General features: G+C 63.1%; 56 protein-coding genes (2 of these 56 running past the window's edge). 22 read left to right on the forward strand and 34 right to left on the reverse strand.

All coding sequences use genetic code 11. The annotated features are described in order from the left end of the window. From EN807_RS10745 to EN807_RS10760, 4 genes are all read right to left on the reverse strand, one after another. Positions 1-420, reverse strand: partial view of an anthranilate synthase gene (locus tag EN807_RS10745; protein WP_135934897.1) — the 5' portion only. Its footprint begins 1,770 nt before the window's first position; the window shows 420 of its 2,190 coding nt (coding positions 1-420); its start codon is at positions 418-420; its stop codon lies beyond the left edge, outside the window. Between the two features lie 260 nt (positions 421-680). Next, positions 681-1,769: a succinylglutamate desuccinylase/aspartoacylase family protein gene (locus tag EN807_RS10750; protein WP_135934898.1), complete on the reverse strand. Its 1,089-nt coding sequence runs from the start codon at positions 1,767-1,769 to the stop codon at positions 681-683. A 150-nt stretch (positions 1,770-1,919) separates the two neighbouring features. Then, complete coding sequence (locus EN807_RS10755; RefSeq protein ID WP_135934899.1) at positions 1,920-3,296, reverse strand: FAD-containing oxidoreductase; 1,377 nt, start codon at positions 3,294-3,296, stop codon at positions 1,920-1,922. Then, positions 3,293-3,754 carry a DUF4126 domain-containing protein gene (locus EN807_RS10760; protein WP_127316778.1) on the reverse strand — a complete coding sequence of 154 codons (462 nt, stop codon included), beginning with the start codon at positions 3,752-3,754 and terminating at the stop codon, positions 3,293-3,295. The genes EN807_RS10755 and EN807_RS10760 overlap by 4 nt, the downstream gene beginning before the upstream one ends. A 157-nt stretch (positions 3,755-3,911) precedes the next feature. Here EN807_RS10760 and EN807_RS10765 point away from each other — a divergent pair, with 157 nt between their 5' ends. Further along, positions 3,912-4,469: a sugar O-acetyltransferase gene (locus EN807_RS10765; RefSeq protein ID WP_135934900.1), complete on the forward strand. Its 558-nt coding sequence runs from the start codon at positions 3,912-3,914 to the stop codon at positions 4,467-4,469. Between the two features lie 47 nt (positions 4,470-4,516). Here EN807_RS10765 and EN807_RS10770 read toward each other — a convergent pair whose 3' ends face one another. The 3 genes from EN807_RS10770 to EN807_RS10780 form a co-directional block, all read right to left on the reverse strand. Next, positions 4,517-5,026 carry an RES domain-containing protein gene (locus tag EN807_RS10770; RefSeq protein WP_135934901.1) on the reverse strand — a complete coding sequence of 170 codons (510 nt, stop codon included), beginning with the start codon at positions 5,024-5,026 and terminating at the stop codon, positions 4,517-4,519. Continuing rightward, positions 5,023-5,508, reverse strand: a complete 486-nt coding sequence (locus EN807_RS10775) for an antitoxin Xre/MbcA/ParS toxin-binding domain-containing protein (RefSeq protein WP_135934902.1) — start codon at positions 5,506-5,508, stop codon at positions 5,023-5,025. The genes EN807_RS10770 and EN807_RS10775 overlap by 4 nt, the downstream gene beginning before the upstream one ends. Before the next feature lie 124 nt (positions 5,509-5,632). Further along, complete coding sequence (locus tag EN807_RS10780; protein ID WP_135934903.1) at positions 5,633-6,607, reverse strand: helix-turn-helix domain-containing protein; 975 nt, start codon at positions 6,605-6,607, stop codon at positions 5,633-5,635. Between the two features lie 130 nt (positions 6,608-6,737). Between EN807_RS10780 and EN807_RS10785 the strand changes: the two genes are divergently transcribed. After that, on the forward strand, positions 6,738-7,385 hold the full coding sequence (locus tag EN807_RS10785) for a cysteine hydrolase family protein (RefSeq protein WP_135934904.1): 648 nt from the start codon (positions 6,738-6,740) through the stop codon (positions 7,383-7,385). 70 nt (positions 7,386-7,455) lie between these two features. On the opposite strand, the gene EN807_RS10790 is transcribed toward EN807_RS10785, so the two are convergent. Then, positions 7,456-9,135 (reverse strand): formate--tetrahydrofolate ligase, encoded by a 1,680-nt coding sequence (locus tag EN807_RS10790; RefSeq protein ID WP_135934905.1) that lies wholly within the window; start codon positions 9,133-9,135, stop codon positions 7,456-7,458. Between the two features lie 370 nt (positions 9,136-9,505). Here EN807_RS10790 and EN807_RS36435 point away from each other — a divergent pair, with 370 nt between their 5' ends. After that, entirely contained in the window at positions 9,506-9,979 is a 474-nt protein-coding gene (locus EN807_RS36435) for a hypothetical protein (RefSeq protein WP_246684056.1), read from the forward strand. A 34-nt stretch (positions 9,980-10,013) separates the two neighbouring features. Here EN807_RS36435 and EN807_RS10800 read toward each other — a convergent pair whose 3' ends face one another. The 7 genes from EN807_RS10800 to EN807_RS10830 form a co-directional block, all read right to left on the reverse strand. Beyond that, positions 10,014-11,156, reverse strand: coding sequence for a DUF2333 family protein (locus EN807_RS10800; protein ID WP_135934906.1), 1,143 nt, complete (start codon positions 11,154-11,156; stop codon positions 10,014-10,016). A 34-nt stretch (positions 11,157-11,190) separates the two neighbouring features. After that, positions 11,191-12,495 (reverse strand): DUF6638 family protein, encoded by a 1,305-nt coding sequence (locus EN807_RS10805; RefSeq protein WP_135934907.1) that lies wholly within the window; start codon positions 12,493-12,495, stop codon positions 11,191-11,193. A gap of 67 nt (positions 12,496-12,562) precedes the next feature. Then, positions 12,563-12,973, reverse strand: coding sequence for a DUF559 domain-containing protein (locus EN807_RS10810; RefSeq protein WP_135934908.1), 411 nt, complete (start codon positions 12,971-12,973; stop codon positions 12,563-12,565). A gap of 69 nt (positions 12,974-13,042) precedes the next feature. Further along, complete coding sequence (locus EN807_RS10815) at positions 13,043-14,953, reverse strand: ATP-binding protein (protein ID WP_135934909.1); 1,911 nt, start codon at positions 14,951-14,953, stop codon at positions 13,043-13,045. Between the two features lie 24 nt (positions 14,954-14,977). Next, positions 14,978-16,123, reverse strand: coding sequence for a hypothetical protein (locus tag EN807_RS10820; protein ID WP_135934910.1), 1,146 nt, complete (start codon positions 16,121-16,123; stop codon positions 14,978-14,980). A gap of 35 nt (positions 16,124-16,158) precedes the next feature. Further along, a complete protein-coding gene (locus EN807_RS10825; RefSeq protein ID WP_135934911.1) occupies positions 16,159-17,247 on the reverse strand; it encodes a hypothetical protein in 1,089 nt (362 codons plus the stop codon). A gap of 296 nt (positions 17,248-17,543) precedes the next feature. Continuing rightward, positions 17,544-18,155, reverse strand: coding sequence for a thymidine kinase (locus EN807_RS10830; RefSeq protein WP_135934912.1), 612 nt, complete (start codon positions 18,153-18,155; stop codon positions 17,544-17,546). A gap of 218 nt (positions 18,156-18,373) precedes the next feature. Between EN807_RS10830 and EN807_RS10835 the strand changes: the two genes are divergently transcribed. The 4 genes from EN807_RS10835 (at position 18,374) to clpS (ending at position 21,975) form a co-directional block, all read left to right on the forward strand. Beyond that, positions 18,374-19,321: a choline ABC transporter substrate-binding protein gene (locus tag EN807_RS10835; RefSeq protein ID WP_135934913.1), complete on the forward strand. Its 948-nt coding sequence runs from the start codon at positions 18,374-18,376 to the stop codon at positions 19,319-19,321. A 151-nt stretch (positions 19,322-19,472) separates the two neighbouring features. After that, positions 19,473-20,327: a choline ABC transporter permease subunit gene (gene choW, locus EN807_RS10840; RefSeq protein WP_135934914.1), complete on the forward strand. Its 855-nt coding sequence runs from the start codon at positions 19,473-19,475 to the stop codon at positions 20,325-20,327. Further along, a complete protein-coding gene (gene choV, locus EN807_RS10845) occupies positions 20,324-21,505 on the forward strand; it encodes a choline ABC transporter ATP-binding protein (RefSeq protein ID WP_135934915.1) in 1,182 nt (393 codons plus the stop codon). Before choW ends, choV begins: the two co-directional genes overlap by 4 nt. A 164-nt stretch (positions 21,506-21,669) precedes the next feature. Then, entirely contained in the window at positions 21,670-21,975 is a 306-nt protein-coding gene (gene clpS / locus EN807_RS10850; protein WP_127317460.1) for an ATP-dependent Clp protease adapter ClpS, read from the forward strand. Positions 21,976-22,143: 168 nt separating this feature from the next. Here the strand turns inward: clpS and EN807_RS10855 are convergent, their stop codons facing one another. Genes EN807_RS10855 through EN807_RS10870 form a run of 4 tightly spaced genes read right to left on the reverse strand, consistent with a single transcriptional unit; the run spans position 22,144 to position 28,975 of the window. Next, positions 22,144-24,231: a hypothetical protein gene (locus EN807_RS10855; protein WP_135934916.1), complete on the reverse strand. Its 2,088-nt coding sequence runs from the start codon at positions 24,229-24,231 to the stop codon at positions 22,144-22,146. 3 nt (positions 24,232-24,234) lie between these two features. Further along, complete coding sequence (locus EN807_RS10860; protein ID WP_135934917.1) at positions 24,235-27,060, reverse strand: DUF4159 domain-containing protein; 2,826 nt, start codon at positions 27,058-27,060, stop codon at positions 24,235-24,237. Then, positions 27,057-27,971, reverse strand: coding sequence for a DUF58 domain-containing protein (locus tag EN807_RS10865; protein ID WP_029349889.1), 915 nt, complete (start codon positions 27,969-27,971; stop codon positions 27,057-27,059). The genes EN807_RS10860 and EN807_RS10865 overlap by 4 nt, the downstream gene beginning before the upstream one ends. Next, complete coding sequence (locus EN807_RS10870) at positions 27,971-28,975, reverse strand: MoxR family ATPase (protein ID WP_135934918.1); 1,005 nt, start codon at positions 28,973-28,975, stop codon at positions 27,971-27,973. Before EN807_RS10870 ends, EN807_RS10865 begins: the two co-directional genes overlap by 1 nt. Before the next feature lie 146 nt (positions 28,976-29,121). Here EN807_RS10870 and EN807_RS10875 point away from each other — a divergent pair, with 146 nt between their 5' ends. Genes EN807_RS10875 through EN807_RS10885 form a run of 3 tightly spaced genes read left to right on the forward strand, consistent with a single transcriptional unit; the run spans position 29,122 to position 31,679 of the window. Beyond that, the gene (locus EN807_RS10875) at positions 29,122-29,751 is read left to right on the forward strand and encodes a DUF1285 domain-containing protein (RefSeq protein ID WP_135935837.1); all 630 of its coding nucleotides are present in this window, start codon (positions 29,122-29,124) and stop codon (positions 29,749-29,751) included. A gap of 30 nt (positions 29,752-29,781) precedes the next feature. Next, positions 29,782-30,414, forward strand: coding sequence for a CoA pyrophosphatase (locus tag EN807_RS10880; protein ID WP_135934919.1), 633 nt, complete (start codon positions 29,782-29,784; stop codon positions 30,412-30,414). Then, positions 30,411-31,679, forward strand: a complete 1,269-nt coding sequence (locus EN807_RS10885; protein WP_135934920.1) for a CCA tRNA nucleotidyltransferase — start codon at positions 30,411-30,413, stop codon at positions 31,677-31,679. Before EN807_RS10880 ends, EN807_RS10885 begins: the two co-directional genes overlap by 4 nt. Before the next feature lie 151 nt (positions 31,680-31,830). On the opposite strand, the gene EN807_RS10895 is transcribed toward EN807_RS10885, so the two are convergent. The 3 genes from EN807_RS10895 to hemF all read right to left on the reverse strand — a co-directional run bounded on the left by EN807_RS10895 (position 31,831) and on the right by hemF (position 33,680). Further along, entirely contained in the window at positions 31,831-32,016 is a 186-nt protein-coding gene (locus EN807_RS10895; protein ID WP_029349897.1) for a DUF1059 domain-containing protein, read from the reverse strand. 241 nt (positions 32,017-32,257) lie between these two features. After that, a complete protein-coding gene (locus EN807_RS10900) occupies positions 32,258-32,518 on the reverse strand; it encodes a DUF1344 domain-containing protein (protein WP_135934922.1) in 261 nt (86 codons plus the stop codon). A 247-nt stretch (positions 32,519-32,765) separates the two neighbouring features. Next, positions 32,766-33,680, reverse strand: a complete 915-nt coding sequence (hemF, locus tag EN807_RS10905; RefSeq protein ID WP_135934923.1) for an oxygen-dependent coproporphyrinogen oxidase — start codon at positions 33,678-33,680, stop codon at positions 32,766-32,768. Positions 33,681-33,787: 107 nt separating this feature from the next. Here hemF and EN807_RS10910 point away from each other — a divergent pair, with 107 nt between their 5' ends. Further along, positions 33,788-34,045 (forward strand): hypothetical protein, encoded by a 258-nt coding sequence (locus EN807_RS10910; RefSeq protein WP_135934924.1) that lies wholly within the window; start codon positions 33,788-33,790, stop codon positions 34,043-34,045. Here the strand turns inward: EN807_RS10910 and soxR are convergent. Continuing rightward, positions 34,042-34,485: a redox-sensitive transcriptional activator SoxR gene (soxR, locus tag EN807_RS10915; protein ID WP_135934925.1), complete on the reverse strand. Its 444-nt coding sequence runs from the start codon at positions 34,483-34,485 to the stop codon at positions 34,042-34,044. The two genes, EN807_RS10910 and soxR, sit on opposite strands and share 4 nt — an antisense overlap. 166 nt (positions 34,486-34,651) lie before the next feature. After that, positions 34,652-35,110: a tRNA (cytidine(34)-2'-O)-methyltransferase gene (locus EN807_RS10920; protein WP_135934926.1), complete on the reverse strand. Its 459-nt coding sequence runs from the start codon at positions 35,108-35,110 to the stop codon at positions 34,652-34,654. 285 nt (positions 35,111-35,395) lie between these two features. On the opposite strand from EN807_RS10920, the gene EN807_RS10925 reads away from it, so the two are divergent. From EN807_RS10925 to EN807_RS10945, 5 genes are all read left to right on the forward strand, one after another. Beyond that, the gene (locus EN807_RS10925; RefSeq protein WP_189522385.1) at positions 35,396-35,998 is read left to right on the forward strand and encodes a hypothetical protein; all 603 of its coding nucleotides are present in this window, start codon (positions 35,396-35,398) and stop codon (positions 35,996-35,998) included. Beyond that, entirely contained in the window at positions 35,982-37,856 is a 1,875-nt protein-coding gene (locus tag EN807_RS10930) for an ABC transporter ATP-binding protein (protein WP_135935839.1), read from the forward strand. Before EN807_RS10925 ends, EN807_RS10930 begins: the two co-directional genes overlap by 17 nt. A gap of 38 nt (positions 37,857-37,894) precedes the next feature. Continuing rightward, the gene (locus EN807_RS10935) at positions 37,895-39,778 is read left to right on the forward strand and encodes an ABC transporter ATP-binding protein (RefSeq protein ID WP_135934927.1); all 1,884 of its coding nucleotides are present in this window, start codon (positions 37,895-37,897) and stop codon (positions 39,776-39,778) included. 32 nt (positions 39,779-39,810) lie between these two features. Next, positions 39,811-40,125 (forward strand): DUF6665 family protein, encoded by a 315-nt coding sequence (locus EN807_RS10940; protein WP_135934928.1) that lies wholly within the window; start codon positions 39,811-39,813, stop codon positions 40,123-40,125. Between the two features lie 392 nt (positions 40,126-40,517). Next, positions 40,518-41,135, forward strand: coding sequence for a cupin domain-containing protein (locus tag EN807_RS10945; RefSeq protein WP_135934929.1), 618 nt, complete (start codon positions 40,518-40,520; stop codon positions 41,133-41,135). A gap of 142 nt (positions 41,136-41,277) precedes the next feature. Here the strand turns inward: EN807_RS10945 and EN807_RS10950 are convergent, their stop codons facing one another. Beyond that, a complete protein-coding gene (locus EN807_RS10950) occupies positions 41,278-41,634 on the reverse strand; it encodes a cupin domain-containing protein (RefSeq protein WP_135935840.1) in 357 nt (118 codons plus the stop codon). A 301-nt stretch (positions 41,635-41,935) separates the two neighbouring features. On the opposite strand from EN807_RS10950, the gene petA reads away from it, so the two are divergent. The 4 genes from petA (at position 41,936) to EN807_RS10970 (ending at position 45,525) form a co-directional block, all read left to right on the forward strand. Next, the gene (gene petA / locus EN807_RS10955) at positions 41,936-42,496 is read left to right on the forward strand and encodes a ubiquinol-cytochrome c reductase iron-sulfur subunit (protein WP_135934930.1); all 561 of its coding nucleotides are present in this window, start codon (positions 41,936-41,938) and stop codon (positions 42,494-42,496) included. Positions 42,497-42,513: 17 nt separating this feature from the next. Then, positions 42,514-43,818 carry a cytochrome b N-terminal domain-containing protein gene (locus EN807_RS10960; RefSeq protein ID WP_127317475.1) on the forward strand — a complete coding sequence of 435 codons (1,305 nt, stop codon included), beginning with the start codon at positions 42,514-42,516 and terminating at the stop codon, positions 43,816-43,818. Positions 43,819-43,904: 86 nt separating this feature from the next. Further along, a complete protein-coding gene (locus tag EN807_RS10965) occupies positions 43,905-44,777 on the forward strand; it encodes a cytochrome c1 (protein WP_135934931.1) in 873 nt (290 codons plus the stop codon). Positions 44,778-44,979: 202 nt separating this feature from the next. After that, positions 44,980-45,525, forward strand: a complete 546-nt coding sequence (locus tag EN807_RS10970; protein ID WP_127317477.1) for an adenine phosphoribosyltransferase — start codon at positions 44,980-44,982, stop codon at positions 45,523-45,525. A 168-nt stretch (positions 45,526-45,693) separates the two neighbouring features. On the opposite strand, the gene EN807_RS10975 is transcribed toward EN807_RS10970, so the two are convergent. The 7 genes from EN807_RS10975 to EN807_RS11005 form a co-directional block, all read right to left on the reverse strand. Next, a complete protein-coding gene (locus tag EN807_RS10975; RefSeq protein ID WP_135934932.1) occupies positions 45,694-46,164 on the reverse strand; it encodes a MaoC family dehydratase in 471 nt (156 codons plus the stop codon). Continuing rightward, on the reverse strand, positions 46,161-46,622 hold the full coding sequence (locus EN807_RS10980) for a MaoC family dehydratase (RefSeq protein WP_135934933.1): 462 nt from the start codon (positions 46,620-46,622) through the stop codon (positions 46,161-46,163). The genes EN807_RS10975 and EN807_RS10980 overlap by 4 nt, the downstream gene beginning before the upstream one ends. A 122-nt stretch (positions 46,623-46,744) precedes the next feature. Beyond that, complete coding sequence (gene corA / locus EN807_RS10985; protein WP_127317480.1) at positions 46,745-47,719, reverse strand: magnesium/cobalt transporter CorA; 975 nt, start codon at positions 47,717-47,719, stop codon at positions 46,745-46,747. A gap of 217 nt (positions 47,720-47,936) precedes the next feature. Continuing rightward, entirely contained in the window at positions 47,937-49,040 is a 1,104-nt protein-coding gene (gene ychF, locus EN807_RS10990; protein ID WP_135934934.1) for a redox-regulated ATPase YchF, read from the reverse strand. Positions 49,041-49,134: 94 nt separating this feature from the next. Further along, the gene (pth, locus tag EN807_RS10995; RefSeq protein WP_135934935.1) at positions 49,135-49,866 is read right to left on the reverse strand and encodes an aminoacyl-tRNA hydrolase; all 732 of its coding nucleotides are present in this window, start codon (positions 49,864-49,866) and stop codon (positions 49,135-49,137) included. Positions 49,867-49,889: 23 nt separating this feature from the next. Next, entirely contained in the window at positions 49,890-50,528 is a 639-nt protein-coding gene (locus EN807_RS11000) for a 50S ribosomal protein L25/general stress protein Ctc (protein WP_135934936.1), read from the reverse strand. A 258-nt stretch (positions 50,529-50,786) separates the two neighbouring features. After that, positions 50,787-51,326 carry a DUF2938 family protein gene (locus tag EN807_RS11005; RefSeq protein ID WP_246684057.1) on the reverse strand — a complete coding sequence of 180 codons (540 nt, stop codon included), beginning with the start codon at positions 51,324-51,326 and terminating at the stop codon, positions 50,787-50,789. 95 nt (positions 51,327-51,421) lie between these two features. Here EN807_RS11005 and EN807_RS11010 point away from each other — a divergent pair, with 95 nt between their 5' ends. Then, entirely contained in the window at positions 51,422-52,099 is a 678-nt protein-coding gene (locus EN807_RS11010) for a metalloregulator ArsR/SmtB family transcription factor (protein WP_135934937.1), read from the forward strand. A gap of 60 nt (positions 52,100-52,159) precedes the next feature. Here the strand turns inward: EN807_RS11010 and EN807_RS11015 are convergent, their stop codons facing one another. Further along, a complete protein-coding gene (locus tag EN807_RS11015) occupies positions 52,160-53,410 on the reverse strand; it encodes an MFS transporter (RefSeq protein WP_189522386.1) in 1,251 nt (416 codons plus the stop codon). Between the two features lie 130 nt (positions 53,411-53,540). Between EN807_RS11015 and EN807_RS11020 the strand changes: the two genes are divergently transcribed. After that, complete coding sequence (locus EN807_RS11020) at positions 53,541-54,407, forward strand: helix-turn-helix transcriptional regulator (RefSeq protein WP_135934939.1); 867 nt, start codon at positions 53,541-53,543, stop codon at positions 54,405-54,407. Between the two features lie 133 nt (positions 54,408-54,540). Here the strand turns inward: EN807_RS11020 and EN807_RS11025 are convergent, their stop codons facing one another. Continuing rightward, positions 54,541-55,405, reverse strand: the 3' portion of a protein-coding gene (locus tag EN807_RS11025; RefSeq protein WP_128204445.1) for a ribose-phosphate pyrophosphokinase. It continues 71 nt past the right edge of the window; 865 of the gene's 936 nt are visible here — the last part of the coding sequence; its start codon lies beyond the right edge, outside the window; the stop codon is at positions 54,541-54,543.

Genomic DNA, 55,405 nt, shown 5'->3' on the forward strand with positions numbered 1-55,405 from the left:
GGTGAAGACGGAGGGAACGCGGCTGCGTTCTTCTTCAGTGAAGACACGGCCGGGCTTGGCTACTTCAAGGCGGATGAGTTTTTTCGAGGTCTCGGCGATCGTCACGTCGTCAAGGCCGCCGAGCGCCTTGCCGATCACCGGTAGAAGCACCTCGCCACGGCTGTTCAGCGCATCGATGCGCATGGCGCGGCCGCGCGCCGAGATCACCAGCGGCGGGTCGATGATGGCGGTGTCCCAGCGCGTATAGCGGCCGGGATATTCGTAATTCGAGGAAAACACGGCGCCGCGGCGCGCATTCAGCCCGTCGATATAGGCGTCGATCGCGCCTTCGTAAGGCCGGTCATGGCGCTCGCGGGTAATCGTCACGCCACCCGCCGTGACGAAGCGCTCCGCCCCGTTCTCCAGAATTTTCGTCGTCATTGCCGTCTCCATCAGCGTCTTGGCTATATCAGCGTCTTGGGGCAACGGACCCGGGCATGGCTTGAAAAAACAAATGGCCGCCCGGACATTCCGTTGCGGCCACCTTCTATTTTCACGCGCACGCGTTCGAACAGGCCGCTGTCAGCGAGCCCACCACCAAACGGTCTTGATCGAGCGCATGTTCATGGCGATTCCAATAGCGGCGATTGAACGGCCACGCAACTGGATTCAATGAAGCGCTTGGCGAAGGGCATAGGCCCTCAGTCCTCCAGCGTCCCCGACCTGGCATCGGCGCTCTTCCTGTCGCCGACCAGCTTCAGCAGATCTTCGCCGGCACGGATAATGCGGCGGGAGCGCCGTGTCAGGATGATGCCCGCCTGCGGCGCGAACACCTGCGTGCGGCCGCCAGGTTCACCCGGCGCATGGACGATGGTGGCGAGCAGTGCGCCTTTAGCCACACGGTCGCCGGGCTTCACCTCGTAAAGGACCGCGCCCGCTCGGGGCGCCGGCATCATGTCGATGTTTTCGAGCGGTGCGACAATGCCGGTGAAAGAATTAGGCCCGGCAAAGCTGCCGGACGTGGGCAGCGTCTGATCCAGGATCACGCCGCGCGCCACCAGCAGCCGATAGAGCCCATCGGCATCGGAGCCGGCCAGAGCGCCATCGACATCAAGTATGCCGCGATACTCGACCGTGGTGGCGACGCGGCGGTCTAACCGCGCCAGCTCTGCAGGGACGTTCAGATACGGTATGATCGAGGCGCCTTCGAAGGTGCCGTCGGTGTCCTCATTCCATAGGATCACCGCATCGACGCCCATGGTCACCGCACAATCCGCCATCGCCGGCCACAGGCTGGCGTTGACATAGAGGTAGGCGAGGCCCTCGTCGTCGCAGTGCAGATCGAGCACGATGTCGTGGCCGATCGACAGTTGCAGCAACCGGGCCTTAAGCCGCTGATCGGCCGTGCCAAGCGTGGTGTCCGGCAACAGCATCATGTCCGGCGCGGCCAGCAGCGGAAAGCCGCGGTTGAAGTTGGTGCGCGTGCCCAAGTGAAAACGGCCCTGGTGCTCGCCGAAATGATACTGGGCGCGGCCGATGGGATTGGCTTGGGGCACGACGGTGATATTGCCTTTGATGCGGCCTTCCGCTTCGGCTTTTCCGAGCATCGGCATCAGCGCGTCAATGGCGACGACACCCGGCAGTTCGCCGGCATGCAGAGCCGCCTGCAGATAGGCTGAGGGTGCTGACTTGTCACTGCCGTCAAAGCGGAACCCTTCGAAGCGGAACACTGGGAATTCGTAGGAAACGCCCTCGCTGTCGCCGGCGATGCGCTCGACCGATTTCTGCATGATATTCCTCCAGGAAAGAGGCCGAACACATGCCCTTTCGCCGATACGCTGTCGATTGATCCAGCTTTTCGCGCTATGGGCGCAAGACTCTACTCGGCCGGCTCCCGAAGGGGCGCGGTGGACACTACTGGTTCCAAACGCCTGCCCGGCCTATGCCAGCGGCTTCAATTCCTGGGCAATGGTGGGCAGAAGTTCCGAGACATTGGGGTGGATATGGGTTGCCCGCGCGAGCGTGCTGACCGGCGCCTTGGCGTACATCAGATCGAGCACGCAGTGTATCGCCTCGTCGCCACCGGGACCGAGCACCGAACAGCCGAGGATTTCCTTGGTGTCGGCGTCGACCAGGATCCTCATGAAACCTTGCGTCTCGCCTTTCTCGACGGCGCGGCCGACGCGGGTCATCGGCCGCTGGCCGACCAGCGCGCGACGCCCGGACTTTCTTACGGCTGTCTCCGTCATGCCGCAGCGGCCGAGCGGCGGATCGGTATAGAGTGCATAGGCCTCTATGCGGTCGCTCACCTTGCGCGGATCGTTGTCGAGCAGATTGGCGGCGACGATCTCGTAGTCATTGTAGGAGGTGTGGGTGAAGGCGCCCTTGCCGTTGCAGTCGCCCATCGCCCAGATGCCGGGCACGCTGGTACGCAGCTGATCGTCGACGACGATAAAGCCGCGGTTGTCGACCTCGACGCCGGCCTTGTCGAGTCCGAGATCGTCGGTGTTGGGCGTCCGGCCGACTGCCAGCAGCAGATGCGAGCCGATCGCCGGCGCCTTGCCAGCGGAGAAGGACACGGCAATGTCGCTGCCCTTTCTGGCGAAGCTGATGTCGTCGGCGCCGAGATGGACCGTGATGTCTTCGTTTTCGAAGATCGACAGGATGGCGGCCGAGACGTCCTCGTCCTCGCGGCCGATCAGCCGCGGGTTCTTTTCAACCACCGTGACCTCCGAACCGAAACGGCGGAACATCTGCGCGAACTCGAGCGAGACGTAGCTGCCGCCGACGACGACGAGATGGCGCGGCAGCACGTCGAGATTCATCATCGATGAATTGGTCAGGTACGAAATGTCGTCGACGCCTGGCAGGTCGGGCACCGAGGCCCGGCCGCCGGTGTTGAGGAATATTTTTTCGGCGGTCAGAAGATCATCGCCGACGCGCACGGTATTGGCGGATGCGAAGCGCGCATGGCCGCGATAAAGCATGCATTTGTCCATGCCGGCAATCCAGCTCTCGAGATTGTCGCGGGCGTCGTTAGACACCTTGTCCTTACGCGCCTTGATCACCTTGTAGTCGACGCCGACCGGACCGGAGAGTGTCACGCCGTAGTCGGCGGAGCGGCGGGCGAGATGCGCGGCATAGGCGCTGGCCACCATGGCCTTGGTCGGCATGCAGCCGGTGTTGACGCAGGTGCCGCCGACCAGCTTTCGCTCGATCAGCGCCACGCTCATGCCGGCCGCCGTCAGCCGGCCGGCGAGCGGCGGGCCGGCCTGCCCGGCGCCGATGATGATGGCGTCGAATGTCTTTGCCGTCATGCCACCGCCGCCACGATCAGCAGGCCACCGATGATCGCCACCGCGTCCTCGATAAGGGCGGCTGGCAGGTCCTTGCCGAAGGCGATCGCCAGGCGTTTGCGCAGCTCGGCGCCGCCCAGCGTGCCGATCACCGCGCCGATGGCGCCGGCGATCAGGCCGCCGATGGTGGCGCCGCCGGTCGCGCCGATCACTGCGCCGGTGAAGGCGCCCATGACGATGCGTGCGCCGAACTGCTGTGGGACCTTGCGGCTCGGCGTCGACGGCAACTGGTCGGTGACGAGCTCGACGACGGCCAGGATGGTGAAGATGCCGACGGTGATCCAATGGCCCATGAAACCAGCCCAGGTGCCGGCGACCGGCAGCCAGCCGAGGCAGGCGCCCCAGGCGACTGCGGCGGGCGCAGTCATTGCGCGAAGGCCGGCAACGACGCCGATCAGAAGTGCAAGGATGTACAGCATGATTGATCCCCCCTCGATCACACGGCCTGGGATGGCCCAGCCGGGGCAGGCTAGCATAGGATCGGCATTTGACCAGCGCGATCTCCGCGTTACCCGATTTATGGACTGTGCTTTGACACCACGTTGAAACAGCAGGGTAAGACAGGAGGGCATCGCCTTGAACGGAAGCGAGCGCATAAAAATGGCCGCGGGCGAGTGGTATACTTGCCTCGACTCAGAGCTGGAGGCGCTGCGCATCCTCGCTCGCGACGCGGTGTTCGAACACAACAGCTTGTCGCCCCGGCAACGTGGCGACGTCGGACCTGCCTTGAAGTCGCTGCTCGGCGCTGCGGGCGAGCGCGCCCGGATCGAAGCGCCGTTCCACTGCGCCTACGGCTTCAACATCTTTCTCGGCGACGGCGTCTTCCTCAATGCCGGCTGCATCATCCTCGATACGGCGCCAGTCCGCATCGGCAAGGGAACGCTACTCGGCCCCAACGTGCAGATCTACTGCGCCGAGCATCACAATGAGGCAGCGGGGCGACAGGCCGGGCTGGAGATCGCCAAGCCGGTCGAGATCGGCGACAATACCTGGATCGGCGGCAGTGCGGTCATCCTCGCTGGGATCGGCATCGGCGCCGGCGCTATTGTCGGAGCGGGTGCTGTGGTGACGCGCGATGTGCCGCCAAACACCACGGTTGTGGGCAACCCGGCGCGGCCGGTCAGGCGCGGCTGAGCATCCTTTGCTCCAGCTGGATCAGCGAAGCGGCGAGATAAGCACGGTCATTTGGCAGGAGGTGGATGCAATCGCGTATCGAGCGCAAAGGCCTCCTGGTTTTTCATTTCATAGGCGCCCTTCGCCACGCTCGCGTCGAAGATCAGATTCCAGCTATACTGGGACACCGCGCTCGGAATCACCACGAAGCGATGTCGTTTGAGAAGATCATCGCCGAAGGCCTGCTGCCCAGAGCTCGGGATGCCCGGACGCAGCCAGTTAGCGTTCGGAACGGCGGCGGGGTCGACGACATGCACATCCGTGACATCGCTGATTATCACGGCCGTCATCACATGCGCGATCGTGTCGAGCGCCCTGAAGCCCTTGTGGACTGCAACTTCGAGAATCGCAGTCGAAGGATCGATTGAGCAGTAGACTGCGCGCACGCCCCTGCTGTTCCATCGTCCGCCGACCCTGTATGCGCCCTCGCCACTGTCCCATGTAGGCGCGAACGCAGCCTGATCGAGACGCCAGCCAACGAGGTTGGAGCCGCCAAGTACGGCCGGCAGGGGCGTCATGCATAAACGCCATATTCAAGTCGCTCGAGATAGTCTTCCACAAGCTCGACACCAGCCGGGGTTGCCAGAAGATCGATTGGACGGCGCTGGTCGAGCCCGATCGCCGGGCGTTCCAGCCATTGCTCCGCTTCCGCCTGCGAACCGAACACATCGGTCGCTTTCGACAGGATCTCCGCGAATTTCCAGGTTCGTCCGCTCTGATCCTGGCTGAGAGGCTTGGAAGGGGCATCCTTCCGGCGCTGGTAGGTGCGCAAGCTCATGCCGACGGCCTTCTCGAGCGAATCAGTCTTCTGGATGAACATGAGCTGCCCAATGAGATGATCCAGCGCCGAACCTGGCAGGCCGTGCACAAGCAGCTCATGGGCGTCCAATGCGCTCCGGAGGTGCCGCGATAGGATGCGGGTGCCGCCGAGCAATCTGGCCACCTTCTGCAGTTCATTGTTTTTTGCTGCTGGGGCAGCCTTATCCAACGCCATCGCCATGGCTCGCCTCTCGCGTCATCTGTCGCTTTAATATATGACAGATGACGCTAAGCCTTTCAAGGACGGTAGGATCGAGCTCAGGGCAATGATGGCAGGGCCGACATCGACATGAGTTGGCGCTATTTTACCACGTGCCCCCCTGAGCGTTCTTCGAGAATTCGCGCCGGTACTGCACCGGTGACGTTCTGAGCCGCGCCGCGAAGTGCTGGCGCAGCGACGTGGCGCTACCGAACCCGGCCTCGAAGGCAACCGTGTCCATCGATTTTTCCGTTGCTTCCAGCAGCCGCTGCGCCAGCGCGACGCGCTGATCGATCAGCCAGTCGCCGAAACTGGTGCCGATCGTCTTCTGGAAGCGGCGCGTGAACGTCCGGCGGGTGAGACCGGCGGCGTCGGCGACGCTGTCCAGACTGTGCAGATCGCCCAGCGTTTTGCGCACCGTGTCGAGGGCCTGTGTGAAGCGATCCGCGTTGCCGGTCCTGGCGATGGGGCGTTCTATGAACTGCGCCTGCCCACCTTGCCGATGGGGAGAAAGCACGATCTGCCGGGCAAGTCGAAGAGCCGCCTCGGCGCCGTAGCGGGCTCGCACGATGTGGAGACAGCAGTCAAGCCCGGCGGCGACGCCGGCAGATGTCATGACATCGCCATTGTCGATGTAGAGCACGTCCGGATCGACGATCATGTCGGGATAACGCGCCTGCAGCTGCTCGGTATAGGCCCAGTGCGTCGCGGCTCGCCGCCCCGAAAGCAGTCCGGTCGCCGCAACAGCGAAGGTGCCGAGGCACAGTCCGACAATCAATGCGCCGTTGCGGTGCGCTCGCAGCAGCGCCTCTACCAGAAAGGCAGGTGGCGGATTTTCGAGATCTCGCCAGCTTGGGACGATGACGATGTCCGCGCCATCGAGGCTGCCAAGCCCTTGCGGCGCAGTCACGGTCAATCCTGCTTCGGTATGGATAGGCCCGCTTTCGATCGCACAGATGCGGAAGTCGAAGCGCGGCAGGCCGAGCGCGGCGCGGTCTTCGCCGAATACAAGGCACGGCACGGAAAGGTGGAACGGACTGATGCCATCGAAGGCGATGGCGGCAACGATCGGATCGGCCATGCTGAGCACCAATAAGGGTTGGATCCGATTTGTCCCAATTCTTTTGAATAATGTCAATTGGGACACTTTTTGCAATCCGGCAGCAGGCCTATCGTCGACCAATTAAAGCCAAACGGGAAAGGAAAACTCAGTGTCTGAACCAGTCAAAGGCAAGGCGCCACGCCGCGCCCTCATCGTCGTCGACATCCAGAACGACTATGATGGCGGCAACCTCGCCATCCAATATCCGCCGTTTCGCGACAGCGTCGTCAACGCAGCACGAGCGATGGACGCCGCCGCCGAGGCAGGCGTCAAGGTCGTGGTCATCAAGCAGCTGGCGCCTGAAACGTCGCCGATTTTCGCCAAAGGCAGCCACGGCGCCGAATTGCATCCTGAGATATCAAGGCGAAGCCGCGATCATTACGTCGAAAAGACCTTGCCGAGCGCTTTCACCGGTACGGACCTCGAGGACTGGTTGCGCGCCAACGCCATCGATACGATAACCGTCGTTGGCTACATGACGCATAATTGCGATCTCTCGACCGTTATCCACGCAGTCCATATGGGTTTTGCGGTGGAATTCCTGTCCGACGCCACCGGCTCGGTGCCCTATGCCAACAGCGCCGGCTATGCTTCGGCCGAGGACATCCACCGCGTGGTGACTATTATCCTGCAGTCGCGCTTCGCTGCCGTTCTCAGGACCGCCGAATGGATCGACTGTCTGAAGACCGGCACGCTGCCCGAACGCGACACGATCCACGCTTCCAACCAGCGCGCGCTGGCACGGAACGCCGCTTAAAAGTCGGTCGTCGGATAAGCAAAAGGCGCCGCAGCGATGCGGCGCCTTTATCATTCCGGCCTTCAAAATCTCAGAACAGACCTTCGATCTGGCCCATTTCGTTCAGGAAGATCTTCTCCGAGGACGGCGCCTTGGGCAAGCCGGGCATGGTCATGACCTCGCCGCAGATGACGACGATGAAGCCGGCGCCGGCAGACAGCCTGACCTCGCGCACCGGCACGGTGTGGCCGGTCGGCGCGCCGCGCAGGTTCGGGTCGGTCGAGAACGAGTACTGCGTCTTGGCCATGCAGACCGGCAGGTGTCCGTAGCCGGCGTGCTCCCAGGCGTGGAGCTGGTCGCGCACCGACTTGTCGGCGATCGCTTCGGAACCGCGATAGATGCGCTGTACGATGGTGTTGATCTTCTCGAACAGCGGCATCGCGTCGGGATAGAGCGGCGCAAACTGCGAGGAGCCGGATTCGGCCAGCGCCACCACCTTGTTGGCGAGTTCCTCGATGCCGGCCGAGCCGTGGGCCCAGTGCTTGCACAGGATCGCCTCTTCGCCCATCGAGGCGACGTAGTCCTTCATCGCCCTGATTTCAGCGTCGGTGTCGGAATAGAAATGGTTGATGGCGACCACGGCCGGCACGCCGAACTGCCTGATATTCTCGATGTGACGGCCGAGATTGGCGCAGCCCTTCTTGACCGCCTCGACGTTTTCCTTGCCGAGGTCTTCCTTCTTGACGCCGCCGTTCATCTTCATGGCGCGCACGGTGGCGACGATAACCGTGGCCGCCGGCTTCAGGCCGGCCTTGCGGCACTTGATGTCGAAGAACTTTTCCGCACCGAGATCGGCGCCAAAACCGGCTTCGGTGACGACATAATCGGCGAGCTTCAGCGCCGTCGTGGTGGCGACGACCGAGTTGCAGCCATGCGCGATGTTGGCGAAGGGGCCGCCATGGACGAAGGCCGGGTTGTTCTCCAGCGTCTGCACGAGGTTGGGCTGCATGGCGTCCTTGAGCAACACGGCCATGGCGCCGTCGGCCTTGAGGTCGCGGGCGTAGACGGCCGACTTGTCTCGGCGATAGGCGACGATGATGTCGCCGAGGCGCTTTTCCAGGTCCTTCAGGTCGGTGGCAAGGCACAGGATCGCCATGACTTCCGAGGCGACGGTGATGTCGAAGCCCCCCTCGCGCGGAAAGCCGTTGGCGACGCCGCCGAGCGAGCAGATGATCTCGCGCAGTGCGCGGTCGTTCATGTCCATGACGCGGCGCCAGACGACTCGGCGGGTGTCGATGCCGAGCTCGTTGCCCCAGTAGATATGGTTGTCGATCAGCGCCGAAAGCAGATTATGCGCCGTGGTGATGGCATGGAAATCGCCAGTGAAGTGGAGGTTCATATCCTCCATCGGCACGACCTGCGCATAGCCGCCGCCGGCAGCACCGCCCTTGACGCCGAAATTCGGCCCGAGCGAAGCCTCGCGGATACAGACGATGGCCTTCTTGCCAATGCGATTGAGACCGTCACCGAGGCCCACCGTCGTCGTCGTCTTGCCTTCGCCGGCCGGCGTTGGGTTGATGGCGGTAACGAGGATCAGCCTACCGTCCTTGTTTGTCTTCACCGACTTGATGAACTCGGCCGAGATCTTCGCCTTGTCGTGGCCGTAGGGCAAAAGGTGCTCGCTTGGAATGCCGATCTTCTGGCCGATGGCCTGGATCTGCTTCTTGTCGGCGGCGCGCGCGATCTCGATGTCGGACTTCACTTCGGCCATGGCGGCTTTCCTCTGGATTGGACGGTGGAGGGGACGGGTTTGATCAGCGTGGTCGCAAGCCTGTTCGAAACAGCCTGGCACTTCAGGCGAGGGCACGTTCTAACCCTGTCGCTGCCGTGGCGTCAACTTGCATGCAACTATGTTTCCTATGAAGAAAAGACAGCTCTCTGTTTCCCGGTCGACCTGTCCCGGATCTTCGCGCCCGGTTGTCGCGCCGTATAAAAGCCAGAGCACGCGCCGTCCTGCCGTCTCAAAACAGCCGCGGAATGCACGGAATGCGACAGGGTTCGAGCCCCGGTCGGCGCTTCGAACGGTCGCGTTAGAATGCGCCGATCTGGTGCATCAGCCCCAAGCCGTCTAGCTGGCCGAAATGTTCCACTACGATACCGTTCTCAACGCGATCGATGTGAATCACACCAACCGACACGCATTTTCCGCTCGGTTCGACACCATGGAAGACGCCGGTGTGCGTGCCCTGAAAGCGGCCGCGCGTGACCACCTTGTCGGCGTCGCTGACATAGTCGTCGACGACGTGATGTCCGTCCGGAAATCCAAAAAAGAACTCGGTCAGCGATTTGCGCCAGTCATCGAAGCCGATCGGGTTGGCGCTGCCGAGATGAACGGCCAGATCTGGAGAGGAGACCAGACTGGCCAGTTTGTCTCAGTCTTGCGTGTCGACCGTGGCGTAGAAATTTCGAGCAACTTCCCGGATATCCATCTCGTGTCCTCGCTAACCGCCGCCCAGCGGTTGAACGACGACGAGGCAGTCAGGTTCCGCTCTCCGCGACATGCGGCCGAGCTATTGCCTCGACAAGTTGCCGATTTCGACCAGGGACAGCGGTGATTTCAAGCCAGGACGTCTTTCACTATTCGGCCCTTCACCGATCCAGAACGGACCTGACCTCGACGAGGTTCGATCGCACCCTAAGCACATAGAAACCCATCGTGGTGAGGTGGGTGGGCATGATCCAGCCATCCTCGCGCCCGTTCGAGATTATCAAAGGCTGGATGGCGAGCGCCGCCCTGAGCTGGCCTTCCACGCTGTTCCAAAGTGGTGTGAGGCCGCGATTGTCGAGGATCTGCTGGAAGTCGTGATGCGCCGCCGTCAGGATGCCGTAATAGCCGTAGAGCTGGCCGTAGGCGAACCAGAAGCGGTCGTCAGCCCGCGTGTCGAACCAGCCGCTGTTGAAATTCTGCGAACGGTCGCGGATCAGGTCCGACGTCGAGCCTATGTCACTCGCGATCCGGTCGACGAACTGCAACAGATTGTCGGCGCGCGCGTTGAAGACAACCTCGCATTTCATGAGCCGGTCGTTGAAGGCGCGAAGGCTGCTCGCCGCCGTGCGATAGAAACTCGGCGTTGGGGTTTTCGGACCAAAGGGCCTGAGGCCGAAATACCAGGTTTCCTCGTCGAAGGTGATCGCGCCGCGCGCATCCTGCAGGTTCTGATCTATCTGGCTGGTGCCGCGGACGCGGCCCAGCGTGTCGACAAGCTCGACAGCGGTGCGCCGGATGGCCTGATTGACCCCGCGCTGGAAGGAGGCCTTGTTGTCGAGAAACGGCGTGCGGTCCCAGTCCATGCCGAAGAACCCGAGCTTGTAGAGTATCATCGACGAGATCCAGGCGTTCTCGTTGACGTTGAAATCGATGAGATCGGCCGCGACCTGGACAATGGCCGAGTTGGTGCAGGTCTTGACCTCTCCCTCGACACCGGCGGTTTCCCCGGTGGCAGAAGGAGCGGGCTGCGCCGGGGTGGTTCCGGCCGGCTGCGTGAATTTATATGCCTCCGCATACGCGGGATTGAAATTGCTCCAAACCTGCGTGTTCCAGATGAAGTAGCCATAGAGGCCGATCAGCATGAGCAGAGCGAGGCCGAGCACCGCCTTCAGGATCCAGCCGCGCTGCGTATACCAGTGCCCGGCCCACATGAACGGCCACAGGATCACGCCGACTGCGAAGCCGATGCCGCGGCCGATCCACTGGAAAATCCGTGTGAAGAAATTCACGATCGGATCAAGCATGGCGATGTCACCCCCTCGTCAGTCAGCCGGTCCTTCAATCGGTAAGGCCGTAGAGGCGTGTGCGAAACGCCACCTTGTCTTTCAGATATGTGGTTTTCAGAACGTCCACAACATGTGATCTCCAGGGGTCGCTGAAGCCGTCATAGTCCCTGTAGAATCCCGGTTTGTTGAAGACGTAGCGAGAGACGAAGTCCTGCGGCACGAAATCCGAGATCAGCTGGTTGGTCAGCCAGGCGTCGGGATGGCCGGGCTTGGCTCGGATCACCAGAAAACGCTGCTGCGGGAACACGTCTTCGATTTTTAGATAGCCAAGGTGAGCGATCTCGCGCTTGGCGGCGTTGAGAAAGGGAAAATTGCCGTCCCTGGTGATCAGGTTGGCATGGCCGTGGATCCAGGTCTGCAGCCAGACTTTGTCGACATCGGTCAGATTACGGTCGGGCTCGGCATCGCGGATCAGCGCGCGCACCACCATTTCGGCGCGATGTTCGAGATAGCCTGACGTTTCGATCCATGAGGCGCGCGGCAGTTCGATGCGGCCGGTTGCGGCGAGGAACTTGAACACCCGGTCAGCATCATTGATCGAGAGGTAGCTCACTTGCCACGGTCGCGAGCGACGGAAGCCTGGGGCTGCCGGGTCGCTGATCACCGTCGTCATGTCCGGGTCGATGAACACATAGAGCCCGCCGAAATGGCTGGTCCAATAGGCGCTGTGACGAAAGATCACCTGATCCGGCACCAGCGCGTTCTCGCGGATGTCGCCGCAGATCTTGGCCAGCTCCACCATGCGGGTGAGCATGGCGTTGTCGCGCCAGGCGTCCGGCTCCTGCTTCAGCTGGTCGACGAGCTTGCCGAGTTCGGCGGCCTTGCCGAGCACGTCTTCCGCCGACAGCACCTTGAACTCGACCTGGTTGATCGACAGCAGATCCTCGATGTCGTCGACCTTGGGGACCGAATCCTCGATCTCGCCGTAGATGACATCCTTGATGGTCAGCGCGTCGATGGCGCGCTGGTTCGTCGACATGAACTCGAACATCAGTTGCGAGGTGTTGGAAAAGGCTGTGTGGACCACCGGCAGGTCGATCTGCGACGGCGTCAGGATGATGAAACGGCGGTTGATCTCGTTGGGATCTAGGTAGTTGTAGTCGCCGCATTCCTCGGCCACCTGCGGCGAGAAGCCGGTGCGGTCGATCTCGAAACTCTGCAGCTTCGTCGGCTTCAGGCCGAAGGCGACCAAAGCCTTGTTGTAGCGCTGGATGAGATGCGGCTCGTCGATGGTCAGCAGCCGGCCATAGATCAGCTCGTTCTCGCGCAGCAGATCGGATTTCCTGGCGGGGCTCATGCTTCCTTCTCCCCGTTCACGGGGAGAAGGTGCCCGAAGGGCGGATGAGGGGCGGCGCAAGCGCTCATCATCTTTTCTCTACGATTGATGAAGGCAGAAATTTTGCGTCGATGGCAATCATTTTCCTATCCAGTCGACCGTCGAGGACCGCCACGATCGTATCAAGCACGCTCTTGCGGCTTGCCAGGACATCGGCGTGCCACACCCTTAATACCGACCAACCATTCCGATTCATCGTTTCGTCCCTGTACCGATCCTGCGATCGATTTACGTGCTGGCTTCCATCAACTTCCACGACAAGATTGGCTTCACGGCAGGCGAAGTCTGCGAAATATGGACCGACTGGCAGCTGACGAACAAATTTATGGCCATTCAATCGCCGACCACGCAGTTCGCTCCATAGCTTTTCCTCGGCATCGTTCTCAACCTTCCGAAGTTGCCGGGCCTTTGAGACTTTCATCTCATTTCTGCTTCGCATGGTGCTGCCCCTCATCCGCCCTTCGGGCACCTTCTCCCCGTAAACGGGGAGAAGGAAGGGACGCCGAGCTCAAGCATTCCACAGGCCCTTCTTCTTCAATTCCTCGATCTCGCGCACCGCGCGGTCGCGCAGGCGGGTGTCGCGGATCATCTTGGTCACCGCCGCGTCGTCGGACTTGTCGGAATAGCGGAACTCCGAGTCGGCGTAGCGGTTGACCTCCTGCATGACCATATCCATCGAGAACGGACCGCGCAGTTCCTCGATCATCGCCTTCTTGTCGTCGTAGCCCTTGTGCATGAAAACTTCCGGCTTCTCGAACCATTCGTCCGGCAGCTCGATGTCCATGGCGCGCATCTTGATCGCGTCGGTGACGTTCTTGATGGCGCGGCCGGTGAAGCGGGGCTCGGCCTCCTTGATCATGTGCAGATAGGTGCCGATGTCGGCCATCGATTTCGGTGCGCCGTTCTCCTTCATGTAGCGCTCATAGACCTTCATCAGCCCGTCTTCCCTGGGTTTTTCATGCTCTTCATAGGCTTCCATCACCGCGCGCTGGATTTCCTGGGCGGCGTAGAGCTTGTGGTCGCCGAGCGGGATCTTGTGGTTCTTGCCTGCGAGCAGCACGAAGATGTCGATGTAGTCGTCGCGCGTTTGTGGCCCGTCGACCAGCCAGCGGGCGCCGGCGCGCTGGCGCAGCGCGTCGTCGACGTTTTCGGGATAGTTGGAGAACATGCCGAAGGAGCAGTTGCCGCGCACCACGGTGCCGGCACCCGCAAACGCGTCCATCAGGACACCGGTGATTTCCTGCTGGCCTGCCGAGGCGCGATCGTCGGAGCGGCGTGCCGCCACCTGATCGATATCGTCGATGGTGCCGAAGCCGATGACGCGCGGGTTCAGCACATTGTTGATGAACTGGCGGCAGTTCTGGCCCGACTTGCCCTGGTAGGAGGAGATCTGGTCGACACCGAAATTCTCGTAGGCGAACGGATAGCCGGCGACCTGGCAGTAGCCGTTGACGAGACCGGCGATCATCTGGATCAGCGTCGTTTTGCCGGTGCCGGGCGCGCCGTCGCCTATGAAGGTGAACAGGAAGCCGCCGAGCTCGACGAACGGGTTCAACTCCCGCTCGAAATCATAGGCCATCAGCATCTTGGCGAGCTTGATCGACTGGTACTTGGCGATGTGGTTGCCGACGACCTCTTCGGGCTTCTTGAAGGTCATCACCAGCGGCTTAGACCGCTTGCCCGGTGCGACGTCGAAGCCGTCAAGGGTGAAGTCGTCGATGTCGATGCGGATATGCGCGTTCTCGAACGGGCCGATGCCGTCGAAGCGGCCCTTTCGCGCCAAAAGTCCATCGATGGCGACACGGGCGAAGGCGCGCGCCCGGGTCATCAGATCGGCGTCGTCCTTGGCGCCTGATATCGCCGTGTCGAGGCCGGCCACGATCGACTTCACCGCGTCCTGCGGGGTGTCGAACAAGAGATCCGGCTCGGGCGTGTCGTTCGGGGCCTCGCCGTCGCTGTCGATCAGCTGGAACAGATAGGAGGCGAGGCTGAAGGCCGAAATATAGGCCGAAGCCGACAGCAGCTTCTTGAAGGTGGCGGCCTCGTCGCCTTCGAGCGGCGCGCGGGCGTTTTTCGCCTGCAGGCTTTCGAGATCGGAGCCTTCGGCGAAGACATCAGCGATCGCCAACGCGATCGCCAGCCCGCGCCGGGTGCGAAAGAGCAGCATGTGCTGCGCAATGCTCAGCAGCTGGTCGCCGGGATGGACGGCGGCGACGGTCTTGGAAAGCTCGACCTCGCGCGTGCGGCGCACCGAGCCGACCGAGACGGTCGAGACGAAGCGGCGATTGGTGCCGGCCAGTGCGGTCCCGGATTCCCGCGACGGGTCCTCCAGCACGACGATGCGGGTGATGAAGCTCTGCGCCGTAGCGCGGTGCTTTTCGATTGCCGCTTCCGAAATGGTGGTCAGGCCGGTGTCCATGAAGGATGCTCCGCGGTTTGACGGTCAGACGTCACTGATGACCTGTCCTTTGGACAGGATGTGGACCTTGTAGCCTGAAAAGATCTTCTGCGCCTCGCCGGCGGCATAGAGCGCCTGATAGGCCTCATGCGGGATCAGCGCATGCTTCTCGTAGCTCGACACGCCCTGCCGCGCGGCCTCGAGATCGTCGGTGTCGATGAAGAATTCCTGCGTCGTCTTCTCGCTCGAAAACAACCCCTTGCGGCCCGGCTTCTCGGCCTTCGAATAGACCTCCTGGATGGTCCAGGTCAGCAGCCAGGCGTTTTCTGGCTTGCGCACCTTATCCAGCACGTCGCTCACCGTCGAATTGTTGTCGGTGATGCCGGCCGAATAAAAGGGCCCGAGCACGACGCGGCGCAGCTGCTTGGGGTGGAGCGGCTCGAAATCCTTGTCGAGGTTGACGGCGATCGTCGCCGGCGACAGCGTATAGGCGGAATTCTTCTCGGTGAAGTCGTCGAAGCGATGGGCAAGCTCGGGATTGAGCAGCCCTTCAACGGGAAGCGGAATGTCGACCTTGTCGTTGAGCTTGCCATTGCGGTCGATAAGCTGCCGGACCATCTCTTCGGAGGAATCCTCGACCGTCACCATGTAGACCAGCGGCAGGTTGGCGCTGCCGTCGAAGGCGGCCCAATGGACGAGATAGTAGGGCCGCCCGGTCTTCGGATTGACCGAGACTTTTGCCGTCTGCGCCAAGGTGAACGGCCCGAAGGTCGTCTCGCTCCTGACGCCCTCCAGATAGAGCCGCTCGGCCATCGACTTCTGCAGCGCCTCGGGGAATTCCTTGTGGCGCAGGATGAAGTCGGCCATTTCCTCGCGCAGCTCGCCGGCCAGCGGGATGTTGGCGAGCCGCGTATCGGCCTGGCGGCGGTCGTTCTCCAGCTCGAGCACGTTCTGGAAGACCGGAAAGCCGCTTTCGGCGCGCGAAATTCGGAACGTCTCCATGAAGCCCAGCCGGTTGCGCCAGCAGGAAAAGGAGTTGTCGAGCCGCGCAATATATTCGGCGACGATCTTGGCGACGATGCCGTGCCGGTAAAGCGGCGAGCGATCGTCGCGCATGAACACTTCAAGGCCGCTGAGTGCCGCCGTGATCGCCGAGAAATAACGCGTTGCCGCTTCGTTTTCGGGGGTCATGCAGCCAGCCCTTGGGAGGTATACGAGTGCAGCAATTACGACTGCACGTAGTTTGCCGCATTGTGCTTTTTCAGCACCTCGTCGAAGCGGCGGGCAAAGGCGTCGTCGGCCAGCTTCTTGCGGCGCTGAATGTCGGCGGTCGCCACCATGTTCTTCTCGTGCATTTCGAGGAGATCGCCGATGTGCTTCTGCGAGGCCGCGCCGATGCCGGCCATGGTCTCCTCGGCGGTGTTGTCGACCTGGCTGCCCAGGGTGTTGATCTTGTGGGCGACGTCCTGCTGGGCGGCGGTCTTCAGCGAATCTTCCAGCGCCTTGTACAGCACGATGCGCTGCTCGGTATCGATGGTCAGCTTGTTGATCAGCGTCGACTGCGCCGCGATCTGGTTGTTGAGCGAATCGACAAAAGTCTGGAACATCGAGGTGTAGCGTTCCAGCGTCTGGCTTTCGGCCAGCAGCTCCTGCTCCTTGGCCTGCTTCTCGTTGTATTCCGTAGCAAGTTTCGAACGCTCGCCCTCAAGCTGCGTGCGCTCCTTCTGGCTGGTCGAGGCGGCGATCCTGTTCTCGATGTCGAGCAGCATCGGATTGAGCTCCTCAATGCGCTTCTGCACGGTCTCCAGATTGGACATGGTCGCCTTGCGGCGCTCGATCACCTGCGACAGGCTGGCCTCGGAGGTCTTGTAACGCTGGTCGAGGATCTGCTTCTGCGCCTTGAGGATGCCGACAATGGTGTCGGATTTCGCCAGCAGCTCCTGCAGATTGCCGGCCAGCGACATGTTGCGGACGCGGTCGGTGCGCATGCGCTGCTTGCTCTGGTCGGAAAATATGCCGACGAAGCTTTCCCAGCCGGTGTAGTTCTTCATGCTCTCGAATTCGGCGCCGAAGACGTTGGTGGCGTCCTCCAGCCCGATGATCAGGTCGGCGATGTTGCCTTCCATCACCTTCTGCTGCTTCAGCACATCCTCGATGCGGGCGTTCTCGAGGTCGAAATTGGCGTCGCCGATCTTCTGGTCGGTCTTGGCGAGCGTGTCGAGCACCGTGCCGGACTGCTCGATTTTGGTGCGCATGTCCTGCACGACCTGCTTGGTCTTGGCAATTTCGGCATCGAAATTCTGCAATGTCGCCATAGGGGCCTCCCGCTTCGGCATTTGTTCGTGTCGCGAACCGCCGCGAATATATGTGCGGCATAGGGGGAAGGGAAGGCGGAAGATTAGGAGTTTGCGAAGGATAGCGCCGAAACCCGACACAAAAAACCCGCCTCGGCGGCGGGTCGTTGGCGCGATCAGCACCATACTCAAACCAATAGCATAACTGCCGTCACAAAGCAACGAAGCTCACCGATCGCAGTTCTTCTTGCCGCAGTTCTTCCCCCTCTGTCCTCGCACCGTTCGATCCATACGCACGCAACGCGGAATAGCGCTGGTCAGGCTTTGGTGAAGCCGATGAAATCGTCGGGCGCGGCGCGGCCCATTTCTTCTTCCCAATGGCGGCGGCAGAGCGAGACATAGACATCCTTGCCGATCGCCACCTGTTCGCCCTGTCTCGCCACCTTGCCGTCCGCGCCGAGGCGCACGACCATCGTCGCCTTGCGGCCGCAGCGGCAGATGGTGCGCACCTCGCGCAGCTCGTCGGATATCGCCAGAAGCGCGCGCGAGCCGGAAAACAGCTTGCCTTGGAAATCCGTGCGCAGGCCGTAGCACATGACCGGGATGTTCAGCCGGTCGGCGATGCGGGCAAGCTGCCACACCTGCTCCTCCTCGAGGAACTGCGCCTCGTCGACGAAGACGCAATGCACAGTCGTGTGGTCGTGATGCTCGGCGACCCGGGCGAACAGATCGTCGCCGTCGCGGAACATCTCGGCCTCCGTCTCCAGGCCGATGCGCGACGAGATCAGCCCGGTATCGCCCTTGCGGTAGTGACCGGCGACGAACAGCATCGTCGTCATGCCGCGCTCGCGGTAATTGTACGAGGCCTGCAGCAGCATCGTCGTTTTGCCGGCATTCATCGTCGCGTAGTGGAAGTACAGCTTGGCCATGCCGCCGTTTTAAGCCGAGTTGTCCCGGCGCGGGGAGGGGGCGTCCCTACATTCCACCGGAAAAGCGGCGAACGTGTCGCTGATCGGCCAGCCCGCGCCGTTGATCGCGATTGTCTTATCGCTTGAAACCGCACCAGAATGGTGTTTGGCTGACGAAACAAGGCGGAGACAAAACCGCAACTTCGCTTCGCCGATAGATCACAATGGGAGAATACATAATGTCGCGTATGAAACTATTCGCCGCCGGCTTCGGTCTGGCGGCATTTCTTTCCGCGGGCGGCGCACTCGCCGCCGAGCCGGAAAGCTGCAAGCCGGTGCGTTTTGCCGATGTCGGCTGGACCGACATTGCCGCCACCACCGCTACCGCCAGCGTCATCCTCGAAGCGCTCGGCTACGAGCCCGACGTGCAGGTGCTGTCGGTTCCGGTCACCTACACCTCGCTGAAGAACAAGGACGTCGACGTCTTTCTCGGCAATTGGATGCCGACCATGGAAGCCGACATAAAGCCCTATCTCGAAGACAAGTCGGTCGAGACGGTCGTGACCAACCTCGAAGGCGCAAAGTATACGCTTGCCGTGCCGCAGCACACCTATGACGCCGGTCTCAAGGATTTCGCTGATATCGCCAAGTTCAAGGACAAGCTCGACAACAAGATTTACGGCATCGAAGCCGGCAATGACGGCAACCGCCTGATCCTCGACATGATCGCCGCCGACAAGTTCGGCCTGAAGGATTTCGAGCTCGTCGAAAGCTCGGAAGCCGGCATGCTGTCGGCGGTGCAGAAGGCTGCCGCATCGGGCGAAGACGTGGTCTTCCTCGGCTGGGAGCCGCATCCGATGAACGCCAACATCAAGATGGCCTATCTGTCGGGTGGCGACGAGGTGTTCGGCCCGAATTTCGGCGGCGCGACCGTCGCCACCAATGTCCGGGCCGGCTACACCACCGAATGCCCGAACGTCGGCGCGCTGCTCAAGAACATGGTGTTCTCGCTCAAGATGGAAAACGAGATCATGGGTGCGATCCTCAATGATGGCGCCGACCCGAAGGCCGCGGCTACCGAATGGCTCAAGGCCAATCCGGACGCGATTACCCCATGGCTCGCCGGTGTGACGACCTTCGACGGCGGCGACGCCGCGGCCGCCGTGAAAACTGCGCTGGGTTCGTAGCAGATTTACACCCTCCCTTGCGGGAGGGTCGGCGCGGCACGCGCCGCGTTGGGGGTGGTGCAGAACGGAGCATAACCGTGACCACCCCACTCCGCTGCGCGGTTCGACCCACTCCGCCAGGGGGGCGAAGTAGAATGAGGGGACATTTGCCATGGATCCGGTTTCGCAACTGATTTCGAGCTTCAAGATCCCGATCGGGCGGTGGGGCAAGACCTTCTTCGACTTTCTGACCACCAATTTCGAATGGTTTTTCGACAGTATCGCCGACGGGCTCACCGTCGTTCTCGACGGGTTGGTCGATCTTTTGCTGCTCGTCCCGCCGGTTCTCCTGGTTGCCGCCATAGCCGGGCTTGCCTGGTACCTGCAGAAATCATGGAAGCTGGCGCTTGCCGTCGCGCTCGGCCTCCTCTTCATCGTCAACCAGGATCTCTGGCAAGAAACCGTCGAGACGCTGGTGTTGGTCGTGGGCGCCGCTGCGGCCTCCATGGCCATCGGCGTGCCGATCGGCATCTGGGCGGCGCATAACGAGCGTGGCTACCGCTATCTCCAGCCAATCCTCGACCTGATGCAGACGATGCCGACCTTCGTCTACCTCATCCCGGTGCTCATTCTCTTCGGCCTCGGCATCGCTCCCGGCCTCATCGTCACCGTCATCTTCGCCGCTCCCGCTCCGATCCGCCTGACCTATCTCGGCATCACCTCGGTGCCGAAACCGATGATCGAGGCCGGCGAGGCCTTCGGCGCGACAAAACGCCAGCTCCTGTGGAAAGTAGAGCTGCCGGCGGCGCTGCCGACCATCATGGCGGGGCTGACGCAGTGCATCATGCTCTGCCTCTCCATGGTCGTGATTGCTGCGCTTATTGGCGCCAACGGCCTTGGCAAGCCGGTGGTGCGCGCGCTGAACTCGGTCAACATCCCGCTCGGGCTCGAGGCCGGCCTCGCCATCGTCGTGCTCGCCATCATCCTCGACCGCATCAGCCGCATCGGCACAGGAGCCGCCAAATGAGCGCTGCGGTCGATTTTAAGAATGTCGACATCGTCTTCGGCGCGGCGCGCAAGGAAGCGCTGGCGCTCGTAGACAGCGGCGCGACGCGTCAGGAGATCCTGGAGAAGACCGGCGCCGTGCTCGGCTGCGCCGGCGCCAATTTGACCGTCAACGAGGGCGAGATTTCCGTCCTGATGGGCCTCTCCGGCTCCGGCAAATCGACGCTGCTCCGCGCCGTCAACTTGCTCAACGTGCCGGCGCGCGGCAATGTCATGGTCAAGGACCGCGACCGCATGGTCGATGTCGCGACCTGCGACGCCGCCACGCTGCGCCACATCCGACAGACGCGGGTCGCCATGGTGTTCCAGCAGTTCGGCCTTCTGCCCTGGCGCACCGTCGCGGAAAATGTCGGCTTCGGCCTCGAGCTTTCCGGCGTGCCCGACGCCGAGCGCAAGGCGCGCGTCGAGCGCCAGTTGAAGCTCGTCGGCCTCGACCAGTGGGCGTCGAAATACGCCCACGAACTTTCCGGCGGCATGCAGCAGCGCGTCGGGCTGGCGCGTGCGTTTGCCACCGAAGCGCCGATCCTGCTGATGGACGAGCCGTTCTCGGCGCTCGACCCGCTGATCCGGACCAAGCTGCAGGACGAGTTGCTGCAGCTTCAGGCAGAACTGAAAAAGACCATCATCTTCGTCAGCCACGACCTCGAGGAGGCGCTGAAGATCGGCAGCCACATCACCATCATGGAAGGCGGGCGCATCGTGCAGACCGGCGCGCCGGAAGACATCGTGCTGCGCCCCGCCAACGACTATGTCCGCGACTTCATCGCCAATGTGAATCCGCTCTCGGTGCTGACCGCCTGGAACGTGATGCGCGACCGCCGCGACCTCGAGCACGGCGAGGACGGCTGGGTGTGGCTCGACCGCCGCAAAACGACGCGTTTCAAGATCGACGAGCACGGGCTGGTGGCGGCTGCCGAGCGCGACGGCAAGCCGGCTTTCTGGGTGTCCTGCGCCGATGTCGAGGCGCAGCCGGAGGAGACGGCGCAGGTGTTCTGGGCCAATCCCGGCACCTCGCTGAAGACCGTGATGCTGGCCATGCACCGCTCGCAGACCGCACCCGTGGCGCTGTTCGACGACCAGTCGCGCTTCGTCGGCGCCATCGGCATCAGGGACGTGCTGTCGGCGGTGTTGAGAAGGTAGTTTTTCTCATCGGAGGAAGGTCGGCCCTAAGCCGCCAGCGGCAATCTCAGACTTGTGAACGGCGCGCCCGCCGGAAAGGCGGTTTGTGCGCGGCTCAAAATGGACGCCCGCTTTTGCCTATGCCAGAATAAACGCGAAATTCTTGCGCGCAGTTGCCGGTTCCGATGCCTGAGATCGTCGCCAAACCCCGCACCAAAACGAAGCCGCAAATCGAACGGCCGAAGCTCTACAAGGTCATCCTTCTCAATGACGATTTCACGCCGCGCGAGTTCGTGGTGACGGTGCTCAAGGGCGAATTCAAGCTGAGCGAAGACCAGGCGCGGCGGGTGATGATCACCGCGCACCAGCGCGGCGTCTGCGTCGTCGCCGTCTTCACCAGGGACGTCGCCGAGACCAAGGCGACGCGGGCGACCGATGCCGGCAAGGCCAAGGGCTACCCGCTGATGTTCACGACGGAACCGGAGGAGTAGTGCCGTTTTCCCCTTCTCCCCTGGGGAGCGGGTGGGCGAGCGCAGCTCCGTCGGATGAGGGGTGTTCCAGCTTGGCGTCGACGGCACTCCGTCCAGCACCCCTCAACCGTCTTGGCGCTGCGCGCCAATCCACCTTCTCCCACAAGGGGAGAAGGATAAACCGCTGCGCTACCGCCCCTCGCGGTACCACATCGAGCCCAATGCCAGAAGCAGCAGGCCGAGGCCGAGGAACCCGCCGAACAGCGGCACGCGCGAGACGGCCTTCAGCACGCTGTCGTCGGTAGTGCGCAGGCCGATCCAGTCGTTGCCGGCGGCCGCGCCCGTGGAGCGGACCGGGACGACCGACGGCAGCGTCACGCCGCCGGTGAGGTTGCCAAGGGCCGACGATTGCGCCAGCCGGCGCACGCTGCCGCCGGTGGCCTCGGCCGGCGCTTTCAGCCGGTTCTCGGTGGAGACGACGTCGGTAAATTCCGGCGCATTGACCGGGCCGACATGGGCAAGCGCCTTCAGGTCGCCATTTCCGACCTGGTAAAGGCCGATCTCGCTGGTTTCGATGCTGCCCAGGAAGACGCCGGGTTCGGCTCTCTCCAGCTTGACGGTCATGGCCTTGCCGGACGGGGTGATGATCTGCGCCGGGCCGGGATCGTCGCTCATCGTCTGGCGGCGGATTTCCAGCATCATGCCGCGGCCGTCGGCGGTCAGCCGCTCCTCCTCAAGTTCAGGTTCCTTCATCAGCCAGTGGGCGATGCGGCGATAGAGCTGGACATGCGGGCCGCCGCCCTCGAAGCCGCGCGCCCACAACCAGCCCTGGTCGGACAGAAACATGCCGACGCGGCCTTCGCCCTTGCGATCGAGCAGGAGCAGCGGACGGTCGTCTGCCCCCTTCATCACCGCCTCGCCCTCGGGGTTTTCGACGCCGATGGTGCGGAACCAGCGGCTCCAGTGCGGCGGCTCGGTGGCGGAGCCGTCGAGCCCGCGCGTCACCGGATGGCGCTGGCCGAGTTCGGTGAGGCGCGGGTAAAAGGCCTTGTCGACGACTTCGCCGGTCGGCATCGCCGGCAGCGCCGACATCAAAGGCGTGCGGGCGATGGAACTTTCGCCGGCATATTCGGGCCCTGCGGCGATCAGCAGTGCGCCACCCTTTTCGACAAATTCGGCGATGTAGTCGTAATAGAGGATCGGCAGCACGTCGCGGTGCTGATAGCGGTCGAAGATGATCAGGTCGAAATCCTTGATCTTCTCGACGAACAGCTCGCGCGTCGGGAAGGCGATCAGCGACAATTCGTTGATCGGCGTGCCGTCCTGCTTTTCCGGCGGCCGCAGAATGGTGAAGTGGACCAGATCGACCGAGGCGTCGGATTTCAGAAGGTTGCGCCAGGTGCGCTCGCCGGCATGCGGCTCGCCGGAGACCAGCAGCACGCGCAAATTCTCGCGGATGCCGTCGATCAGCGCGATGGCGCGGTTGTTGGTGTCGGTGAGTTCGTCGGGCTCGGGATCGATAGCGAGTTCGACGATGTTGCGGCCGGCGCCGGGAATGGTCACTTGCAGCGGCATGGCCTGGCCGATGGTGGCGCTCTCGACCGAAACCTGCTCGCCATTGACCGACACGCGCACGTCGACCGAGCCGGCCTCGTTGTTGGTGCCGAGGACGCGATAGGTCATTTCGAGCGGCTTGCCGACCAGACCGAAGCGCGGCGCATTCTCGAAGCGGATGCGGCGATCCTTTTCCTGGTCGTTGCCGGTGATCAGCGCGTGCAGCGGGGCGTTGAAGTCGGGTGTGCCGCCGGGGGCGTCGTGCACCTCGCCATCGGTGATCATGATGGCGCCGCCGATGCGCGAAGGCGGCACGTCGCGGAAAGCGCTTTCAAGCGCGCCGAAAAGCCGCGTTTCGGTGCGCTCCTCGGCGGCTTCCGACTTGCCGGCTTCGACAACGCGGACATCGAACTGCTTGAAGCGGCCAAGGCGCTGCTGAAGCCCGGCCAGCGCCTCGTCGGTCTGCTTGGTGCGCTCGCCAATGTCCTGACTCTGGCTGCGGTCGACGACGACGGCGACGACGCTTTTCAGCGCCTCGCGCTCTTCGTCGAGGAACACAGGGTTAAGCAGGGCCGCGCCCAGCGCGAGCAGGGCGGCAAAACGGAAGACCGCGCCGCGCTGGCGAAACCAAAGTCCGGCCAATGCCAGCAGCAACAGCGGTGCCAGCACCAAGCCAAGCAGTGGCAAGGAGATGAGCGGTTCGAAGGCGAGCGACCAGTTCATGGCTTACTGCCCCAGCCGTTCGAGCAGCACCGGCACGTGCACCTGATCGGATTTATAGTTACCGGTCAGCATGTACATCATAATGTTGACGCCGGCGCGCAGCGCATAAACGCGCTGCATCGGGTCCGACGGCACGGTCGGCAAAAGCGGATCGCCATTCTCGTCGACCGCCCAGGCGCCCGCGAAATCATTGGCGGTGATCATGATCGGCGAGACGCCGTCGCCGGTGCGCACCGGGCGGTTCTCGGTGTTGGTGGCTTCGAGCGACGCCGCGACCCAGAGCGGGCCGCCGGCGAAACGTCCGGGAAACTCAGGCAGGATGTAGAAGGATTTCGTCAGCACATGGTCCGACGGCACCGGTTCCAGCGGCGGCACGTTGAGATTGCCGAGGATGTCGCGCAGCCGCTCCGTCGCCGGGCTGGCCGAATCCGCGCCGATGCCGGTGGCGAACTGGTCGCGGGTGTCGAACAGCACCGTGCCGCCCTGCTGCATATAGGCGTCGACGCGGCCGATCGCGGCCTGGCTCGGCATCGGTGCGGCAGGGTCGATCGGCCAGTAAATCAGGGGATAGAAGGACAGCTGGTCCTTCGAGATATCGACGCTCGCCGGCGCCCCCGGCTCGAGCGCGGTCTTCTCGATCAGGAAGCGGGTCAGGCCCTCGAGCCCGGCTTGGCTGATCGAATCGACGCTCCGTTCGCCGGTCTGCACATAGGCGATCCGGGTCTTCGAAATGTCCTCGATCGCCCGCTCGTCGCCGGGTTTGGAATCGTCGGCGCGGGTGATGTCGGTGTGGCCGACCAGCGCGCCGAGCGCAATCAGCAGAGCGGCTGTGGTTGCAGCAACCGTGCCGGCGCGGCGCGGCCGGCGCGAGAACAGGCCGCCCATCCAGAACACGGCCAGCGTGTCGAGCACCATCAGCAAAAGGGCTGCCGCCACCAGCGGGCCCTTCAAATTGTGCGATTCGTCGAAGGCGTACTGGATGGTGGTGACCGGCACGGTGATCTGAGGACGGACCAGCGGTGCGAATCTGCTTTCAGCATTGAGCAGATTGTGGGCGAGGACGCCGGTTTCGGAGCCGTAGAGGCCAGGCGGGTTCTCGAACGTCACCGGCAGCGGGCCGGCGCCCGGCACCAGTGGCCGTGCATCCGGCGTCGGCGGCACCAGCGTGCCGTCGGCTGATATCATGCGGTAGGGCGCCAGCGAGGTGGCGGCGGCTTCGGCATTGGCGACCGCTGCACCCTGGTTCCGTGACAGTTGCACGATGCGGCGCAGCATCTCGACGAAGCTGCCGGATATCGGCAGGTTCGACCAGGTCGCCTCCGGCGTGACATGGAACAGGACGAGCGTGCCCTTGCCCTTCTTCATCCCGGTCACCAGCGGCGTGCCGTCGGCAAGCGTGGCCCAGGTGCGCTCGACGATGTCGGGCGTCGGCTCGGCCAGCACCTGCCTGGTGACGGTGACTTCGGCCGGCGGAGCGAGGTCGGAGAAGGGACCGGTCTTCGGGAAGTCGGTGACCGGTTGCGGCGTCGTCCATGACAGCGCGCCGCCGAGCGAACGCTCGCCGGTACGCAGCCTGACCGGCAGCAGGTCGTCATCATTGCCGGCGGCCACCAGCCGCGAGCCGGCGAACCGCACCAGCGTGCCGCCATTGTCGACCCAGTCGACCAGCCGCTGCCGCACCTGCTCCGGAATGGTGCCGACATCGGCCATGACAATCATCGCCGGCTTCTGGTCGAGGAGCTGCGGGATGGCGTCGGCAAGGTCGGCGCTCGACGCTTCGGCCAGATCGGCGAAGGGCTGCAGCGCGCGGCGGATGTAGTACAGCGGCGACAAAAGCGGCTGCGCCTGGTCGGCTTCGGCCTGCGACAGCAGTCCGACGCGACGGCGCTTGGAATTCTCATCGAGCACGCGGACGGCGCCGGCCTGCCGCTGGCCGTCGAGCGCGATCGAGGCGAAGTCGTTGCGCAGTTCGAACGGCACCGCCATCGTGCCGGTGGCGGTGGATTCGCCCGGCGAGAAGGTCAGCGTGGCGTCGGCGATGCGGCGGCCCTTGTCGTCGAAGGCGCCGGCGGTCACCTGAGCCGGGGTCGGATCGCCCGGCGCGCGGATGGCGGTCAGCTCGAAGCCGTCCACCTGGTTGTCGGCGCCGGTCAGGCCGGTCAAGCTAGGCCGGTCGGAGGCGGCCCAGACGACACGGGCGGCGTTCTTCGACAAAAGCGTGTTGAAGGCGGCCTCGTCGCCTTCCGCCGCCAGACCGTCGGCGAGCACGGCGACACTGGCGCCCGGCAAGGTCTCCAAGGTTGCCGCGACGCGCGCGTAGACGGCGGGGCGGTCGGTCGGGATCGGCCGCGGCTTTGCCGCGCGCAGCCGGTCGAGCGCAGTGGCGGCGTCGAACGGGCCGATCTCGGCGTTCGGCTTCTCGGCGGTGAAGGCGATGATGACAGGAACGTCGTTGGAGCCGGCATCGGTGATCAGCCGTTCGGCGGTGGCGACGCGCTGGCCCCAGTCGGCGGCAGTTGCCCAGTCATTGTCGATGACCAGCGCAAGAGCGGCGCCCTCGGCCGGCAGTCTTTCACGCGGGTTGAAGACGGGTTCGGCCAGCGCCGTAACGATAAGAGCCGCCATCAGCAGCCTGAGCAGCGTCAGCCACCACGGGCTCTGTTGCGGCGTCTCCTCGCGCTTCAGCACCCGGGCCAGGATCTTCAGCGGCGGGAAGACCTCGGTCTGCGGTTTGGGCGGGGTGAACCGCAAAAGCCACCAGATCACCGGCAGTGCCAGAAGGCCCCACAGCACCATCGGCGCCCCGAAGGAGAGCGGCAGCCAACTCATGCGCGGATCCTCCCGGCTGAGCTGCCATCGACGGTCATCGCCATGTGGACACGCACCAGCGCATCAGAGGCGAGACGGTCGGTGTGGTTGACGGTGAAGCTCCAGCCGAGCCGCTTGCACCAGTCGGTCAGTTCCTGGCGGCGGGCGATGTAAAGCAGCCGGTAATCATCGCCCAGCGTTTCGGCGCGGCCGGCGGTCAACTTGTCGCCGGTCTCGGGATCGGTGAACTCGGTGCGGCCGGCATAGGGGAATCGCTCCTCGGCGGGGTCGGCGACCTCGATCAGATGGGCACGCACGCCGTGGCGGGCGAGCACGTCGAGCCAGGCGATGGTGTCCTCGACCGGATCGAGGAAGTCGCTGACGATGACGATGTCGCAGAAGCGGCGGATGGCGGACAGGTCGGGCTTTGCCGGCAATTCGCCGGCATGGGTGAGTTGTGCTGCGATGCGCTCGGCGCCGTTGCGGGCGGTGAACGGATCGGTCAGTCCGGGCCAGGCGATGCGTTCGCCGCTGCGCGACAGAAGCTCTGCCATGGCCAGCGCCAGCACCAGCGCGCGGGATTCCTTCGAGACGGTGGCGCCGGTCGATTTGTAGAGCATGGAAGGCGAGGGGTCTGCCCACAGCCACACCGTATGGGCGGCCTCCCATTCGCGGTCGCGCACATAGATGTGGTCGTCGCGGGCCGAGCGGCGCCAGTCGACACGCGAGGAATCGCCTTCGACATAGGGCCGGAACTGCCAGAAATTCTCGCCGATGCCGCGCTTGCGGCGGCCGTGCCAGCCGGCGATCACCGTGTTGACGATGCGGCGTGCCTCGACCAGCAGGTCCGGCACCAGCGACGCCCGCAACCGGCCGCGGGCGAGCGCGTCACGCGTCGCTGCCGGTGCCTGGGCCTCGCCTATACGCGCCATCAGATGCCTTTTGCCAGTTTCGCCACCACGTCGCGCACGGTCGTGCCCTCGGCACGGGCGGCAAAGGTCAGCGCCATGCGGTGCTGCAGCACAGGCTCGGCCAGCGCTCTGATATCGTCGACCGACGGCGCCAGCCGTCCGTCATAGAGGGCGCGGGCGCGTGCGCACAGTGTCAACGCCTGACTGGCGCGCGGGCCTGGGCCCCAGGCGACGTGCTTGTCGGTCTCGGCATTGCCCTGGCCCGGGCGCGCCGAGCGCACCAGCTGGAGGATCGCCTCGACGACGCTTTCCGGCACCGGCATGCGGCGAATGAGGGTCTGGATCTCCTTCAGCCGCGCCGGCTGCAGCACGTTCTGCGCCCTGGCGTCCTCGATGCCGGTGGTTTCCAGAAGAATGCGGCGCTCCGCCTCGATTTCCGGATAGAGGATGTCGACCTGCATCAGGAAGCGGTCGAGCTGCGCCTCGGGCAGCGGATAGGTGCCTTCCTGCTCCAGCGGGTTCTGCGTCGCCAATACGTGGAAGGGCGCCGGCAGGTCGTGGCGGACACCCGCAATGGTGACGTGGTATTCCTGCATCGACTGCAGCAGCGCCGACTGAGTGCGCGGCGAGGCGCGGTTGATCTCATCCGCCATCAGCAGCTGCGCGAAGATCGGCCCGGAGATGAAACGGAAGGAACGCTTGCCGAATTCGTCCTGCTCCATCACCTCGGAGCCGAGAATGTCGGACGGCATCAGGTCAGGCGTGAACTGGATGCGGCGGGAATCGAGGCCGAGCACGATGCCCAGCGTCTCGACCAGCTTGGTCTTGGCGAGGCCGGGCACGCCGACGAGCAGCGCATGGCCGCCGGCAAGCAGCGCCACCAGCGTGCGTTCGACGACGCTTTCCTGGCCGAAGATGACGCGGCCGACGCCATCGCGAACCCTGGAAATGTCGGCCAGCGCCGTCTCGGCCTGGACGATCATGTCCTTTTCGCTGATCGGGCTTTCCTTGATCATCACGCTCATGCAGCATCGATCCTTCTCGTTGGAAATACCGGCTTGCACCTTCGACGCTGCAAAGTGCCGCGATTCGGCCTCGCATGGCGCCTGTCTTTGAACTTAAATCACTGGCTTAGGCTGACAAGCGGAACAACAGTGACTATTTCGTGACCATGACAGAACGCGCCGACGATCGTGAAGAGAGCCTGACGGCCGCCACCGAGGCGCGCGGACTGGAGGCACTGATCTCGCGTGCCGCCCGCGCGGGCAAGGGGACGGCGCCGGTGGAGCGCTGGAATCCGGCCTTTTGCGGCGATCTCGACATGGAGATCAGAGAGGACGGCACCTGGTTCTACCAGGGTACGCCGATCGGCCGCATGCCGCTGGTGCAGCTGTTTTCCTCCGTGCTGCGCAAGGACAAAGACGGCAAGACCTATCTTGTAACACCGGTGGAAAGGGTCGGCATCCGCGTCGTCGACGCGCCCTTCATCGCCGTCGAGATGGACGTTTCCGGCACCGGCGATGGCCAAGTCATCACTTTCCGCACCAATGTCGGCGACGTGGTCGAGGCCGGACCGGACCATCCGCTACGCTTCGTCGACGAAGACGCGACCGGTGGCCTGAAACCCTATGTGCTGGTGCGCGGGCGGCTGGAAGCGCTGGTGGCGCGGCCGGTCATGTACGAACTGGTCGAGCATGGCGAAGAGATCGATGTCGGCGGCAGAAGGATGTTTGCCGTCCGCTCGAAGGGCGCGGTCTATCCGATAATGCCGGCGGAAAAACTGCAGCGGCTGAGTGCATGATTGGCAGCGTATGGTGGACCAGGTGACGCGATGGACCAGGTGACGCGGGAGCCGTTTTCGGCCGAGGATTTTCGCGCCCGCGTCGCGGCGCAGCCGCTGGCGCATGCCGCCGACGATTATGGCGACCATCGCTTCAACCCCGGCCATCCGCGTTTGAAGCTCGCAAAGGCGCTGCGCGATGCCGCCGTGCTGATCCCGGTGGTCGATCACGGACGTGATGCCACGGTTCTGCTGACCAAGCGGGCGGAAAAGCTGCGCAACCATTCGGGGCAGGTGGCTTTTCCCGGCGGCACGATCGATCCAACCGATCCGAGCCCGGAGGCGGCGGCATTGCGCGAGACATTCGAGGAGATCGGGCTCGGCCAGGACCGGGTCGAGATCATCGGCCGCATGCCTGATTACGTCTCCGGCAGCGGCTACCGCATCGCCCCGGTGCTGGGAATAGTGCGGCCGGATTTTTCACTGGCGCTGAATTCCGAGGAGGTCGACGCCGCCTTCGAAGTGCCGCTGCGCTTCCTCATGGACCCGGCCAACCACGGCCGCGACAGCCGCATGTGGAACGACCTCGAATGGGTCTTTTACGAGATGCCCTATGACGGACAACGCATCTGGGGCGTCACCGCCGGCATCATCCGCACGCTCTATGAAAGGCTCTATACGTGAGCGGCCGGGCGTCGCTCGCGGGCAAAGCCGATTGGCTCGGCGAAAAGCACCTGCAGCGCCTGCTGGCGGCGCTGGCGGATGGCGGCGAGGAGGCGCGCGTCGCCGGCGGCGCGGTGCGCAATGCGCTCATCGGCCAACCGGTCGCCGACGTCGATATCGCCACCACGACCGTGCCTGATGAAACCATCCGCCGCGCCGAGGCGGCGGGCTTCAAGGCCGTGCCGACCGGCATCGAGCACGGCACCATCACGATTGTCGCCGGCGGGAAGCCGTTCGAGGTGACCACGCTGCGCGCCGACATCGAGACCGACGGACGGAGGGCCAAGGTGTCGTTCGGGCGCGACTGGAAGGCCGACGCGGAACGGCGCGATTTCACCATCAACGCGCTTTACGCCGAGGCCGACGGGACGATCGTCGACCTGGTCGGCGGCGTCGCCGACATCGAGGCGCGCCGGCTGCGTTTCATCGGCGATCCGGAGGCGCGCATCCGCGAGGATTATCTGCGCATCCTGCGCTTTTTCCGCTTCTTCGCCTGGTATGGCGACGGCCGGCCGGATGCCGAAGGGCTGAAGGCCTGCGCCCGGCTCAAGGAGGGGCTTGGCCAACTCTCGGTCGAGCGCGTCTGGTCCGAGCTGAAGAAGCTGCTGTCGGCCCCCGATCCATCGCGTGCCTTGCTGTGGATGCGCCAGGCCAGCGTGCTCACCAGCGTTCTGCCGGAGAGCGAGAAATGGGGCATCGATGCGATCAATGCGCTGACCAGGGCCGAGAAGGATCTAGGCTGGACGCCGGACCCGCTGCTCAGGCTGGAAGCGATCGTGCCGCCGGACGCCGCGCGGCTGAAGGCGCTGGCTGAGCGGCTGAGATTCTCCGTCAGCGATGCCGGCCGTCTCAGGCAGTGGGCGCTGACAGTGCCTGTCGAGCCGAAGACGACCGAAGCGGAACTCGCAAAGCGGCTCTATCGTGGCGATCATCAGGGCCTTGTCGATCGCTTGCGGCTGTCGCTCGCTTCCGCTCGAGGCCGCGCCGTCGAGGACAATGACGCGCTGCTCGAAGCCGGCGGCTTCTCGCGCCTGCTCGCCTTCGCCGGAAAGTGGAAAAAGCCCGATTTTCCGCTCAAGGGCGCCGATCTGACGACGCTTGGCGCGTCGCCCGGACCGAAACTCGGCGCAACCTTGAAAAACCTTGAAAACGAGTGGGTCGAGTCGGGTTTTGCGCTGGATCGCGGCGCACTCCTCGAGCGCGCCGCAGAAGCACTCGAAAGTTAGAGACCGTTTGGAAACTCTACCCTGGCGGCCATCTGATGGCGTTTTCTGCGCTTCCGGTGCTCACGGACCCAAATGTCCGCTGCGCTCCGGTTCTCGAAACCACCACCATATGACTCGCCAGAACGAATTTCGAAACAGTCTCTTAGGCAAATCAGGCCGCGTCGCGGGGCTTTTCGATACGCGAACGGATGGCTTCGATCATCGTCTCGCGGATGATCGTCTCGCCATGCGTCTCACGCATGTGCTCGACCGCACGACGCATGATCTCGGCTTCCTCGTCGGCGCGCGTATGCCAGTCACAACCCGGAACGAGCGAGCCGCAGTGGAATTCCTTCATCGGATCTCTCCCTTTTCCTCATCGGAGCGCCGCATCTGCTCTGACACGGAAGCTCAGCACCTTGATCGACGCATGACCCTGTCTGAAATCGGGTGTCGGTATTCGGGTCATGCGCTGACCGAGCCAGCATAACACGGTCGAATGGGTTTGGTTGCCGCAAAGGCCGAAAAGGCGGAGCAGCGCTCCGCCCTCTTACGCTACCCCGGAGGCAAGACCTCGTCTTGCTCCAGCGGGCAGGCGATCACTTCATGATCTTGACTGCCTCGGCAATTTTGTGCTTGCCGCTCATGTCCCACGAAACGCGGATCTTTTCGCCGGCCTTCAGGCCAGGATTCTTGAAGGCCTTGGGCAGCGTAAAGGTAGATCCGTCATCCAGAACAAGGCTCATGGCCGTTCGATCATAGGTCTTGACCGTGCCCGTGGTGTGCTTGACCGCTGCAAAGGCAGCGCCACCAGAGGCAAGAACGGCAGCAGCCGCAACCGACATAATAAGCTTGCGCATGGCATGCTCTCCTGGAGATGAGAGGCACCATTTTGGGAAGGTGCCCCACTCAATCATGGGCCGTCCGGTCGCGTCGGGTCGCGGTTCTAGGGGAGGATGAACCGCCGGCGTTTCCCGGCCCGGATCGAAAAATAGTCCTGTTTTTTCAAGTGGATATTAGACGAAAAAGATATTCTGCGCGCCACATTCGCCGCCAAAATCAAACGATTTGGACCTGATTGCGGCTCACGTCCAACTCACCGAGATTTTACGGCCATTTCACTACCGGCGGCAGGCTGGAGAGGATCGAGGCGACGTTGCCGCCGGTCTTCAGTCCGAAGATAGTGCCGCGATCGTGAAGCAAGTTGAATTCCACGTAGCGGCCGCGGCGAATAAGCTGTTCTTCACGGTCGCCGTCGGTCCAGTTGTCGTTGAAATTGGCCCGCACCAGATGTCCGTAGACGACGAGAAAAGATCGCCCGACATCCTGGACGAAGTTGAAATCGGCGTTCCAGCCGCCTTTGTCCTCACCCGAATGCAGCCAATCGAAGAAGATGCCGCCGGTGCCGCGCGGTTCGTTGCGGTGCGGCAGATAGAAATACTCGTCGCACCAGGCCTTGAATTTCGCGTGGTCGGCGACGCCAGCGTGCTTCTCGCAGGCGAATTGCATGGCCCGGTGGAAGGCAACCGTGTCCGGGTCTTCCTGGTTGCGGCGACGGTCGAGCACCGGCGTCAGGTCGGCGCCGCCGCCGAACCACTGGCGCGAGGTGACGACCATGCGCGTGTTCATGTGCACGGCCGGCACGTTGGGGTTCCACGGATGGGCGATCAGCGAAATGCCGCTCGCCCAAAAGCGCGGGTCTTCCTCGGCGCCCGGCATCTGCTTCCTGAACTCCGGCGAGAACTCGCCATGGACGGTGGAGGTGTGGACGCCGACCTTCTCGAAGACGCGGCCACGCATCATCGACATGATGCCGCCGCCGCCCTTGCCGGCGTCGCGCTCCCACGGCGTCCTTTCGAAGCGGCCGGGCGACCATGAGGCCTGCGGCCCCTGCAGGTCCTGCTCGATCTGCTCGAAAGCGGCGCAGATGCGCTCGCGCAACGTCTCGAACCACAGCCGCGCCTTCATCTTCTTCTGTTCGATGTCGGCCGGCAGCCCCGCCGGTATTTCGGGTCGTTGCAAATGCTGTCTCCGGCTGTGGGGCGCGTACCCCGACAAATGACTCGTCTTTTCCGGCCGCGATCCCTAATCTCTTAGGTGCAAGGGTCAAGTGTGAATGGAGTTCTTTCGTGCGCACCCCGGCAAGACCGCCGCTGGATGGCCTGAAGAAGAGGCTCGACCGTTCGCGCGTCGAGCGCGAGCGTATGCCGCGCGACGGGTTCCTGCGCGAGACCTTCGTCCTGCCGCGCTCCGATGCGCGGCTTAAGGCGAAGGAGTGGTTCGAGCGCTTTCCCAAGCAGGCCTACTGGACCGAGATCGAAAGCTGGTTCGAGCGGCCGGGCGACGTCATCGAGTTCACCATCAGGCGATTGCCGGCGGCAGATTAACGAGCGACCAACAACCGCCTTGCTCCTGGGCCTTGGGCGCTCAATCGGTCTTCCTTGTTCCGCAGCGGGCACTTGTCGATCGACATGCAGCCGCAGCCGATGCAGTCGGTCAGCCCGTCGCGCAGCTTCTTCAGCTGGGCAATCTTCTGATCGAGCTGGTCGCGCCAGGCCGTTGAAAGCAGGTTCCAGTCCTCGCGCGTCGGTGTGCGGCCCTCAGGCAGCGATTCAAGTGCAGCACCGATCTCGGCCAGCGAGATGCCGACCTCCTGCGCGATCCTGATGATCGCCACACGCCTCAGGACGTCGCGGCCGTAGCGCCGCTGGTTGCCTGATGTGCGGTGGCTGCGGATCAGTCCGCGCGCCTCGTAGAAATGCAGCGCCGATACCGCCACCCCGCTTCGCGTAGCCACCTGGCCGACCGTCAGTTCCATCACCGCCATTCGAATTTTCCGCTTGACCTCAAGTTAAGTTGAGCTTGTAACGAAGAAACCCTGGACATGCAAACCGCAGGAGAAGGCGATGTGCGCCTGGGTGAGAATGACAAGAGAGGGTGCGGTCGTCGGCCAGAAAGCGGCCATAATCGCTGCCGTCGACCGTCTGCAAATCCTATCCGAGCTGCCGGATCGCTTCGCCGGCCACCATGGCGACGGAAAGCGCGACGTTGATGCTGCGCGCGCCCGGCTGCATCGGGATGATCAGTCGCGCATCCGCCGCCTCGTGGACAGGATCCGGCACGCCTGCGGATTCGCGGCCGAACAAAAGAATGTCGGCGTCGGCGAAGGCGAAATCGGTGTAGGCGTTCGCGGCTCTGGTCGACAGCAGCACCAGCCGCCGCGCTTCGCCTCTGCGCCAGTTCTCGAAGGCGTGCCAGTCGACATGCCGGGTGAGAGCCGCCATTTCGAGATAGTTCATGCCGGCCCGTTTCAGCGCCCGGTCGGAGAGCGGGAAGCCGGCCGGTTCGATGATGTCGACGCCGAGACCGAGGCAAGCGGCGAAGCGCAGGATTGTTCCGGTGTTGCCGGCGATATCCGGCTGGTAGAGCGCGATGCGGAGACGGTTGTTCATTTCCGCATCCTTCTAATAAGTGGCAGATCGGCCACAGCAGGCTCGCGGTTTTGGAAATTGCTGGACTGGCGGGTGGTCATTTTCTGCGAAGTCGGTTATACGCCGGGCATTGTCAACCCGAACCGATGGAGGGGTAATTCATGATGATCATGTACATCCAGCGCCCCTCTTGTGGGCTTACCAGCCTGCCGGCGGTTTCGGTACGACGATTCTCCTGACCTTTTAGACTTCGATCGCACCGATTCTTAGCCGAAACCCCTTTTCGGCCTTCGAAGGAATCCTGCGATGTTTTTCAAGCTGTCGAAGGGGCTGAACGCCCCGCCTGAACACGCCTCTGTTCAATCCCTGCCTTTCGCCGGCCATTGGCCCGCGAACAGGCCGGACTTCTTTCCGTATTTTCACATGGAGGACGGACCGATGTTCGATCCCTGCAAAATTCCCGGTTCAAGAAGCCTGCACGAGCGCAGGATGGCGACATGGGCGCTTTTGATCGGCGAAACCTATTCGTCTGCGGCTCACGCCGAGACCCGCCGGCGCCCACATCGCGGTATGCTGCCGGACGTCGATTTTTCGCGCGCGGTTCCCGACCGCAGCCGGCCGTCGCTGGTGCGCCGGATCATCAGGCTGATCCGGCCCGGCGCAAAAACCGGCGCGAAACTCCGGGTCGTCGACACAGCACTGTCAGGATCGTCAAGCGAGCCTGTCGGCGAAAAGCCCGCGACATCCTATATTGCGCGAAGCAGGACCGGCGGCCCGAGTGATTCCGGGACGCCGGCCCTTGCCGCCACGCGATCCCAGGACGCTACGCGCCCCAAGGATGCCACGCGCTCCGCGCCGTGTGAGCGAAAACAAGCATATGAGTACCAAGACAATGTTCCGCTGGTTTGAAACAAGGCTCGATCCGTTCCCTGCCGAGGAGCCGGTCGAGCCGCCGAAGACGCTGATCGCCTTCTGCGTGCACTATACGCGCGGCGCCTGGCCCTACATCGCTGTCGATGCGATGCTGGTGACGGCTATCGCCCTTGCCGAGGTTTGGATGTTCGGCTTCATGGGCCGGATCGTCGACTGGCTGTCGGCGCAGAATCGCGAGACATTCCTGCAGACCGAGGGCTGGAAGCTCGCCGGCATGGCTTTCATCGTGGTTTTCGCGCTGCCGGTGACGGTCTGGTTCCATGCGCTCCTCAACCAGCAGACGCTGATGGGCAACTATCCGATGCGTATCCGCTGGCAGGTGCATCGCTACCTGCTCAAGCAGTCGATGGCCTTCTATCAGGACGAGTTCGCCGGACGCATCGCGACCAAGCTGATGCAAACGGCGCTCGCCGTGCGCGAATGCGTAATCAAGCTCATCGACGTGCTCAACTATGTCGTGGTCTATTTCGTCGGGATGCTGTTCATTGTCGGCTCGGCCGACTGGCGGCTGGCGGCACCGCTTGCCGTCTGGCTTGCCGGCTATATCCTGCTCTTGCGCTATTTCATCCCGCGATTGGGCAAGGTCGGCGAGGAGCAGGCCAATGCGCGCTCGACCATGACCGGCCGCGTCGTCGACAGCTACTCCAACATCCAGACGGTCAAGCTGTTCTCGCATGCGCGGCGCGAGGCGTCCTTCGCCCGGGAAGGCATGGCCGGCTTTCTCGATACCGTTTACCGGTCGATGCGGCTGGTGACGCAGCTCTACGGCCTGCTCTACATCCTGAATTCGCTGCTGTTGTTTTCGGTCACCGCGATCTCGCTGTGGCTGTGGCTCGGCCAGGCGGTGACGATCGGCGCCGTCGCCCTGGTCATCGGCCTCGTGCTTCGGCTGTGGGGCATGTCGCAATGGATCATGTGGGAGATGTCCACCCTGTTCGAGAATATCGGCACGGTGCAGGACGGCATCAGTTCGATCTCGCTGCCGCGCCTCGTCGAAGACAGGCCTGGGGCCAAGGATATTGCCGTGACCAAGGGCGAGATCCGTTTCGAGGACATCCGCTTCCACTACGGCAAACAGAAGGGCGTGATCGAAAGCCTGTCGCTGACGGTGAAGCCGGGCGAAAAGGTCGGCATCGTCGGCCGCTCGGGCGCCGGCAAGTCGACGCTCGTCAACCTTCTCTTGCGCTTCTACGATCTAGAGAGCGGCAAGATCCTGATCGACGGCCAGGAAATCGCGGCGGTGACGCAGGATTCGCTGCGCGCCCAGATCGGCATGGTCACGCAGGATACCTCGCTGCTGCATCGTTCGGTGCGCGAGAACATCCTTTATGGCCGACCGGACGCCAGCGACGAGATGCTGGTCGAGGCAGCTCGCCGCGCCGAGGCGCTTGATTTCATATCAAGGCTTTCGGACGCCAGTGGCCGCACGGGTTTCGATGCGCATGTCGGCGATCGCGGCGTCAAATTGTCCGGCGGCCAGCGGCAACGCATTGCCATTGCCCGCGTTATGCTGAAGGACGCGCCGATTCTCATTCTCGACGAGGCGACGTCTGCGCTCGATTCGGAGGCCGAAGCGGCGATCCAGGAGAACCTCTACAAGCTCATGCAAGGCAAGACCGTCATCGCGATCGCGCACCGGCTCTCGACCATCGCGGCGATGGACCGGCTCGTCGTGATGGATAAGGGCCGTGTCATCGAGGAAGGTTCGCATGAGGAACTCGTTGCCGGCGGCGGACTCTATGCGCAGCTTTGGCAGCGCCAGTCGGGCGGCTTCCTGCTCGACGACGGTGCCGCCGCCAACGATGCTATCGTCAAGGGTCAAGCAGCAGAATGATGGCAGCAGAATGAGGGCAGCAGAATGATGGCCGCCGAATGATGATTGCCGTCTATCGCTGGTTCGAGAACTGGGTCTATCCGTTCAGGGAGCCCGCGGACCTTCGGCCACCGATCAGCGTCAGCGGTTTCCTCTGGCACTATGTCGGCCAGGCGAAGGTCGCCTTCTTCGCCATGCTGGTCATCGGCGGTATCGCGCCGCTGGTCGAGGCCGGACTGTTCTACTTCGTCGGCAGGCTGGTCGACATTCTCGACCAGCTCCCCGGCGAGCGCAGCTGGGACGCGCTGTGGACTGCCGCCGGTCCCGAACTTGTCTTCATGGCCGCCGTGGTGCTGTTCGTCCGCACCATCGTCGTCGGCCTGGCGGCATTGGTCGACGAGCAGACGATCACCCCCGGCTTCTACAATCTGGTGCGCTGGCAGGCGCACCGCCATGTCTCGCGCCAATCCTACGCCTTTTTCCAGAACGATTTCGCCGGCCGCATCGCCACAAAGGTCTGGCAGGCAGGGCAGGCGACCGGCGATTTGATGGAAAGCTTCATCGAGGTCGTCTGGTTCATGGTCGTCTACACGGTGACGACACTGGTCCTGGTCGCCGGCCTCGACTTGCGGCTGGCGGTGCTGGTGGTGATCTGGATCACCGCCTTCGGCTGGCTGGCCAAGCAATATCTGCCGGAGATCCGCAAGCATGCCGAGCAAACCGCCGAGGCCGGTTCGATGATCACCGGCCGCTTCGTCGATTCCTATTCGAACGTGCAGACGCTGAAGCTGTTCTCGGCCGATGGCGACGACCGTTACATCAGGAGCGGCTTCGATATCTATCTCGAGGCGCTGCGGCCGTTCACCCGCCGACTGACCGGCGTGCGCATGGCGCTGACGACGCTGTCGGGGATCATGATCACCGCGATCGCCTGTTTTGCGGTCTATCTCTGGGTCGAAGGCTCGATCACAGTCGGCGCCGTCGCCTTCACGCTATCGCTGGTGTTGCGACTCAACATGCTGCTCGGCCGGCTGATGATGCAGCTCAATAGCATCCTGCGGAATCTCGGCGTGCTGGAAAACTCCAAGGCGCTGATCTCGCAGCCGCTCGGCTTGACCGACGCACCCGACGCCAGGGAGCTTGTCGTGACCGGCGGCCGGATCGACGTGAAGAAGGTCGAGTTCCACTATGGCAAGGGGTTCGGCGTGCTCAACGGCATCGACCTCGTCGTGCGGCCGGGCGAGAAGGTCGGACTGGTCGGGCCATCCGGCGCCGGCAAGACGACGCTCGCCAATCTGATCCTGCGCCTCTACGACCTCGAGGCCGGAAAGATCACCATCGACGGCCAGGATGTTTCAAAGGTGACGCAGGATTCGCTGCGCGCCAATATCGGCGTCGTCAGCCAGGATACCGCACTGTTCCATCGCTCGCTTCGCGACAACATCAAGCTCGGCATGCCGGAAGCGACCGACGCCGAGGTGATCGCGGCCGCGAAGAAGGCCGAGGCGCACGACTTCATCCTCGACTTGCGCGACAATCGTGATCGCCAGGGCTATGAGGCCTTTGTCGGCGAGCGCGGCGTGAAATTGTCTGGCGGCCAGCGCCAGCGCGTGGCGATCGCCCGCGTCTTCCTCAAGGACGCGCCGATCCTGATACTCGACGAGGCGACGTCGGCGCTCGATTCCGACATCGAGGCGGCCATCCAGGAAAATCTGGCGAGGCTGATGGAGAACAAGACGGTCATCGCCATCGCGCACCGGCTGTCGACCATCGCGGCACTCGATCGCCTGGTGGTGCTCGACGGCGGCCGTATCGTCGAACAAGGCACGCATGACGAACTGGTGGCGCTCGACGGGCTCTATGCGCGGCTGTGGAAGCGGCAGTCCGGCGGCTTCCTGTTCAACGAGGAGAGCGTGCTCGAGGAGACGCGGCCGGCGGAATAGGGCCAGGATTTCAGCAAGAACCGGAGTGGACCATGTCGGTGCGAATGCCATCGAATTTCGGACGGTCGGGAGCGCAAGAGAGCGCGCTCGACCTGCTCGGCCATGAAATCCTCGGCGAAAAGGCGGCGGCGCTCGGCCGCGCCGGCCGGCGCGTTGATGAAACGCTGACGAAGCTGCGTGAGCATAGCGATGACGGCGAACAACGTGCCCGGCTGCTCAAGGACGCGGCGGAGGCCGTCCACGGCTATTTCATCCAGCGCGAATTGTGCGGCTTGCGCAAGCACGACGCAGTGATCCGGGAATACAATATTCCCAAGGCCGTGCTGGCCAGGCTCGGCGCGAAATAGATGCCGGTGTTGAAACCATTCCAGAAGTTCAGGTGCGAGCGCACTTTGGCGCAAGTCGGCCCGATTGCCGACGTTCCCGCACTCAAAAGGGGTCAGGTCACGACGATACCCACACCAACCTGAATGTCCGCTCTTGAATATTCGCAGCCCGAAGCTGCCGGACCGCTCTCCGCCCGATTGAGACGTAGAACGCTCCATCGCCGTACAATCCGAGCTGATGCCCCGGCCGGCGCGGTCGCGCCACAAGCAGACCTTCGTGCGATCCGACTTCTTTGGCGGCAGGCGCTCTCGGGGTAGCCCGGAATTTGGTCGTGCCGTAAGGCGGCACAGATGCTATCTTACTAGCAGCTAATGTTTTGGTCGAGGGGCTACCATGCAAAGGAGGACCAACCATGAACCTGCGATCCCTCAGAGCGCGCCGTTCTGGCGTGCTTCTGTTCTCACTGTGTGCTTTCGGGCTGATGACGTCAGCCTCAATGCCCGCAGACAGCAAATTCGCCGTCGAGCCGGTGGTTGAGAAAAAGCTGAAGGAACTGCCCTCCGGACCGTTGTACTGGCGGCTGGAAAATTTCCCAACGCTGGCGCAGGCCCAGAGCGCTGCGGGCCCGACCTCGCTTGCGGCGGAGGTCGCGGGCAAGGTCTGGCTGTTCACGCTTGGACCGAAGGATGGCTCGACGCCCGGCGGAGCCAAGGTCGTCGAGATCGGACCCCTTCCGCCGATCAGCGCCAGCGAGTATTTGCTGCGCGTCAACCGCGCCGGCGGAGCGCCCGGTGCCAAGACGCCGATCCATACGCATCCTGGACCGGAGGCCTTCTACGTGCTGGCCGGCAAGCTCGGCCAGAGAACGCCCCACGGCGTAACCTACGCCGAAGTCGGCACGGCCATGACCGGACACGGGCCCAACACGCCGATGGAGGTGTTCAGCGCCGGCACAACCGATCTCGATGAGCTGGCCATCTTCGTGGTCGACGCCAATCAGCCGTTCTCGTCGCCGGCCAGCCTCGACTGAGACGACATTTCCCGGGGTGGCGCGTTGTTCGCTACGAGCTGAGGCGGCACCCCAGCGTCAGATTTTCACCACAGTTGACCCCCCCGATCTATTCCGAAAACCGGTTCCACTTTTCGCTGACGCGGACCTTCGGGATCATGATCTACTCCAGCCACTCGGTGACGAAGCTGCCGTTTTCGTGGATGTCGATCGTCTCCAGCGGGCCTGGGCCGAGATTGGTGAATTTGTGCGGCGTGTTCGGCGGCACGATCAGGATCTGGCCGGCCGACGCCTCGATCTGCCGGTCGCCGACAGTGAACAGCCCGGTGCCAGTGCGGATGATGAAAATCTCGCAATAGGGATGCATGTGCAGCCGCGGGCCGCCGCCGATCTCCGGCAGATAGTTGAAGATCAGGCAGCTTTTGGAGCCGTAGGCGCCGCACTGCAGTTCGCCTTGCCAATGGTCGGGCCAGCGGTCGGTCGCTTTGGCCCATTTGTCGCGGTCGATGACATGCGCCATGAGCCAGGATAGACCGAGGCCGGGGCTCCTGTCGAGGCAAACGCGGGCGCCGGTTTTGCCATTGTTTTCCTGTGGTTTCGCCGTCTTCGTCGCCACGCCGCCCGACGTCGAATTGCGTCCCCGCGACAATCTGCCCTTGTGCCTTCACCCGTCTGGACAAAAACGGGCTTCACGCATAAACCGAAGGCCAATTGCCGGAGGAATTCGCTAGCCTGTTCGCCATGCGCTGTCGGGTTGGCGTGAAAGAGCGGGGAACAAGCCTCGGCCACCGGCACGGAAGAGGCGAAAGGATCAGGCACCCGTGAGCGCAACCGACATCCAGGATCCCAACCGTCGTGATTTTCTCTACGTCGCCACCGGCATGGCCGCGGTGGTCGGCGCGGGTGCCGTCGCCTGGCCGTTCATCGACCAGATGCGCCCGGATGCCTCGACGCTGGCGCTGGCCTCGGTCGAGGTCGACGTCTCCTCGCTGACGCCGGGGATGTCGCTTGTCGTGAAATGGCGCGGCAAGCCGGTTGTGGTGCGCAACCGCACCGAACAAGAGATGAAGGACGGCGAGGCGGTCAATCTGGCCCAGCTCAAGGATCCGCTCGCCCGCAACGCCAATCTGCCGGCCGAAGCGCCGGCAACCGACGCAAACCGCACCATGCCCGGCAAGGAGGCCTGGATGGTGATGGTTCAGGTCTGCACCCATCTCGGCTGCATTCCGCTCGGCCAGGAAGGCGAGTTCGGCGGCTGGTTCTGCCCGTGCCACGGCTCGGTATACGACACCGCCGGCCGCGTCCGCGGCGGGCCGGCGCCGGAGAACATGACGGTGCCGGTGTTCCAGTTCATTTCCGACACCAAGATCCGTATCGGCTAAGGCTAAGGGATATTTCGATGAGCGAGGGACACTCGACCTATACGCCCAAGACCGGTATCGGACGCTGGTTCGACGCCCGCATGCCGTTGCCGCGGCTGGTCTATGACAGCTTCGTCGCCTATCCGGTGCCGCGGAACCTCAACTATGCGTGGACCTTCGGCGGCATCCTGGCGCTCATGCTGGCGGCGCAGATGCTGACCGGCATCGTGCTGGCCATGCATTATGCGGCGGACAGCACTCTCGCCTTCGATTCGGTCGAAAAGATCATGCGCGACGTGAATTCGGGCTGGCTGTTGCGCTACATGCATTCGAACGGCGCATCGTTCTTCTTCGTCGCGGTCTACATCCACATCTTCCGCGGCCTCTACTACGGTTCCTACAAGGCGCCGCGCGAGCTTCTGTGGATCCTCGGCTGCATCATCTACCTCCTGATGATGGCGACAGGCTTCATGGGCTATGTCCTGCCCTGGGGGCAGATGTCGTTCTGGGGCGCCACCGTCATCACCGGCTTCTTCAGCGCCATCCCGCTGGTCGGCGACTGGATCCAGCAGCTTTTGCTCGGCGGCTACGCCGTCGACAACCCGACGCTGAACCGCTTCTTTTCACTGCACTATCTTCTGCCGTTCATGATCGCCGGCGTCGTCGTGCTGCATATATGGGCGCTGCATGTGGTCGGCCAGTCGAACCCGACCGGCATCGAGGTCAAGTCGAAGACCGATACCGTCGCCTTCACCCCTTACGCGACCATCAAGGACGCGTTCGGGATGCTCGTGTTCCTGTTCATCTTCGCCTATTTCGTCTTCTACCTGCCGAACTTCCTCGGCCATCCGGACAACTACGTAGTCGCCGACCCGCTGAAGACGCCTGCCCATATCGTGCCGGAATGGTACTTCCTGCCGTTCTACGCGATCCTGCGCGCCATAACCTTCAATATCGGGCCGATCAACTCCAAGCTCGGCGGCGTGCTCGCGATGTTCGGCTCCATCGCCATGCTGTTCCTGGTGCCGTGGCTCGACACCTCGAAGGTGCGCTCGGCGGTCTACCGGCCCTGGTACAAGCTGTTCTTCTGGCTGTTCGTGATCGATGCCGTCCTGCTTGGCTGGCTGGGTTCGCAGCCGGCCGAAGGCAGCTATGTCTTCATGGCGCAGATGGCGACATTGTTCTACTTCGCCTTCTTCGTGGTCGTGCTGCCGGTGCTCGGCCTGATCGAGACCCCGCGGCGGTTGCCGAATTCGATCACCGAGGCGGTGCTCGAGAAAAACAAGGGTGGCGGTGGCGGACATCCGGCTCGCGCGACAGCCGCACCGGAAACCAAGAGCTGAGCATGTTGCCGAAAAGTGGAGACCGGTTTTCGGAAAAGATCATGCTCGAGACGACGGCGCGGCAGAGAATCTCAAGGGGATTTGGCATGAAGAAGATTCTCACCTCGCTGGCGCTGCTCGGCCTTGTGTTGGCAGGCACTGGCGCCGCGACCACCGGGGCCACCGCCCAGGAGGAGGCGCACAACGAAGCCGCGCCGACGCATTTCCCGATACACGAGCCGAAGGAGATGGACTGGAGCTTCGCCGGGCCGTTCGGCACCTACGACAAGGCGCAGTTGCAGCGCGGGCTGAAGGTCTACAAGGAAGTCTGCGCGGCCTGCCATTCGATGAAATTGGTGGCGTTCCGCACCCTGGAAGATCTTGGCTATTCGGAAGCGCAGGTCAAGGCGCTGGCTGCCGAGTACACGATCAATGATGGTCCCAACGATGCCGGCGACATGTTCGATCGTCCCGGCATACCGTCCGACTATTTCCCGGCGCCGTTCCCCAACGATCAGGCAGCAGCGGCCGCCAATGGCGGGGCTGCCCCGCCCGACATGTCGCTGCTGGCCAAGGCGCGTGGCGTCGAGCGCGGCTTTCCGCGTTTCGTCTTCGACATCTTCACGCAATACGCCCAGGGCGGTCCCGACTATATCCACTCGCTGCTGACCGGCTATGATGAGCAGCCGCCGGCGGGCATGGAGATACCGGAAGGCACGCACTACAATCCGTACTTCATTGCCGGCGTGTCGCTGAAGATGCCCAACCCGCTCTCCGACGACCAGGTGACCTATGACGACGGCGCGCCGCAGACGGTCGACCAGTATTCCCGCGACGTGTCGGCCTTCCTGATGTGGGCGGCCGAGCCGCATCTGGAAGCCCGCAAGAAGACCGGCTTTCGCGTGCTGGTCTTCCTGTTGCTGTTCGGCGCGCTGGTCTATCTAACCAAGCGCAAGGTGTGGGCCGGCGTGGCGCACTGAGTTACGCAAAGGGCGTCGAAGGGCGCCCTTTTGCATTTCCGAACACTGCCTCCGAAGACCGCCGGCTCGGTCCTTTGCCGGGACAATTTTATTCCAGGCGTCACATCGCGGTAGCCGTCGCCGGCCGCGCCGGGTTACGATCGGCCGGAGTTCCTTTTCAGGTCTTCAAGTCGAATCGGACGAATGCCCCAGAGAGCCGCCCATGAAACCTTCGCTCGAAGACACGCTGCTTGCCGCGATCCGCACCATTCCGGACTATCCCAAGCCGGGCATCCTGTTTCGCGACATCACCACGCTGCTAAGCAATGCGCGCGCCTTCCGCCGCGCCATCGACGAGCTGGTGCATCCCTATGCCGGCCAGAAAGTCGACAAGATCGCCGGCATCGAGGCGCGCGGCTTCATCCTTGGCGGCGCCGTCGCCCATCAGCTTTCGGCCGGCTTCGTGCCGATCCGCAAGAAGGGCAAGCTGCCTTACGAGACGGTGCGCGTCGCCTACAGCCTCGAATACGGGCTGGACGAGATGGAGATGCACAGGGATGGCGTATCTCCGGGTGAGAAGGTGATCCTGGTCGACGACCTGATCGCCACCGGCGGCACGGCGGCGGCGGCGGTCCAGCTGTTGCGGCAGATCGGCGCCGACATTCTCGCCGCCTGCTTCGTCATCGACCTGCCGGACCTCGGCGGCCGTCAGAAGCTGGAGGCCCTCGGCGTGCCGGTCAGGACGCTGATCGGATTCGAAGGGCATTGAGAGAGTGTTCTGCCTTCTCCCCTTGTGGGAGAAGGTGGATCGGCGCGCAGCGCCGAGACGGAAGAGGGGTGTTGGACGGAGTGCCGCAGTGCCAAGCTGGAGCACCCCTCATCCGACCGAGCTTCGCTCGGCCACCTTCTCCCACAAGGGGAGAAGGAAGAGACTATCCTATCCCACCTTGACCAGCACGGCGCTTTCGAACTCGATGACCCTGTCGCCGGTCGAATCGAAGGCCTCCGAGCGAAGCGTGAGCAGCCGCCAGCCCGGCCGTGACATGATGGGGCGGTGGGCAAGCGCTGTGCGGGTGAATGTCACGGTTTCTCCGGCATAGACGGGCTTCAGCCATTTGAGGTTCTTGAAACCGGGCGAGGGGCCGAATTCGGGTGCGGGTCCTGCGCCGACCCAGCGGACGCCCCCGGCTTCCACGCCGGTCTCGAGGTTCAATTTCATCCAGGTTGCAGCTGTGTGCCAGCCCGAGGCGCACAGGCCGCCGAATACGGTCTTCTTCGCCGCCTCTTCGTCGAGATGGAATATCTGCGGATCGTATTTCCTGGCGAACGCCTTGATCGCCTCGGGTTCGAATGTATGCGAACCGAGCGTGACGGTGACGCCGATGCAGAAGAACTCGTCGAGGCTCACGCGCTGGCCCCACGGGTCAGGAACATCACCGTGTTCTCGAGTTCGAAGACGCCTTCGCCACGCTGGTTGAAAAGCTCGCTGCGCAGGGTGACGAGACCAAGCTGAGGCTTGGACCTGGACAGGCGCTTGGCAAGGACGGTGGTGTTGCCGGTCAAGATGTCGCCGGCCAGAACCGGCTTCTTCCACCGAACCTGGTCGACGCCGGGGGCGCCTTGCGAGGTCGAGTCCAGCAGGAAGGCGTCGCACAGCATACGCATGAACATCGCGCAAGTGTGCCAGCCGGAGGCCGCCAGCCCGCCAAGGATGCTGGCCTTGCCCGCCGCCTCGTCGAGATGCATCGGCTGCGCATCGAACTCTTGCGCGAATTCGATGATCTCGGCCGCACTCACCAGCTTCGTCCCGAGGTCGAGCGAGGCGCCCTCGACGAAATCCTCATAGGCCCAAATCTTTCCGGTCATGGTCTGGAATCCGGTTCAAGTTTGTACGATCGCCACGGATCAGGGTTCCCGGATGCAGGCAGGGGCCAATTTGGTCAAGTAATTTCTGGTGCGCCAGGCCATCGCGCCCAACGGAATAGAAGCTACAACCAGCCACGGCGGCGGAAATACCAGAAAGGCAGGATCGCCGACACGATCATCAAGCCGATGGCGAAGGGATAGCCGAGCTGCCATTTGAGCTCGGGCATGATGTCGAAATTCATGCCGTAGATCGAAGCGACCAGCGTCGGCGGCAGGAAGATGACTGCGGCGACGGAGAAGATCTTGATGATGGCGTTCTGCTCGATCGAGATCATGCCGAGCGTCGCGTCGAGCAGGAAGTTGATCTTCTGTGACAGGAAGGTGGCGTGGTCGGCGAGCGACAGCACATCGCGCGACAAGGTCTTGATGCGCGCGCGGATGTCCTTGCTCATCTTGGTCTGGGTCGAGGCGTGGGCGAGAAAACCGGCGAGCCGCTGCAGTGAAATCAGGCTGTCGCGGATCGAGGAGGCGATGTCCTCCTTGCGGCCGATCGCCTTGAGCAATTCCTGGAAGTCGCGGTTGCGCTTGGAAACCTTGGTCGAGCGTGCCTCGAAGATGTCGCGCGAGATCGTCTCGATGTCGCGGCCGGCGCGCTCCAGAATGTCGGCGAGGCGGTCTACGATCGCCTCCAGCAGGCCGATCAGGATGGTGTCGCCGCTGGTGCAGCCGGTCGCCACCTTCTCGGCGCGCAGCGGAAACGTCTTGAAGGCCTTCGGTTCGTGATAGCGCACGGTGATCAGCCTGTTGCCGGCCAGCACGAAGGTGACCGGCGACATCAGGGGATCGTCGGCCTCGGTCTGGGCCGGCAGAATGGCGGTCATGAAATAGGCGCCGTCCTCGACGTAAAGGCGGCTGGAAATCTCGATCTCCTCCATCTCCTCGCGCGTCGGAATGGCAACACCGAGCCAGGCCTCGATGGCCGCTTCCTCTTCCTTTGTCGGGTTCAGAAGATCGGCCCAGACGACCTTGTCGCTGTTTGCCAAGAGATCGTCGGCGAGGCGCAGGCGATCATTGTCCACGACGAATGCCTTGATCATCACCGGGTCTCCCTTGCTGAGGCCAAAAGGATGGTTCGAGCGGGCGCGTCGTTTCGGATTGCACGGGACAGGCGCTTTCGACGAAAGCACGGGCCGGTGCAGACGCCCCTTAGACCGGGCATTGCGGGCAGTCAAGCCGCGCGGAAACGGCCGTGCGGCGTGCACGAGGCTGATCGCAGCGGCGGCCGTGATGGCTTCCGGCGTGCCGTCGGTCAGCTCAGGTGTTGAACTTGAACAGCATGATGTCGCCGTCCTGGACGACATACTCCTTGCCTTCGTCGCGTGCCTTGCCGGCCTCCTTGGCCGCCACTTCGCCGCCCAGCGTGACGAAGTCGTTGTAGGCGATGGTCTGGGCGCGGATGAAGCCGCGCTCGAAATCGGTGTGAATGACGCCTGCAGCCTGCGGCGCCTTGGCGCCCTTGTGCACGGTCCAGGCGCGTGTCTCCTTCGGCCCGACGGTGAAATAGGTGATGAGCTGCAGCAGCTCGTAGCCGGCGCGGATCACCTTGTTCAAGCCAGGCTCCTCGAGGCCCAGCGTCGCGAGGAATTCCATTTCCTCTTCGTCGCTGAGCTGCGCGACCTCGGCTTCGATCGCCGCGGAAATCACCACGGTGCGGGCGCCTTGCGCGGCAGCCATCTGTTCGACCGCCTTGGTGTGTGCATTGCCGGTGGCGGCATCGGCTTCGGCGACATTGCAGACATAGAGCACGGGGTGCGATGTCAGCAGGTTCAGCCCCTGCAGGATGCGCAGATCCTCCGCGGAGATACCTTTGAGCAGGATGCGGGCGGGCTTGCCGGCCTGCAGGAGTTCGAGAGCGGCTTCCATCATCGGCAGCACGGTCAGCGCCTCCTTGTCCTTGCCGGAAGCGCGCTTGCGGAACTGCACGATGCGACGCTCGAGGCTGTCGAGGTCGGCAAGCATCAGCTCGGTCTCGACGGTCTCGGCGTCGGCAACGGGATCGATGCGGCCTTCGACATGGGTGATGTCGTCATCCTCGAAGCAGCGCAGCACGTGGACGATGGCGTCGACCTCGCGGATATTGGCCAGGAACTGGTTGCCCAGCCCTTCGCCTTTCGAGGCGCCGCGCACCAGGCCGGCGATGTCGACGAAGGAGATGCGGGTCGGGATGATCTCCTTGGACTTGCCGATCGCCGCGATCTTCTGCAGGCGCGGGTCCGGCACCGCCACCTCGCCGGTGTTCGGTTCGATGGTGCAGAACGGATAGTTGGCGGCCTGCGCCGCCGCCGTCCTGGTCAGCGCGTTGAAAAGCGTCGACTTGCCGACGTTGGGCAAGCCAACGATGCCGCATTTGAAACCCATTTTATCCAGTCCTATCGGGAAATCGAATTTGATGAGGGCTATGGGCGAAAGGGGTGACGAACGTCAACCCCTTCGGCTCCGTTCGCGCCGAAGCTCAATCCTTGCCGCCAAACAGCTTCTTCAGCATGGCGGCCATCGGGCCGGTTTCGGGCAGCTTGACTGCCGGCTGCTGCGGCCGCGCCTGACGGACGTGGCTCTGCTGTTTTGCACCCTGTTGTTTTTGCCAGGGCTTTTCCGGCTCGGGCGCGACGCCGGTCTTTCGCTGGACGGCAACACTGACCTTGTTCATGAAGCCGGGCTCATCACCCCTCACGATCAAGTCGGCATGATCACCGATGGCGTCGAGCAGCGGCTCCAGCCATTCGCGATCGGCCCTGGCGAAATCGCCAAGCACATGATGCTGGACGAATTCCTTGACGCCGGGATGGCCGACGCCGATGCGCACGCGGCGGTAAGCGTTGCCGACATGGCCGTCGATCGATCGGATGCCGTTGTGACCGCCGGCGCCGCCGCCGGTCTTGACGCGGACCTTACCGTCGGCGAGGTCGATCTCGTCATAGAAGACGGTGAGCGCCGAGGGAGTGAGCTTATAAAAGCGCAGCGCTTCGCCGATCGACTGGCCTGAATTGTTCATGAAGGTCTGCGGCTTGATCAGGATGACCTTTTCGCCGGCAAGCGTACCTTCGGCGATCAGCCCCTGGAACTTCTTCGACCAGGGCGAAAAAGCGTGGCGGCTGGCGATTGCGTCCGCCGCCATGAAGCCGACATTGTGCCGGTTGTTGGCGTATTTCGCGCCCGGATTGCCGAGGCCTGCAAACAGCAGCATCGTCACCTCCGGGCGGAAAGGGATTACTTCTCTTCTTCGGCAGGAGCCGCTTCGGGTTCAGCCGCTTCGACCGTCTCTTCGGCCTCCGGCTTCATCGCCGCGGAGCCGGCAATGGTCGCGACGGTGAAGTCGCGGTCGGAGATCACCGGCTTGACGCCGGCCGGCAGCTTGACCGCCGAGATGTGGATCGAATCGCCGATATCGGTGCCGGTGAGATCGACGGTGATGAATTCCGGAATCGCATTGGCCGGGCAGTGGAACTCGACTTCATGACGCACGATGTTGAGCACGCCGCCGCGCTTGATGCCGGGCGACTTGTCCTCGTTGATGAAGTGGACCGGCACGTCGACATTGACTTCGGTGTCCTTGCCGATGCGCAGGAAGTCGACATGGACCGGGAAATCCCTGACCGGGTCAAGCTGGTAGTCCTTGGGCAGGACCTGGATCTTCTTGCCGTCGACATCGATCGTGGCGATCGTGGTCAGGAACCCCCCGCCATGGATCTTGTAGTAGATGTCCTTGTAGGTCAGCGCAATCGCCAGGGGAGGCTGCTTGTCGCCGTAAATTACTGCAGGCACTTTACCGTTGCGGCGAACTGCACGGGCGGACCCCTTACCGACCTGTTCGCGCGCTTCGGCCTTGAGCTCGTAAGTATCGCTCATGGCATTTCCTTTCGCGTTGTTCTGGAGCGTTCGCGGCCGGCGAGGTGCCTGGGGCCGTAAACGTCGAAAGCCGTCATGGCCTTACATGATCTGGTCCAAATTCTTTTTGGGATCACGTTAGGCCGGACAGCCTTCCGCCGCGTTGCCTCCAAGGGTGTCTACGCGGGTGGCGGCTCTATAGCGGAAGGTGGGACGAGGTGCAAGCCAAAGGCGAGTGGGCAGTGTCTTTACTACGAACTTCGGCTTTGCGCCTCACTTTTAGACATTGGGGTCGTGTCTTGAAAGCCGACCGCAACCGATCAGTGTCAGACCGGAAACAGGAGTGCCGAAAGCAACGCAGCGACATACAGTCCGAACCCGAAGGACATGAGGCCGCGCAGACGCGCAGTGTGCGGGTTGGGAGTTTCGAGGCTGCCTTCCGGCTCCAAAGGCTGGCTGCATTAGGAAGAATGGGGCGACGACACTGAACATGCCGACAAGAAGGGCGGGAAGCAATGTCGGATATCGTGCCCAGTCGATGCCCCATACTCCCATCAGCAATGCAGCAAAGACGATGCCGATCGCGTAATGCGCGACCCATCCAATCGGCGTTTCGCCTGGAATTCGGGGAGCCTGCGCGATATTCGCATGCGCAAAACGGCCTCGCGGAAAGTGCCCGATCCAGCGGCCGACCCAGGCATAGTCAAGCGATGAAATCGCGAACGCTCGGTTCAGAAACAATCCCCAAAGATCCATCACCGCCGTCGCCCCCGTTCCGATCGCGGCTGCGCGGACAACGAACTCCAACTGCTGGTTCATTTCTAATGCTCCTGTCCTACGGGTCGGACATTAGCTGGATAAGATCGTTCATTCAACATATTGATTGATTAATTGAATTATGATAGTCATGCGGTATGAAAAAGGCAGACGTTCATCACCCTATCTGTGACGAAATAGCGGATCTCGCCCGCACGCTGGGACATCCACATCGGCTGGTTCTTCTCCGCCACATTGCCGACGGCGAACTCGCCGTGGAGCAGCTGACTCAACTTTCCGGGATCGCGTTGGCCAACACGTCGCAGCATCTTCAGCACCTCAAGCGGGCCGGCTTGGTGCAGACCCGGCGAGACGGGAAACGCGTGCTCTATCGTTTGGCCGATGGCCCGATCGAAAACGTGCTCGCCGCCCTGCGAAGCCTTGCGAACCATAGGCGCGAGCAAATCCGCGAACTTATCAATGACACTATGAGCCGGCCGGACAGGCTGGAGAACATCTCGCGCGAGGAACTCGTGCGCCGCATGCGGGACGACGAAATCGTGCTGCTCGACGTTCGGCCGCAGGAAGAATACGCAGCCGGGCATTTGCCGGATGCGATCAACATTCCCGTGGGTGAGCTGGAGGAACGACTTGCGGAGCTTCCACGAGAGAAGGTCATCGTTGCCTATTGCCGTGGTGTCCAGTGTGTTCTCTCTGCCGACGCGCTGGCTATCCTGAGGGCGCGAGGCTGGGCCTCACGCCGGTTCGAAGGTGGTTTTCCCGAGTGGCTGACCTCAAGCCTTGATGTCGACGGCATGAACTACGAAAGCGGCTGACAGCTGCCGAGGTCGGGGTCCGGCGCTCCCGACCTCCTCGGGGCGAGGCCGAAACCAAATTCAAGCTTCACCCGATCGTGGCTCGAGCTTCCTCGCTTCCTTCATGTTCGGCAAAAAAACCGTCAGCAGCCCGAGCAGCGGCAGGTAGGAGCAGACCTGAAAGACGAAGTCGATGCCTTTCATGTCGGCGACGACGCCGAGCACGGCGGCGGCGATGCCGCCCATGCCGAAGGCGAAGCCGAAGAAGATACCGGCGATCATGCCGACGCGGCCAGGCACCAGTTCCTGCGCGAAGACGACGATGTTCGAGAATGCCGAGGACAGGATCAGGCCGATCAGCACCGTCAGGATCATCGTCCATTCGAAATTGGCGTAGGGCAGAGCCAGCGTAAAGGGCAGCACGCCGACGATGGAGAACCAGATCATCGCCTTCTGTCCGTAGCGGTCGCCGAACGGGCCACCGAGCAGGATGCCCAGCGCCGAGGCGCCGAGGAACAGGAACAGCATGACCTGCGACATCTGCACCGAAACGCCGAATTTATCGATGGCGTAGAAGGTGTAGTAGCTGGCGAGGCTGGCGATGTAGGCGTTCTTGGTCAGCACCAGCAAGGTCAGCACCGCCAACGCGCCCATCACCTTGCGGCGCGGGAAGGGCGAGACAAAACCTGCCGCCTTGCGGTTGGCGAGCGAGGCGCGCAGGCGGCTGTACCAGCCGCCGACCCGCCACAGCACGATGATACCGAGCAGCGATCCGACGGCAAACCACGCTATGCTGGTCTGGCCGAAAGGCACGACGATGAAGGCAGCCAGCAGCGGCCCGATGGCCTGGCCGAAGTTGCCGCCGACCTGGAACAGAGATTGCGCCAGACCGAACCTGCCGCCCGAGGCGAAGCGGGCGATGCGCGAGGACTCCGGGTGGAAGATCGCCGAGCCGATGCCGATCAGCGACGCGCCGATCAGCAGCAGCCAATAGTGTCCGGCATAGGCCAGCACGATCAGGCCGATCAGCGAGGACGCCATGCCGTAGGGCAGCGAATAGGGCATCGGCCGCTTGTCGGTGATCATGCCGATCAGCGGCTGCAGCAATGAGGCCGTCACCTGGAAGGTGAAGGTCAAAAGGCCGATCTGCCAGAAATCGAGACCGTAATTGTTTTTCAGCAGCGGATAGATGGCCGAGAGCAGCGACTGCATGATGTCGTTGACACAATGGCAGAAGCTCACCGCAAGAATGACGCTGAAGGCCGTCGCTTGCGCCGAAGTGTGGCTGGCCGTCGCAGGCGTGGCGGCGGTGGTGGCTGTCGTATCGGTCAAGGCATGCTCCGTGGTCTTTTTGGCGGGCGCTCGCGCAGGCGGCCTCATAGCCGGGTTGCCTTATAAGTCACTTGCCGGGCGACTTCTTTCGTGGTTTGGTCCAATAGTTTCGCGAGTGGGCCATTACTCAATGCCGCGTGGCAATGAAATCTTCAAAGTGGGCGACACCGATCTCGGCCAGTTTGCCGAACTCGGGCAGTTGCATGAGCGCCGCTGGCAGTGGCTGGAGCAGGCAGTCGGGCCAGCGGTGGCCCTGCCGACCGAATATCCCGACGGCTACCACGTGCCTCAGCACCGTCACAGTCGCAGTCAGTTGCTGCATGCGCTTGTCGGCGTCGTGCTGGTGACGACGCGGCATGGGCGCTGGATGGTGCCTCCCGATCATGCCATGTGGATTCCCGCCGGCACCGAGCATTCCGTCGAGATGCTTGGCGACGTCAGCATGCGCTCGGTCTATGTGATGCCGGACGCCATTGCGGGGCTGCCGCATGGACTCCGCGTCGTCGGCATTACAGATCTGATGCACAGCCTGATCGTGGAATCGGAAAAGCTGCCGCAGGGCGCCGAGCTGGAGGGGCGCGGCGGGCTGATCATGAGCCTCCTGCTGCATGAAATCCCGAACCTGCCGGAACGGCCGCTCGGCCTGCCTTTTCCTTCAGATCCAAAGCTTGCGGCACTGTGCCGGCGCTTCGTCGCAGCACCTTCGCCGCACGCGACAATCGACGAATGGGCCGATATCGTCGGCATGAGCCGCCGTTCCTTTACCCGCGCCTTTCATCGCCAGACCGGATTGTCGCTGTCGACATGGCGCCAACAGGCCTGCCTGTTCGCGGCCTTGCCGAGGCTGGCCGATGGCGAGCCGGTCACAAGGGTGGCGTTCGACCTCGGCTATGACAGCGTGCCGGCCTTCATCACCATGTTCAAGCGTATGCTGGGGGCATCGCCGCGGGGCTACATGCGAGGGTCAAGGGACAATATCAGGGTGTCGAACGGGTAACGCATGACCCCGAACCTTCGGTTCGCTTCAGCGAAATCGGTACCGATTTCGCTGGAGATCATGCGCAAAATCAACGTGCTACAGCGTCCTTTGCGCGTCCGCTGGACGCGCGGCGCTGTAGCGCTGGCAGATTTCAGTCGAACAGGCTCGATACCGATTCCTCGGTCGCCGTGCGCGAGATCGCCTCACCCATCAGGTCGGCGATGGAGATGACGCGGATGTTGCTGGCGTCGAGCACCGCCTGGGTCGGCTGGATGGAATCGGTAATGACCAGTTCCTGCAGCTTCGAGGCACCGATGCGGGCGATGGCGCCGCCCGACAGAACGCCATGGGTGGTGTAGGCAGTGACGCTGGTGGCGCCGGCGGCAAGCAGTGCATCGGCCGCATTGCACAAGGTGCCGCCCGAATCGATGATGTCGTCGATCAGCAGGCAATCCTTGCCGCGCACGTCGCCGATGACGTTCATGACTTCCGATTCACCGGGGCGCTCGCGACGCTTGTCGACGATGGCGAGTTGAGCATCGATGCGTTTGGCGAGCGCGCGGGCGCGGACCACGCCACCGACATCCGGCGACACGACCATGACATTGGCAAGCTGCTTATATTTCGCCTTCACGTCGCGGGCCATGACCGGCACCGAGAACAGGTTGTCGGTCGGGATATCGAAGAAGCCCTGGATCTGGCCGGCGTGGAGATCCAGCGTCAAGACGCGATCGACGCCCGCCCGCGTGATCATGTTGGCGACCAGCTTGGCCGAGATCGGCGTGCGGCCCGAGGCGCGGCGATCTTGCCTGGCATAGCCGAAATAGGGAATGACCGCCGTGATGCGCTTGGCCGACGAGCGCATAAAGGCATCGATCATGATGAGCAGTTCCATCAGGTGATCGTTGGTCGGGAACGAGGTGGACTGCAGGATGAAGACATCCTCGCCGCGCACATTCTCCTGGATCTCGACGAAGATTTCCTGATCGGCGAAGCGCCTGACGCTGGCTTTGCCC

Source organism: Mesorhizobium sp. M5C.F.Ca.ET.164.01.1.1 (assembly GCF_004792125.1).
GTDB lineage: Bacteria > Pseudomonadota > Alphaproteobacteria > Rhizobiales > Rhizobiaceae > Mesorhizobium > Mesorhizobium wenxiniae.

What these genes read in the sequence shown, in the direction of transcription:
- EN807_RS10945 (WP_135934929.1), top strand. Translation starts at nt 40,518, where the DNA reads ATGAACCTGCGATCCCTCAGAGCGCGCCGTTCTGGCGTGCTTCTGTTC.
- EN807_RS10775 (WP_135934902.1), bottom strand. Translation starts at nt 5,508, where the DNA reads ATGGCGATGGCGTTGGATAAGGCTGCCCCAGCAGCAAAAAACAATGAA.
- EN807_RS10925 (WP_189522385.1), top strand. Translation starts at nt 35,396, where the DNA reads ATGTTTTTCAAGCTGTCGAAGGGGCTGAACGCCCCGCCTGAACACGCC.
- EN807_RS10770 (WP_135934901.1), bottom strand. Translation starts at nt 5,026, where the DNA reads ATGACGCCCCTGCCGGCCGTACTTGGCGGCTCCAACCTCGTTGGCTGG.
- EN807_RS10920 (WP_135934926.1), bottom strand. Translation starts at nt 35,110, where the DNA reads ATGAACAACCGTCTCCGCATCGCGCTCTACCAGCCGGATATCGCCGGC.
- EN807_RS10805 (WP_135934907.1), bottom strand. Translation starts at nt 12,495, where the DNA reads ATGAGCCCCGCCAGGAAATCCGATCTGCTGCGCGAGAACGAGCTGATC.
- EN807_RS10875 (WP_135935837.1), top strand. Translation starts at nt 29,122, where the DNA reads ATGACAGAACGCGCCGACGATCGTGAAGAGAGCCTGACGGCCGCCACC.
- EN807_RS10755 (WP_135934899.1), bottom strand. Translation starts at nt 3,296, where the DNA reads ATGACGGCAAAGACATTCGACGCCATCATCATCGGCGCCGGGCAGGCC.
- EN807_RS10855 (WP_135934916.1), bottom strand. Translation starts at nt 24,231, where the DNA reads ATGAACTGGTCGCTCGCCTTCGAACCGCTCATCTCCTTGCCACTGCTT.
- EN807_RS10895 (WP_029349897.1), bottom strand. Translation starts at nt 32,016, where the DNA reads ATGAAGGAATTCCACTGCGGCTCGCTCGTTCCGGGTTGTGACTGGCAT.
- pth (WP_135934935.1), bottom strand. Translation starts at nt 49,866, where the DNA reads ATGCTGCTGTTTGCAGGCCTCGGCAATCCGGGCGCGAAATACGCCAAC.
- choV (WP_135934915.1), top strand. Translation starts at nt 20,324, where the DNA reads ATGAGCGCTGCGGTCGATTTTAAGAATGTCGACATCGTCTTCGGCGCG.
- choW (WP_135934914.1), top strand. Translation starts at nt 19,473, where the DNA reads ATGGATCCGGTTTCGCAACTGATTTCGAGCTTCAAGATCCCGATCGGG.
- EN807_RS10940 (WP_135934928.1), top strand. Translation starts at nt 39,811, where the DNA reads ATGTCGGTGCGAATGCCATCGAATTTCGGACGGTCGGGAGCGCAAGAG.
- EN807_RS10790 (WP_135934905.1), bottom strand. Translation starts at nt 9,135, where the DNA reads ATGGCCGAAGTGAAGTCCGACATCGAGATCGCGCGCGCCGCCGACAAG.
- EN807_RS10810 (WP_135934908.1), bottom strand. Translation starts at nt 12,973, where the DNA reads ATGCGAAGCAGAAATGAGATGAAAGTCTCAAAGGCCCGGCAACTTCGG.
- EN807_RS36435 (WP_246684056.1), top strand. Translation starts at nt 9,506, where the DNA reads ATGTTCCACTACGATACCGTTCTCAACGCGATCGATGTGAATCACACC.
- ychF (WP_135934934.1), bottom strand. Translation starts at nt 49,040, where the DNA reads ATGGGTTTCAAATGCGGCATCGTTGGCTTGCCCAACGTCGGCAAGTCG.
- EN807_RS10970 (WP_127317477.1), top strand. Translation starts at nt 44,980, where the DNA reads ATGAAACCTTCGCTCGAAGACACGCTGCTTGCCGCGATCCGCACCATT.
- EN807_RS10825 (WP_135934911.1), bottom strand. Translation starts at nt 17,247, where the DNA reads ATGGCGACATTGCAGAATTTCGATGCCGAAATTGCCAAGACCAAGCAG.
- EN807_RS10960 (WP_127317475.1), top strand. Translation starts at nt 42,514, where the DNA reads ATGAGCGAGGGACACTCGACCTATACGCCCAAGACCGGTATCGGACGC.
- EN807_RS10835 (WP_135934913.1), top strand. Translation starts at nt 18,374, where the DNA reads ATGTCGCGTATGAAACTATTCGCCGCCGGCTTCGGTCTGGCGGCATTT.
- EN807_RS10935 (WP_135934927.1), top strand. Translation starts at nt 37,895, where the DNA reads ATGATGATTGCCGTCTATCGCTGGTTCGAGAACTGGGTCTATCCGTTC.
- clpS (WP_127317460.1), top strand. Translation starts at nt 21,670, where the DNA reads ATGCCTGAGATCGTCGCCAAACCCCGCACCAAAACGAAGCCGCAAATC.
- EN807_RS10815 (WP_135934909.1), bottom strand. Translation starts at nt 14,953, where the DNA reads ATGGACACCGGCCTGACCACCATTTCGGAAGCGGCAATCGAAAAGCAC.
- EN807_RS11005 (WP_246684057.1), bottom strand. Translation starts at nt 51,326, where the DNA reads ATGAACCAGCAGTTGGAGTTCGTTGTCCGCGCAGCCGCGATCGGAACG.
- EN807_RS10860 (WP_135934917.1), bottom strand. Translation starts at nt 27,060, where the DNA reads ATGAGTTGGCTGCCGCTCTCCTTCGGGGCGCCGATGGTGCTGTGGGGC.
- EN807_RS11000 (WP_135934936.1), bottom strand. Translation starts at nt 50,528, where the DNA reads ATGAGCGATACTTACGAGCTCAAGGCCGAAGCGCGCGAACAGGTCGGT.
- soxR (WP_135934925.1), bottom strand. Translation starts at nt 34,485, where the DNA reads ATGGCGGTGATGGAACTGACGGTCGGCCAGGTGGCTACGCGAAGCGGG.
- EN807_RS10865 (WP_029349889.1), bottom strand. Translation starts at nt 27,971, where the DNA reads ATGGCGCGTATAGGCGAGGCCCAGGCACCGGCAGCGACGCGTGACGCG.
- EN807_RS10930 (WP_135935839.1), top strand. Translation starts at nt 35,982, where the DNA reads ATGTTCCGCTGGTTTGAAACAAGGCTCGATCCGTTCCCTGCCGAGGAG.
- EN807_RS10820 (WP_135934910.1), bottom strand. Translation starts at nt 16,123, where the DNA reads ATGACCCCCGAAAACGAAGCGGCAACGCGTTATTTCTCGGCGATCACG.
- EN807_RS10750 (WP_135934898.1), bottom strand. Translation starts at nt 1,769, where the DNA reads ATGCAGAAATCGGTCGAGCGCATCGCCGGCGACAGCGAGGGCGTTTCC.
- EN807_RS10780 (WP_135934903.1), bottom strand. Translation starts at nt 6,607, where the DNA reads ATGGCCGATCCGATCGTTGCCGCCATCGCCTTCGATGGCATCAGTCCG.
- EN807_RS10900 (WP_135934922.1), bottom strand. Translation starts at nt 32,518, where the DNA reads ATGCGCAAGCTTATTATGTCGGTTGCGGCTGCTGCCGTTCTTGCCTCT.
- EN807_RS10950 (WP_135935840.1), bottom strand. Translation starts at nt 41,634, where the DNA reads ATGGCGCATGTCATCGACCGCGACAAATGGGCCAAAGCGACCGACCGC.
- EN807_RS10870 (WP_135934918.1), bottom strand. Translation starts at nt 28,975, where the DNA reads ATGAGCGTGATGATCAAGGAAAGCCCGATCAGCGAAAAGGACATGATC.
- EN807_RS10880 (WP_135934919.1), top strand. Translation starts at nt 29,782, where the DNA reads ATGGACCAGGTGACGCGGGAGCCGTTTTCGGCCGAGGATTTTCGCGCC.
- EN807_RS10965 (WP_135934931.1), top strand. Translation starts at nt 43,905, where the DNA reads ATGAAGAAGATTCTCACCTCGCTGGCGCTGCTCGGCCTTGTGTTGGCA.
- EN807_RS10800 (WP_135934906.1), bottom strand. Translation starts at nt 11,156, where the DNA reads ATGCTTGATCCGATCGTGAATTTCTTCACACGGATTTTCCAGTGGATC.
- EN807_RS11010 (WP_135934937.1), top strand. Translation starts at nt 51,422, where the DNA reads ATGAAAAAGGCAGACGTTCATCACCCTATCTGTGACGAAATAGCGGAT.
- EN807_RS10830 (WP_135934912.1), bottom strand. Translation starts at nt 18,155, where the DNA reads ATGGCCAAGCTGTACTTCCACTACGCGACGATGAATGCCGGCAAAACG.
- EN807_RS10980 (WP_135934933.1), bottom strand. Translation starts at nt 46,622, where the DNA reads ATGACCGGAAAGATTTGGGCCTATGAGGATTTCGTCGAGGGCGCCTCG.
- corA (WP_127317480.1), bottom strand. Translation starts at nt 47,719, where the DNA reads ATGATCAAGGCATTCGTCGTGGACAATGATCGCCTGCGCCTCGCCGAC.
- EN807_RS11020 (WP_135934939.1), top strand. Translation starts at nt 53,541, where the DNA reads ATGCCGCGTGGCAATGAAATCTTCAAAGTGGGCGACACCGATCTCGGC.
- EN807_RS10760 (WP_127316778.1), bottom strand. Translation starts at nt 3,754, where the DNA reads ATGCTGTACATCCTTGCACTTCTGATCGGCGTCGTTGCCGGCCTTCGC.